The sequence below is a fragment of the Rathayibacter sp. PhB1 genome (genome assembly GCF_004362935.1).
GTDB lineage: Bacteria > Actinomycetota > Actinomycetes > Actinomycetales > Microbacteriaceae > Rathayibacter > Rathayibacter festucae.
Genome location: NZ_SNYD01000003.1, coordinates 387,891 through 444,077, shown reverse-complemented (window position 1 = coordinate 444,077; position 56,187 = coordinate 387,891). Strand labels below are relative to the sequence as shown.

Genomic DNA, 56,187 nt, shown 5'->3' with positions numbered 1-56,187 from the left:
TCTCGTAGCCGGCCTTGGCGGCGCGCTCGACGAGGCCGTAGGAGATCTCGCGGTCGCGCATGACGTAGAGCTGGAACCAGTTGCGGCCGTGCGGGTTGGCCTTCTTCACGTTCTCGATCGAGGTGGTGCCGAGGGTGGAGAGGGTGAAGGGGATGCCCGCGGCGGCGGCCGCTCCGGCTCCTGCGGTCTCGCCCTCGGTCTGCATCAGCCGGGTGAAGCCGGTGGGCGCGATCCCGAACGGCATGGCGGAGGGCGCGCCGAGGACGGTGGCGGTGGTGTCCACGGCGGCGACGTCGCGGAGCACCTGGGGGTGGAACTCGACGTCCTCGAACGCCTGGCGGGCGCGGGCGATGGAGATCTCGCCCTCGGCGGAGCCGTCGGTGTAGTCGAACGCGGCCTTGGGGGTGCGGCGCTTCGCGATCGAGCGGAGGTCCTCGATGGTGAGGGCGGCGTCGAGGCGACGCTTGCGGCCGTCGAGCTCGGGCTTCTTGAAGCTGAGGTACTCGAGCAGCTCGACGGGCTTCGGGAACTGGCGCTGGACCATGCTGGTCAGCCTTTCTCGGGGGAGGAGGGACGGGGTTCGTAGCGCGTCGGCGGGAACGCCCGGCGCACGAGCGCGCGCAGCGACTCGAGCGAGCCGGAGACGAGACCCTGCGCGCGGGCCTGGACGATGATGTTCCCGATCGCCGTGGCCTCGCTGGGACCGGCCTCGACCGGGAGCCCGGTGCGGTCGGCGGTCAGCTGGCAGAGCAGCTCGTTCTGCGAGCCGCCGCCGACGACGTGGATCGTGCGGACCCGCTTGCCGCTCAGCCGGACGGCGTCGGCGAGGGTGCTCGCGTAGGCCTCGGCGAGCGACTCCAGGATCGAGCGGACGAACTCGGGCCGGGTGCGCGGCTGCGCGAGACCGCGCTCGACGCACCACTCGACGATCCGGCCGGGCATGTTGCCGGGGGCGAGGAAGCGCTCGTCGGCCGGGTCGAAGGTCGTGATCGGTCCGCGGATCGCCGCGGCCTGGCGCAGCAGCTCGGCGAGGTCGATCTGCTCGCCGGTGCTGCGCTCCCAGGTGCGGATCGACTCGGAGAGCAGCCAGAGGCCGGAGACGTTCTTCAGGAATCGGACTCGCCCGTCGACGCCGCCCTCGTTGGTGAAGTTGGCGGCCCGACCCTCCAGCGAGACCACCGGCTCCTCGAGTTCGACGCCGACGAGCGACCAGGTGCCACTGGAGATGTACGCGAAGTCCTCGCCAGCGGCCGGCACGGCGACGACGGCCGAGGCCGTGTCGTGCGAGCCGACGGCGACGACGCCGAGCCCGGCCGGGGCGCCGAGCTCGGCGGCGACGGCGGGCAGGAGCGAGCCGAGCCGGGAGCCCGGCTCGATCAGGGGCGCGAGGATCCCGAGCGGCAGATCGAGGCGCGTGAGGAGCTCGTGGTCCCACGCGCGGGTGTGCGGGTCGAGCAGACCCGTGGTGGAGGCGTTGGTGATCTCGGTCGCGGCGACGCCGGTCAGCCAGTAGCCGATCAGGTCGGGGACGAGCAGCGCCTGGTCGGCGAGGGCGAGCACGTCGCGCTCGGCGGCGAGCTGGAACAGCGTGTTGAAGGGGAGGTGCTGCAGTCCGGTGCGCGCGTAGAGCTCCTCCGCGCCGATCCGCGCGTGCACGTCGGCGACGCCGCGCGCCGTCCGCTCGTCACGGTAGTGGTACGGCGCGCCGAGCATCCGGCCCCGGCGCAGCAGGGCGTAGTCGACGGCCCAGGAGTCGACGCCGATCGAGACGACCTCGGGCTCGTCGCGGAGCGCGTTGGTCAGCCCGGTCGTGAGCGAGCGGTGCAGCTCGAGGATGTTCCAGTGCAGCGCGGACTCGGCGCCCTCCTGCACGCGGACGGGCTGGTTCGGGAAGCGCGCGACGTGCCGCATCCGCAGCTCGTCGTGGCCGACGTAGCCGAGGATGACGCGCCCGCTGGTGGCGCCGAGGTCGACCGCCGCGACGGCCTTCATCGGAGGACTCCTTCGGTCGCGGTCATCGGAGGAACGCCGCCGCGACCCCAGCGTCGACAGGGACATGAAGCCCCGTCGTGTGGGAGAAGTCCGAGGTGCAGAGGGCGAAGACGGCGTTGGCGACGTTCTCGGGGACGACCTCGCGCTTGAGGATGGTGCGCTTGGCGTAGAACGCGCCCAGGTCCTCCTCGTCGATGCCGTAGGTCTTGGCGCGGTTCGCGCCCCAGCCGGAGGCGAAGATGCCGGAGCCGCGGACGACGCCGTCGGGGTTGATGCCGTTGACCTTGATGCCGTGCTCGCCGAGCTCGGCGGCCAGCAGGCGCACCTGGTGGGCCTGGTCGGCCTTGGTCGCGGAGTAGGCGATGTTGTTCGGGCCGGCGAAGACCGAGTTCTTCGAGGAGATGTAGACGATGTCGCCGCCGAGCTTCTGATCGACGAGCACGCGGGCCGCGGCCTGCGAGACGAGGAACGAGCCCTTCGCCATCACGTCGTGCTGGAGGTCCCAGTCGGCCTCGGTGGTGTCGAAGAGCGACTTCGAGAGCGAGAGGCCGGCGTTGTTGACCACCAGGTCCAGACCGCCGAAGGCGAGCACGGTGGCGTCGATCGCGGCCTTCACGGCGGCGGCGTCGGAGACGTTCGCCGCCACTCCCACCGCGACGTCGGTCGAGCCGAGCTCGGCGGCCGCGGCCTGCGCCTTGGCCAGGTCGAGGTCGGCGACGACGACGCAGGCGCCCTCGGCGGCGAGGCGGGTGGCGATGGCCTTGCCGATGCCGGAGGCGGCGCCGGTGACGAGCGCGATGCGCGAGGCGAGGGGCTTGGGCTTCGGCATGCGCTGCAGCTTCGCCTCCTCGAGCGCCCAGTACTCGATGCGGAACTTCTCGGCCTCGTCGATCGGCGCGTAGGTCGAGATCGCCTCGGCGCCGCGCATCACGTTGATCGCGTTGACGTAGAACTCGCCGGCGACCCGGGCGGTCTGCTTGTTCGCGCCGTAGGAGAACATGCCCACGCCCGGGACGAGCACGATCAGCGGGTCGGCGCCGCGGATCGCGGGGCTCTCGGGCGTCGCGTGCGCGTCGTAGTAGGCCTGGTAGTCGGCGCGGTAGGCCTCGTGCAGGGCGGGGAGGCGCTCGACGATCTCCTCGACGGTGGCCGTGGCCGGCAGGTCGACGAGCAGCGGCTTGACCTTGGTGCGGAGGAAGTGGTCGGGGCAGGAGGTGCCGAGCGCGGCCAGGCGCGGGTGCTCGGTGCTCGCGAGGAAGTCGAGGACCTCGGCGGAGTCGGTGAAGTGGCCGACCTGCGGGCGGTCGTGCGAGGCGATGGAGCGCAGGTGGGCGGCGAGGGCGGCGGCCTTGGCGCGGCGCTCCTCCTCGGGCAGGGCGGCGCAGCCGTCGAGGGCGGGGCCGAAGGGCTCGGGGCGGCCGTGCTCGGCGATGTACGCGCTGGCCGTCTCGATGATGCGGAGCGAGTTCGCCTCCGCCTCCTCGCTGGTGTCACCCCAGGCGGTGATGCCGTGGCCGCCGAGGATCGCGCCGATGACCTCGGGGTTCGCCTCCTTGATCGCGGCGATGTCGAGGCCGAGCTGGAAGCCGGGGCGGCGCCACGGGACCCAGGCGACGGTGCCGCCGAAGGCCTCCGCGGTGAGGCGCTCGCCGTCGGCGGCCGTCGCGAAGGCGATGCCGGAGTCGGGGTGCAGGTGGTCGACGTGCGCGGCGTCGACGAGGCCGTGCATCGCGGTGTCGATCGAGGGGGCGGCGCCGCCCTTGCCGTGCAGCGTGTAGTCGAACGCGGCGACCATCTCGTCCTCGCGGTCGACGCCGGGGTAGACGTTCACGAGCGCGCGGAGGCGGTCCATGCGGAGGACGGCGAGGCCGGACTCCTTCAGGGTGCCGAGGTCGCCGCCGGAGCCCTTGACCCAGAGCAGCTCGACGGGCTCGCCGGTGACCGGATCGGTCTCGACGCCCTTCGCGGAGGTGTTGCCGCCCGCGTAGTTCGTGTTGCGCGGGTCGGCCCCGAGGCGGTTCGAGCGGGCGATGAGCTCTGCGGCGGTCGAGGCTGCCATGACTTCTCCGTCTGATTGAACGAGTGTGTTAACTGTCACAGAAGCTAACAGCCGGACCGAGCGCCGGTCAATGGTCGGCGGCGTGCTGTCCGCAGAGAGAAGGCTGGACGGCTGGAACCGGGCGGGATCGGGCGGGTTCGTCGATCCAGCCTTCGCTGTGCCGGTCGGTCGTGGGTCACGGCAGGGGGCGCGATGCTCAGCGCACGTCGGCGAGGCCGCGGAACGGGTCGAGTCGCTCGTCGGCGGGGTCGAGCTCGGTGACGAGCACCGCGATCGCGTCCCAGTCGAGCGCGCGGGCGAGGGCCGTGCGCTCGAGCTTGGAGGAGTCGACCAGCAGCACCGTCTCAGCGGAGGCGGCGACGAGCACGCGCTTCACCTGGGCCTCCTCGAGCGTCACCTCGCTGGTACCCGCGCGAGTGACGGCCGACGCCGAGGTGAAGAAGCGGTCGTAGTGCAGCTCGGCCGCGCCGGCGCAGGCGAGCGGGCCGACGAAGCTGTCGGTCTCGGCCTGCAGCTCGCCGCCGATCAGCACGACCCGGGCGCGGGTGGCACGGGCCGAGGCGTGGTTCTCCAGCGAGTTGGTCGCGATCAGCAGCCTCGGCGACTCCGGGGCGGCGGCGAGCAGGGTGCCGGCGGTCGAGGAGGCGTCGACCGCGATCGCGCCCGAGTCCGGCAGCAGGGCGACGGCCTTGCGGGCGATCTCGCGCTTGGCGGCGGCGCCCGCGGCCAGGCGCTCGGCGAAGGGGCGGGGGCGGAGGGCGGCGACCGCGCCGCCGCGGACCCGGCTGAGTCGTCCCTCCGCCTCGAGGTCGGCCAGGTCGCGACGGACGGTCATCGTCGAGACGTCCAGCTCGGTCGCCGCGTCGTCGAGGCGGATCGCGCCGTCGCGCTCGAGCAGCTCGATCAGGCGCGCGCGCCGCTCCGCGGAGTCCACCGTGGCCATGCCGCTCCCGTTCCGCCGGCGCGTGGGCGCCCGCGCGATCGAGAGTAACGGTGGGCGCGCGGGCGGGGCGCCGGTCCGGCGGGCCTCAGCTCTCGTCGTCTCGGCCGCGCCGCACCTGGGCGGACGGGTCGCGACCGGTCACCGGGAACGGCCCCGTCACTCCGTCGCGCAGCTCCGCGATCCGCAGGATGCGGCCGCGCTGCAGGAACCAGCCGGCCACCAGCAGCGGGACGATGATCACCAGCGACGCGATGGTGAGCGTGCCGACCGGGAAGTCGATCGCCATCAGCACCAGCACCACGGCGAGGAAGACGAGGGTCAGCCAGGAGGTGACCGGGGCGCCGGGGAGCTTGAACGACGGCTCCTTCGCGAGGCCCTTCTTCGCCCACTGCCGCAGCCGCATCTGGCAGAGGATGATCGTGCCCCACGCCGTGATGATGCCCAGGCTCGCGATGTTCAGCGCGATCTCGAACGCCTGGCTCGGCACGAAGTAGTTCAGCACCACGCCCGCCACCGTGAAGGTCGCGGTGAGCAGGATGCCCGCGTAGGGGACGCCGCCGCGCGACATCCGGGTGGTCCACTTCGGGGCGGAGCCGTTCATCCCCATCGAGTGCAGCGCGCGACCGGTGGAGTAGAGGCCGGCGTTGAGCGAGGAGAGGGCTGCGGTGAGGACCACGAAGTTCATGATCGAGCCCGCGATGGTGCCGACCTCGGGCCCGCCGATCGAGGAGAAGAAGGTGACGAAGGGGCTCTCGCCCTCCTTGTAGGCGGTGTAGGGGAGCAGCAGCGAGAGCAGGACGATCGAGCCGACGTAGAAGATCGCGATCCGGAAGATCACCGAGTTGATCGCGCGGGGGATCACCTTCTCGGTGTCCTGCGTCTCGCCGGAGGCGGTGCCGACCAGCTCGATCGCGGCGTAGGCGAAGACGACGCCCTGCATCACCAGGACCGCGGGGAGCAGTCCGTTGGGCAGGATGCCGCCGTTGTCCTCGAGGATCGAGACGCCGGTCTGCACGCTCTCGCCGCCGGCCTGCACCGGGAAGGCGAAGACGAGCCAGATCAGTGCGACGACGAGGAAGGCGACCAGCGCCGTCACCTTGATCAGCGCGAACCAGAACTCGAGCTCGCCGAAGACCTTCACCGCGACCATGTTCGCGGCGAGGACGACGAGCAGCGCGATGAGGGCGAGGAGCCACTGCGGCGCCGCGGTGAAGGCCGACCAGTACTTGAGGTAGACGGCGACGGCGGTGGTGTCGACGATCGAGGTCATCGCCCAGTTGAGGAAGTACATCCAACCGGCCGCGTAGGCGAACTTCTCGCCGTAGAACTCGCGGGCGTAGGAGATGAACGACCCGGACGACGGACGGTGCAGGACGAGCTCGCCGAGGGCGCGGAGGATGAAGAAGGCGAAGACGCCGGCGACGAGGTAGGCGATCGCGAGGGCCGGGCCGGCGGAGTTGAGGCGGCCGCCGGCGCCGAGGAAGAGCCCGGTTCCGATCGCACCGCCGATCGCGATCATCTGGAGCTGGCGGGGCTTCAGACCGTGCTGGTAGCCCTCCTGCTCGTGCGAGAAGTCTTTCGCGGGCGCCTGCTCCGCACCGATGTCGTCCTGCGCTGTCATGGCGTCACGGTACTCCCGCGCGGGGGGCGGTTCCGGCCGCTGAGCGCGGGGTGGGGGTGGGTATGCGCTTGCCCGGCCGGTCGGCGGGATGCGGAGAGGTGTCGAGGCTCCTCCACAGGTACTGAAACGCGCCCAGTTGTCGGGATGCCTCGTCGATGTGATCAGATCAGTATGGGTCCGGGCATACGGTTCCCTCGCTGCGGCAGCGCAGGCCGCCTCGCCGGCGTCGGCGACCGCGGTCCGAACACAGAGAGGTCCCACCATGTCCTTCCGAGCACCCGGCTCCCGCCGGTCCTTCATCACCGGACTCGCCCTCACGGGGGCGATGCTGATCGCGCCCGTGGCGGCGGCGTACACCGTGTCCCACCCCGAGGAGGGAGGGACGTGGATCCACGGGACGACCGGCGGGACCGTGCTGTCGTCGTATCAGCACGACTCGCGGTCGCACAAGGCGACAGTCTTCAACGGCGAGTACCACCGCACCGGCTGCAAGGCTGCGGGCCGGGACGCCTCAGTGAGTGCACCCGCTCGCACGTTCGAGGTCGACTCCGCGTACTACGACGTCTGCTGAGTCCTGATCGAGAGGCGGGCGGGGCTTCGGCCTCGCCCGCCCTGACAGCGGGAGAGCTGTGAGAAGCAAGAGTGTGGTCCTCGGCTATGTGCTGGCCGTAGTCCTGGCGGCGGTGCTCGCCGTCCTGTTCGTTCGCGCATTCGATGCGCGTGGCCCGGTGTGGAACGGGGGCTGGCAGCTCGTCGTGTCGCAGGACGCGGCACCCCGGGTCTCCGCGAGCGAGGTCTACCGTGACCTCACGGCGCTGGCGGACGGTCGTGGTGTCGACATCGTCCGGTACGTCGAGGATTCGGTGGATCCGGCGACCGTGCGCCACCTCTACGTCGCAGGCGAGGGGACCGCGGCGGAGCTGCTCCGTGACGGCTACGGCGCTGTCGACACCGCGATCACGACGACGGTCGCGCCGCTGCAGGACCTCGGTCTGCTCGATCCGCGCGGGGCCTGGCTGGTCGGGGGTGATCGAGCGGATGCGGAGGCGGTGCTCGCGGTCATCGAGAACGGCGGCTGGTCGGGCCGGGTCGCGCCCTACGCCTCGGGCATCGACGTCGACACGTACCGCGAGTACGGCGATCTGATGCGCTCGCTCGCCGTCGTGCTGCTCGCCGTCATCGTCCTGGTCGGAGCGGGAACGCTGCTGCGGAGCCAGGCGCACGGGGTGCAGCGGCTGCACGGCGCGGGGCTCCTGACGATCCTGCTCTCGGAGTGGCGCTTCCTCGCGCTCCCGGTGGTCGCCTTCTCCGTCGGCGGAGTGGCGGCGGTCGCTCTCGCGACGGCCGCTCTGAACGGCCTCGCGCAGCTGCCGACGGTCCTCGCGCTCTCCGGTCGGCTTCTCGCGCTCCTCCTGCTCGCCGCGGTCGTCGCGCAGATCCTCGCGATCGCCCTCACCGACGGCCGGCGGCTCGTCGACCAGGTGAAGGGCGAGATCGACGGCTGGTGGGTGCTGCTCGGCGTCTACGCCGTCCGGGTCCCGGCGGTGCTGGTGCTGCTCGCGATCGTCGCCGCGCTCGGGCAGAGCGCCCGGGTCGCGGACATCGAGGGCCGCAGCCGCGAGCTCCGGAGTGTCGCGCAAGATGCGGTCACGCTCGGTATCGGCGGTTACCTGAGCCCGTCCGAGTACCACGCCGCTGATCGGCGACTGGCCGATCTGGCCGTCTCGCAGGAAGCCTCCGGAGGGGTGATCTTCGTCACGCCGGGACTCAGCGACCAGGGAAACGTGCTGCTCGTGAACGAGGGATACCTCCGGAGGGTGGAGGTGCTCGGCGATGACGGGCGCCGGATGACCGAGGTCCCCGACGGCGTCATCACTGTCCTCGAGCCGGAGGACACGTCTGCTGAGTACCGGCTGTCCGTGCTGGCCGACCTGCACTCCTGGCAGGACACGCAGTCGAGCGTCTCGGATCCGGCACCCGCGACCGTCGGTCTTCCCGTCGCGGAGCACGTCGTGCCGTCAGGGCAGGCCCTCGTCACCCTGGGCTCCGGTGAGCACAGCTTCCGCCCGGAGCCGGAGCTCGTCGATCCGATCGTCGTCGTTCTGCCATCGGTCGGGGTGCTCGCCGCCTCCGAGCTGGTCGCGGTGATCACCCAGGGCGGAGTGATCTTCACCGAACCCGCGGCGCTCCCGGCCGCGATCGAGATGGGCGGTCTCTCCCACTTCGTGGCCTCCATCACTCCAGTGGCGTATCAGGCGAACGAGCAGTACCGGCGGGCGCTCGGTGCCCACGCGATCAACGTGATCGGGTTCGTGAGCGGCGGGATCGTCGTGCTGCTCACCGGTCTCGTCGCCGCGGTGGTGCTGGTGGAGAAGGACCGCAAGCGGGCGTTCGTGCACCGGCTGTCCGGGCTCGGACCGCTCACGGCGCACCGGAGCGGGCTCCTGCTGGAGGGTGTGCTGCTGACGGCGACGCTGGCGGTCGCCGTCGTCCCGCAGTGGTTCCGCGATCCGAAGGACGTCCGCACGGTGATCGACCTCGGCACGGTCGACACCGAGAACTTCCTGCTCGAGCAGACCGCGCTGGACATCGGCGTGGTCGCGGCCAGCGCTGCGCTCCTCCTCGCGTGCCTGGCCCTCGCGCACCGGAGGGCGAGCCGCTCACCCGTCGTCGACACCTGATGCGCTCCCCGCTCCACTCCTTCCTCCCGACCGAACGGAAAGGCCTCCTGTGATCCTCGCCACCCACCTCGCCAAGGGCTACGGCCGACGCACGCTGTGGAGCGGGCTCGATGTGACCGTCGCCTCCGGCAGCACCCTCGCCCTCACCGGTGCGAGCGGCAGCGGCAAGTCGACGCTCCTCAACTGCCTCGGGCTCCTCGACGCCCCCGACTCGGGCTCGATCGAGGTCGACGGGGAGGAGCTGACCCGCCTCCGGGCGCACGGCCGCCGGCGCTTCCGGCGGGACCGGCTCGGCTACCTCTTCCAGAGCTACGCCCTCGTCGACACCGCGACCGTCGAGCAGAACCTCGCGATCGCGCTCGGCGAGCGGCGCGGACACCGCGACCGGTTCGAGCGCGCGCTCGAGCGCGTCGGCCTGGCGGGGCGGGGCCGCGAGCGCGTCGCCCGGCTGAGCGGCGGCGAGCAGCAGCGGGTCGCGCTCGCCCGGCTGCTGGTGAAGAGCCCGACCCTGGTCCTCGCCGACGAGCCGACCGGCGCCCTCGACGCCGAGAACAGCGAGACCGTGCTCGACGTGCTGGCCGAGCTGGCCGGTCACGGCGCGAGCGTGGTCGTCGCGACCCACGACCGCGCGATCGCGCGCTGGTGCGACGACCGGCTCCACCTCGCCGCGCCCTGAGCCGGGGATCCCCGGCCGAACGATGCTGGTCGGGGGTCTCGATACGCCCGCTGCGCAGGTTGCTCGACCAACAGAAGGACCCGCTGCGCGGGCGGCTCGCCAGTGAAGCGGGCCGGGTCTCCCGCGGGAGTGGTCGGCGGAAGCATGCTGGTCGAGTAGCCCCGCAGGGGCGTATCGAGACCCGACGCCCTCTTCATACGGATTCTGCGTTCGGCTCCTGGCGATGGTGGGTCTCGATACGCCCGCTGAGCGGGCTACTCGACCAGCAAGAGGGCGGAGCGGGCCTCACTGGCAGTGCTCAGCGGAAGCATGCTGGTCGAGTAGCCCCGCAGGGGCGTATCGAGACTCGATCCCATCAGCACGTGCGTTCTGCAGACTCGGCTCCTGGTGATGGTGGGTCTCGATACGCCCGCTGCGCGGGCTACTCGACCAGCAAGAGGACCAGCTGCGCGAGCTTTCGACCGGCGAAGAGGGCGGGTCTTGCAGCGTGCTGGGCCGAAGCATGCTGGTCGAGTAGCCCCGCAGGGGCGTATCGAGACTCGATCCCGTCAGCACGTGCGTTCTGCAGACTCGGCTCCTGGTGATGGTGGGTCTCGATACGCCCGCTGCGCGGGCTACTCGACCAGCAAGAGGGGGCCCGCGGAGCAGGCCGCTCAACCAGCAGGGGAGATCAGGCGGGGGCGCGGTGGGTGGCGAAGGCGAGGTCGATGAGGGGGAGGCGGTCGCGCTCGACGACGGCCGTCAGGACGCGGTCGCCGAGGTCGGCGCCGACGCCGAGGACGTGCGCGTCGGTGTCGATCCGGAGTCCGGGGACCGGGCGTCCGTCGAGGAGGAGCGGAACGTCGTGCTCGACGCACTTCTCGGTCGCGGGGCCGAGCAGCTCGCCGGGGAGCCGGCCGCGGACGCGCTCGTCGCGGAACCGGTTCCTCAGGATGTGGTTCACGTGCTCCACGAGGACGCTCTCGGCTGAGTGCCACGGCGGCGCCGGCTCGTGCACGACGGTCGTCCGCACCGCCTCCCACAGCCACGGGTAGCGCATCCGGGCGGTGATCGCGGTCATCCAGTCGGGCAGCGGGCGCACCGGTGGGGCGTCGAGCGAGGCGCGAAGCTCGTCGTCGAGCTCCGCGAGGTTGGCGGGGTCGTCGTGGTCGTCCGGATTCAGCCAGAGCGTGTACCCGATCGCCACGGACTCGATCTCGACGCGTCCGCCGGAGGTGCTCGACGCCGTTCCGGACGTCCACGGCTCGAGCGACGGCTGAGGAACGAAGCCGTACAGCGGGCCCGGGAAGGCGCGCGCCACCTCGTCGAGGGTCGGCGGGACCGGGACGTCCTCGAGGCGGGCGCTCTCGTCGTAGAACATCCTCCGAGGGTGCCGCGGCGGCGCGGCGGGCGCAACGGCGGGCGGTGACCCGGCGCGAAGCGGCGCTGGGTGGGGGGAGGCGAGCGGCGGTCCGGCGATGGTGGGTCTCGATACGCCCGCTGCGCGGGCTACTCGACCAGCAAAGGGGGGCGCGTCGCTCCGCGGTGCTCGGCGGAAGCATGCTGGTCGAGTAGCCCCGCAGGGGCGTATCGAGACCCGACGCCGTCAGCGCCTGAGTTCTGCGGACTCGGCTCTTGGTGATGGTGGGTCTCGATACGCCCGCTGCGCGGGCTACTCGACCAGCAAAGGGGGGCGCGTCGCTCCGCGGTGCTCGGCGGAAGCGTGCTGGTCGAGCAGCCCCGCAGGGGCGTATCGAGACCCGACGCCGTCAGAGCCTGAGTTCTGCGGACTCGGCTCTTGGTGACGGTGGGTCTCGATACGCCCGCTGCGCGGGCTACTCGACCGGCAAGGACTTCGCTGCGCGGGCTCCTCGAAGGGCGGAGGGGGCGGGTCTCTCGACGCGGGGCTCGGCGGAAGCATGCTGGTCGAGTAGCCCCGCAGGGGCGTATCGAGACCCGAACCCGTCAGCGCCTGAGTTCTGCAGACTCGGCTCCTGGTGATGGTGGGTCTCGATAGGCCCGCTGCGCGGGCTACTCGACCAGCAAGGACTCCCGCTGCGCGGGCTACTCGACCAGCAAGGACTCCCGCTGCGCGGGCTGGTCGACCAGCAACGGTGCTCAGCCGCGAGCGTGGCGGGTGACGAAGCTGAAGTCGAGGAGGGGGAGGCGGTCGCGGTCGACGACGGCCGTCAGGAAGCGGTCGCCGAGGTGGGCGCCGACGCCGAGGACGTGCGGGTCGGTGTCGATCCGGATGCCGGGGACCGGGCGACCGTCGAGGAGGAGCGGGACGTCGTGCTCGATGCCGAGGTCCATCGCGGGGCCGAGGAGCTCGTCGGGGTCGCTCCCGCCCGCGCGCTCGGTGCGGAGGCGGTTCCTCAGGATGCGGTTCACGTGCTCGAGGAGCGCGAACTCGATGCTCTGCCACGGCGAGTGCTCCTCCGCCACGCTCGTCCGCACCGCGTCCCAGAGCTGGGGTTACGGCATCCGGGCGGCGATCTCCGCCATCCACTCGGGCACGGGATGCGTCGGTGAGACGTCGAGCGAGGGCCTCGGCTCGCCGCCGAGCTCCTCGAGATTCGCGGGGTCGTCGTGGTCGTCCGGGTTGCGCCAGAAGGTGTAGCCGATCGAGGCCTCGTCGAAGAGGATCACCCCGCCCCGGTCGCGCGCCGAGGCGGAGGACACCCACTCCTCCAGGGACGGCTGCGGCGTGAGGGTGAAGAGCGGACCTCGGAAGAACCGCGTCACGACGTCCAGCGTCGGCGGCTCGGGGAGCTCCTCGGGGGGCAGGTACTCGTCGGCGTGCATCCGTCCAGCCTCACGCGACGGCGGTGCGGTCGGCAACGCCGTTCGGCGGACCGGCGCGAGGCGACGCACCGGGGCTCAGGCCGGTGCCGCGCCCGCCGGCGCCGGGTCGACGCCCGCGGCTCGAGCCCTCGCCTTGACGGCCTCGATCACCTCGGTCTTGGCGTCCGAGTACGCGTTCATGTCGGCCCAGCTCCGCTCCATCAGCGAGCGCTTGGTCGACTCGTAGAGGGCGCGATCGGCGGCGTCGCGGCGGAGGTGGTCGCGGAGGAGCAGATACTCGTCGATCGCGGCGTCGCCGCGGCCGTAGAGGTGCACGTGGACGTCGCGCTCCGGGGTGCGGACGAGGCGGTGGCCGGGCTCGCGGACCCGGAGCGCATAGCCGGCCGCGAGCAGTGGGGCGAGGTAGTCCTCCTCCGCGGTGATGTCGGGGACGGCGACCACGATGTCGACGATCGGCTTCGCGGCGAGGCCGGGCACGGACGTCGAGCCGATGTGCTCGATCGCGACGTCCACCGCGGCGAGGGCCTGCGCGATCCGCCGCTGGTGCTCGCGGAACGCCTCCGGCCAGCCCTCGTCGTACGCGTGCAGTCCGACCGCGAGCGGCTCGGCGCCGCCGAGGATGTCGACGCTGGTGACGTCGGGGCGGCGGGGGTGCTCGCTGCTGTCCATACCGGAATCCTCGCAGTGCTCGCGGCCCCTGATCGCGGCGGGCGAACGCGCGGGGCAAGGGCTTGCAGCCCGCGGATCGGAGGGATTGTCTGGACGGAGGAGAGAGAGGTGTCACCATGACGCAGACCTTCCCCGCGTGGTTGCGGGACCAGGAGAAGAGGGACGACGAGGTCGGCGAGCTCGCCAAGACCTACGCCGGCCGCGGCGACGTGCCGGAGCACGGCGGCCGCGCCATCTACGACGGCTACTTCGCGAGCGAGCCCGCCTCGGCGCAGGCCTCGCTCGACCGGGCCTGGATGGAGTTCGAGGCGCACCCCGAGCCGTCCGCCACCTCGGACGAGCCGGAGGGACTGCGATGAGCGACCAGACCCCGAGCCCCGTCGAGGACCCGGACGACCAGGCCGACAAGCCCTCGCAGGCCGAGGGCGAGGATCCGCGCGACACCCCGGTCGAGGTGCTCCCCGCCGAGGGGAAGCCGTCGAAGGCCGAGGGCTGAGCCGGAGGCTCGGCGTGAGGGGCGCTCCCGTTCGCGGGGGCGCCCCTTCCTGCTGTCCGCGGTGGGGGATCTCGATACGCCCGCTGCGCGGGCTACTCGATCAGCAGGGGGTGCCTGCTGCGCGGGCTGCTCGATCAGCAGGGGGTGCCCGCTGCGCGGGCTGCTCGCCGGCCTGTTCCGGGGACGGCAGCCGATTCAGCAGGAGTTGCGGTGCTCGCGCGCGACTACCGCAACTTTCGAGGAGTGGGTGGGTCATGGTGGTCGAGTAGCCGCGGAGCGGCGTATCGAGACCCGCCCTTCAGGGGACGGTGGATCTCGATACGCCCTCTGCGAGGGCTACTCGATCAGCACGGGCCGTCAGCGGCCGACGGCGGCCATCAGCTCGTGGGCCTCGGGGCTCTCGGGGTACTGGGCGAGGACGCGCTCGAGGTCGCGGCGGGCCGGGGCGCGCCGGCCGTCGGCGAGGTGGGTGCTGGCCCGCTCGTAGAGGGCCTCGATCCGGAGCTCGACGGGACGGGCGGTCGTGACGTTCGGCCGCACGACTCGGTCGAAGGCCTCGAGGGCGCTCTCGATCAGGCCGAGCTCGCGCAGGGCGACGCCGCGGCGGATGAGGACCGCGGCGGACGGGGCGTCGACGTTGACCACCGGCGCCGAGAACTGCGCCATGTCGCCCCAGCGTCGCCGGGCGGAGTAGAGCGAGGCGAGCGTCGAGGCCGCCAGTGTCGACGGCGGCAGGGTCTCGACGGCGGCCGTGGCGCCGGCCGGGTCGTCCGCGGCGGCGAGCTCGGCGAAGAGCAGGCGCAGCGCGGTCGCGTCGAGCGGGACGTCGATGTCGAGTCCGGCGCTGAGCGGCAGATGGGCCGTGAGGACGATCCCGTAGCGGCGGAGGAACGGATCGGCGGACGGGTCGTAGCGCATCCGCACCAGCCAGCCGGCGAGGCGGAGAGCGCGGTCGTCCTCCCTGCGCGACAGCGCGTCGCGGACCAGCTCGATCACGGCGGCGAGCTTCGAGCCCTCGGGGGAGGCGGCGGTCGCCTCGTGCAGCTCGGCGGCGGGGGCGCCCGCGCGGATCAGGCGGATGAGCGGCGCCTCCCACGGCTGCGCCAGCGGCGAGGGCCGGACGAGACCGGGGCCGCTGGGCATCGACAGCCCGGCCGAGAGCCGGGAGCGGTCGCGGGAGCGGCTGAGGGCCGGGCCCACGACGGGGTGCAGGCGAGCGCCCGCGAGGACGCGCAGCTCTCCTGCGGTCCGGAAACCGATCCCCACTGCAGCACTCCCCCACTCGGGGGACCCTCGTCATCCCCCAGGTCCCCAGTTTACGGGGTTCTCCGGCATCCCTCCCCCCGAAAGGGGCCCGCGGCGGTGTCGGGAATCGGAGGAGGGCCGACGCGTCGGGTCGGACGGCCGCGAACGGACTCGACGGAGGCGCGATCGGCCGCCCCCCGGGCGGTGACCCTGCAGCCACCGCCCGGGGAGGCGGCCTCGTCGGAACTCCTCGCCGGGACTGCTCCGTCAGGACGCCTCGGTCAGGACGCCCCGGTCAGGCGACGGCCGTGAGGCGGGAGTCGTCCGCGGCGCTGCGCTCGACGGCGTCGAGCACCTGCTGCACCTGCAGGGCGTCGGCGAACGACGGGGTGGGCTGGACGCCCTCGGCGATCGCCGTGACGAGGTCGACGACCTGGTGGCTGAAGACGTGCTCGTAGCCGAGCCCGTGCCCGGTCGGCCACCAGGCGGCGGCGTAGGGGTGCACCGGCTCCGTCACCTGGATGGTGCGGAAGCCCTGCGCGTCCTCGGGGTCGCGGGCGTCGTAGTACTCGAGCTCGTTCAGCCGCTCGAAGTCGAAGGCGATCGAGCCCGTCTCGCCGTTGATCTCGATGCGGTTGGCGTTCTTCCGGCCGGTGGCGACGCGGGTCGACTCGAAGACGCCGACGGCGCCTCCGCTGAGCGTCGCGGTGAACAGCGCGGCGTCGTCGACGGTGACCGGGCCGCGCTCGGCGCCCTCCTCGGCGCGACCGCCGAGGCCGGCCTGCGCGGAGAGGACCGGGCGCTCGGTGACGAAGGTCCGCAGCATCGCCGAGACGCCGTCGATCGTCTGCCCGGTGAGCCACTGCGCGGTGTCGATGCTGTGCGCGCCGATGTCGCCGAGGGCGCCGGAGCCGGCCCTCTCCTTGTCGAGGCGCCAGGTCAGCGGGCCCTCGGAGTCGCTCAGCCAGTCCTGCAGGTACTGCGCGCGGACGTGCCGGATCTCGCCGAGCCGGCCCTCCTCGAGGAAGCGCTTGGCGAGCGCAAGCGCCGGGGTGCGGCGGTAGCTGAAGCCGCACATGGCGAAGCCGGCCGCGGCGGCGGCCGCCTCGGTCATCGTCCGGGCTTCGGGGACGGAGCGCGCGAGCGGCTTCTCGCAGAGCACGTGCTTGCCGGCCTCGAGGGCGGCGATCGCGATCTCGGCGTGCTGGTCGCCCGGGGTGCAGATGTCGATCAGGTCGATGTCGTCGCGGGCGATCACCGCTCGCCAGTCGATCGAGGACTCGGCCGCGCCGAAGTTCTCGGCGGCGGCCCGCGCGCGGCCCTCGTCGCGGCCGACGACCACGGCGAGCTCGGGCTGCAGCGGCAGGTCGAAGAAGCGCGGGGCGGTCCGCCAGGCCTGGGCGTGGGCGCGGCCCATGAAGGCGTGGCCGATCATGGCGACGCGGAGGGGTGCTGTCATCGGGGGGTCTCCTCGGAAGGGGCGCGTCGGCCGCGACCAGGGAGAGGTCGCGGCCGGCGCGGGTCGATTCGGGTGGTGCTTGCGGGCGCGGGCGGTGTCAGGCGCGGACGGGCTCGCCGACCGGCTCGCCGGCGGCCGTCCGCAGCGGGAGCAGCTCGGGCCGCTCCACCCTGGACTCGATCTCGACGACCGCCTTCTCGGCGCTCGAGCGGAGGATCGCGTCCATGATCTCGAGGACGTGCAGCCCGAGGCGGCCGGAGGCGCGGTGCGGCCGGTCCTCCGCGATCGCCTCGGCGATGTCGGCGAGACCGACGCCGCGCCCGGTGTCGACGACGCCGGCGGAGTCGGGGACGACCCGCCAGTCCTCGTCGCGCACCGCGACCTCGACGGGATCCGAGAACATGTTCGGGTCGGGGACCGCGATGGTGCCCTCCGTCCCGAAGATCTCGAACTTCGGCGCGCGGGTGCGCCAGACCTCGAAGCTGACCATCACCGTCGAGGTGACGCCGTTCTCGTGCTCGAGCAGCGCGCTGATGTGCGTGTCGATCGAGACGGGGATGGGCGTGCCGGCGCGCGGGCCGGACTCGATGGTGCGCGGGCGGTCCGAGCGGGTCGCGAGACCGGTGACCCGGACGACGGGGCCGAAGAAGTGCACCAGCGCGGTCAGGTAGTACGGGCCCATGTCCAGCAGCGGGCCGCCGCCGGGCTGGTAGTAGAACTCCGGCGCCGGGTGCCAGCGCTCGTGGCCGGGAGCGGCCCAGTGCACCTGCGCGGCGATCGGCGTGCCGATCACTCCGGAGTCGAGCGTCTGCCGCGCGGTCTGCACGCCGGTGCCGAGCACGGTGTCGGGGGCGCTGCCGAAGCGCAGGCCCAGCTCCTCGGCGAGGTCGAGCATCGGCGCGGCCTCGGCGGGGTTCAGGCCGAGCGGCTTCTCCGCGAAGACGTGCTTGCCGGCCTTCAGTGCGCGGGTGCCGATCTCGACGTGCGCGGCGGGGATGGTCAGGTTGAGCACCGCGTCGACCTCGGGGTCGGCGATCAGCTCGTCGACCGAGAGGGCGCGGACGCCCTGCTCGTCGGCGACCTCCTGCGCGCGCGCGGTGTTCAGGTCGGCGACCGCGACGAGGCGGAGGCCGGGGAAGGTCGGGAGGTTCGCGAGGTACTGCTCGCTGATCTTCCCGACTCCGATGATGCCGACTCTCAGCGGGAGGCCCACAGCAGTCCCCTCTCGATGATGGTGCGGACGTTGGCGTCCTGGAGGATCTCGACACGGTGGCCCGGGGTCGAGACGAAGATGCGGCCCTCGCCCCACTGGCGGGTCCAGACGGCGGGGGAGGTGATCGGGCGGTGCCACGGGTCCCACTCGCGGACGGCCTGCGTGGTGGTCGCGAGCACGTCGTTGTAGTCGTCGTGCAGCACCCAGTACTGCTCGGTGGTGAGCTCGAAGTCGCTGATGCCCTGCGTGATCGGGTGCTCGGCCGCGAGGGCCGTCATCTCGATCGTGTGCGGGACGTAGTTGTCCGACTGCTCGCCGGTGCGCTCGTCCGGGTGCTTGCCCGGGTGCGAGACGAACTGGCCGCCGATCAGCTGCAGGTAGTCGGAGTTGTTCCGGTACGAGTCGGCGATGCCGCCGTGCCAGCCGGCCAGGCCGGTGCCGCGCTCGACGGCCGCGCGCAGGCCGAGGAACTCGGGCCACTCGATCGAGGTCATGGTGTTGGACTGCACGATCAGGTCGACGGTGCGCAGGTAGTCCTCGTCGGCGTAGACGGCGGTCGACTCCTCGACGCGCACCTCGAAGCCGTTCTCGGCGAGGAAGGGGAGGAACAGCTCGGTCGCCTCGACGGGCTGGTGGCCGTCCCAGCCGCCGCGGACGACGAGCGCCCTCTTGGCGGGAGTGGACGGGGGGAGGTCGGTCATCGGTGTCCTCGGGGTGCTCGGCGGATCGCTCCGCGGTTCGTCATCGAACGGCAGTTGCGCAACTCTGTTGCCGTTGCCGCCCGTGTGCGTCCAGTCTGCACCCGTGGAGAGTCGTGGGCAAGGCGCGATCCGGGGTCTTGCAGCGATCGTTTCCCCGCTGGGTTTCGCAACTCGTTCTGCTCTACAGTGGGGGCATGGACGACAGCGGTGCCGCTCCCCGGCCGACGATGGCGCGCATCGCCGAGCGCGCGGGGACGAGCGTGCCGACGGTCTCGAAGGTGCTGAGCGGCGGGACCGACGTCTCCGAGGCGACCCGGCTGCGGGTGATGGAGGCCGCGCACGAGCTCGGCTACCGGCGCCGACCGCGGCTGCGTCCGCCGGCGGAGGACCCGCACGTCGCGCACATCGTCGACGTCGTGGTCGGCCACCTCGACGGCACCTGGATCGGGCCCGTCCTCGGCGGGATCGAGGAGGAGGCCGCGGCGGCCGGCGTCGACCTGGTGCTCACCCGCGCGCGGCCCGACGGGGAGTGGGTCAACCGGCTCCTGCGCCGCTCGTCCCTCGGCGCGATCGTCGTCCTCGTGGACGTCACGGCGGCGCAGCTGCACCTGCTCACCACGGCCGAGCTGCCCGTGGTGATCGTGGATCCGATCACCCGCCCGCCCGCCGACGTGGCGAGCGTCGGCGCGACCAACTGGGACGGCGGCAGGATGGCGGCGGAGCACCTGCTCGCCCAGGGGCACACCCGCATCGGCGTGATCGCGGGCGCCCGCGGGCAGCTCTACAGCAGCGCCCGGCTCGACGGCTTCAGCACGGCGCTGCGCGATGCGGGGGTGCCGCTGCCGCGGGAGCGCGTGGTCTACGGCGGCTGGAACCGCGACCGCTCCCGGGTCGTCGCCTCCGCGATGCTGGCGGACGCGCTGATCCGGCCGACCGCCCTCTTCGCGCTCTCGGACACCATGGCGCTCGGCGTCTACGACGCGGCCGACCTGGCCGGCCTGCGCATCCCGGACGACCTCAGCGTGATCGGCTTCGACGACGTGCAGGAGTCGGCGTGGGCGACGCCGCCGCTGACCACGATCCAGCAGCCGATCGCCCAGATGGGGGCCGCCGCCTTCCGGATGCTGCACCAGGCGCACCGCGCGGCCCGGCCGCTGTCCTCGAGCGCGACGCGGCTGGAGCTCGAGACGCGCCTGATCGAGCGCGCGTCGGTGGCGCGTCCGCGCTGAGGGCGGTGCGGCGGGCGGGCTGCGTACTGCTCCTCGAAGGAGTCGAACCGCGCCGTTCCCTGTGACACCATCGAGGCGAGTAGATTATGTCTCTCAGGACATGACCGGGGAGGTGTGCTGATGACGGAGAGCTCGACCGCCGTGCGCTCGGCCCGTGCCAGCCGCGGCTTCACACAGCAGCAGCTGGCGGACCTGACCGATGTCGATCAGGCCCGGATCTCGCGCATCGAGAACGGCCGGGACGCGGACTTCAGCACGGTGCAGCGCGTCCTGGCGGGCGCGGGGCACCGGCTCTACGCACTGCCCCTCCAGCGGGACGATGCCGCGGCCGCGGCTGTCGAGATCCGCGGACGGCTGCGAGTGGGGGATCGGGATCGCGCCCTGCGGGCACTCCTGCAGCTCAACGACAACCTCGTCGCTGAGCGCGGGCTCCTCCGAGGTGTGCTGGGGCTGGCGGAGCCCGAGCCGACGCGGAACCGCGCGTGGGACGCGGCGATCGCCGCGCTCGTCGCCTGGCGTCTGGGCGAGGAGGGGCTGCCTCTCCCGGCCTGGGTGACCCGGCCCATGCGCTACCTCCCTGTCGCCGTCGTCCTCGAGATCGACCCCGCGGATCCGGCGCCGCCCGAGTCGGAGGTGCCCGAGGAGTTCCTGCGGCGCGGCGTGCACGTGTGGCGAGACACCTTCGCGAGCGTGTGATCGTGGCCGTCTCGCTCGACCGCGACGACATCATCGCGGGTCTCGCGGAACTCGTCGCTGAGCTCCATCAGCTGCGGGAGACGGCGGGCATCCGGCTCGTCGGCGGTGCCGCCCTCGCTCTCCGCTACTTCGACAGGGGCACGACGCAGGATCTGGACTCGCTCCACGTGAACCCGGGCAGTGATGACGTGGTGACAGGGGCGGCTGCGAAGGTGGCGCGCAGGCACGGGTGGAGCGACGACTGGCTGAACTTCGCGGTGGAGCAGACCGGATCGGTGCCGACTCTCGGCGAGCGGGTCGTCGAGTGGGAGACGGTGTACGACCGTGCGGGGGTCGTGATCCAGGTCGCATCAGCTGATGCTCTTCTCGCGATGAAGCTTCGCGCCAATCGACCCGGTCGCGATACCAACGACATCCGTCAGCTCCTGAGTCTCTGCGAGGTCGGCACTCTGGAGGCCGCTGAAGACCTGTTCGAGAGCTTCTACCCCGGCGACGCGCTCGCCGACCGCGCCGTCGCGATCGTGACCCGGATTCTCGAGGCGGGGCTGCCGGAGAAGCCGCCCTCGCCAGGGCCGATTCTTCTCTGAGTGCCGGGAGCGCGCCGAGTCGCCCGAGAAGGCGCGTTCTCGGGGTGGAGAACGAGCCTTCTCGGGCGAGTCGATGCGGGCGCTCCCCTGCTGATCGAGTAGCCCGCGGAGCGGGCGGATCGAGATCCGCCCGTGCCGGACGGCGGGTCCGCAAGTTGGATGCTCGGAGGGCGATGGGTCTCGATACGCCCCTGCGGGGCTACTCGACCAGCATGAATCGGCACGCCCCTGCGGGGCTACTCGACCAGCATGAATCGGCACGCCCCTGCGGGGCTACTCGACCAGCATGAATCGGCACGCCCCTGCGGGGCTGCTCGACCAGCGTGGAGTCGGGCGAGTCGGCGAGGGTCCGGGGCTAGAGGGCGCCCTGGGTGGCGGTGCCGGCGGGGATCGGGGACAGGCGGGTGACGACCGGGGGCGCGGCGACGAGGCCCTTGATGGCGGCGTTCAGGCGGACGACGGGGTCGCCGGCGCCGTGGGCGTCGAGGGCCTCGGCGCTGGTCCATTTCTCGAGCATGACGATGGTGCCGTCGGGGGAGTCGTGGATCGCGTAGAGCTCGCAGCCCTCCTCGCCGTGGACCTCGGCGATGGCGGGGGAGAGGGCGGCGACGAGAGCGTCGCGCTTGCCCTCGGCGGGGGTGAAGATCGCGGTGACGACGACGGGGTCGGACATGGCAGTGCCTTTCGTGGAGGGGTGGTGGGCGGAGTCAGCGCTGCGCCGGGGCGGCGCAGCTGGAGCGGATGACGAGGTCGGCCTGGACCTCGATGTGCTGGGGGGCGTCGGGGATCCGGCCCTGCATCCGGGCCAGCACCAGGTCGACGCTGTGCCGGGCGAGCATGTCGATCGGCTGCCGGACGACGCTGAGCGGCGGGGTGACGAGCTCGCTCCACGGGTTGTCGTCGAAGACGACCACGGAGAGCGCCTCGGGGATCGCGACGCCGAGCTGGAACAGGCGGTGCACGGCGCTGCGCACCTGCGCCGTGTTGGCGACGATCAGGGCGGTCGGCGGCTCCGGCAGCGCGAGCAGCGCGGCGACGGCCTCGCCGCCGATGTCGCCGCGGAACGGGACCTCGCGGATCAGCGTGCCGTCGATCGGCAGCCCGGCGGCGGTGAGGGCGGCGCGGTAGCCGGCGACGCGCGCCTGGCCGGTCGAGGTGCGCAGCGGCCCCGAGACGATCGCGATCCGGCGGTGGCCGAGCGCGAGCAGGTGATCGGTCGCGCGGGCCGCGGAGGCGGAGTTGCCGATGCTGACCACGTCGACGTCGTCGAGACCGGGGGTGGTGCGGTCGACGAAGACGACGTCGATCCCGGCCCGGCGCAGCCGCGACCACTTCTCGAGGTTCTCGCCGGACGGGGTCGCGATGACGCCGCCGACCGAGCGGTCGAGCAGGCTGGTGAGCGACTCGCCCTCGACGTGCGAGTCCTCCTGCGTCGTCATCAGGAGCACCTGGGCGCCGCGGGCGCGCGCCTCCCAGACGACGCTGTCGGCCAGGCGGGCGAAGAACGGGTTCGTCAGGTCGGGCAGGACCAGGCCGATGGACAGGGTCTGACCGTGGCTCAGCTCGCGGGCCGCGGCGCGCGGCCGGAAGCCGAGCTGCTCGATCGCCTCGACCACACGGCGCCGGGTGTCGACGGCGACCGGGCCGGTCCCGTCGTTGAGCACGCGCGACACCACGGACACCGAGACGCCCGCACTGCGCGCGACGTCGCGGATCGTCGGTGCTTTCTGCACGGTTCCTCCCCAGCTGTCGGGCAATCGTATCGGCGCGGGACCGGGCCGCCGCGCCCGCTGTTGACACACTCTAATCGTTGCTGGTACAAAACTGGTACCGGTTCCACTGGGAGCCGGCGAGCAGCACTTCCCCACGAAGACTGCGCACGACGACGACGTCCTCCGCCCCCGAGGCGGCCCTCTGCGTCCGTGCGCCCCCGGACCAGAGAGGCCACCGTGAACCTGTACAAACTCCTCGGCGATCGCGAACGAGAGGGCCGCCCCATCCGCATCGGGCTGATCGGTGCCGGGCGCTACGGCACCATGTACCTCTCGCAGGCGCGCAACATCCCCGGCGTCCACGTGGTCGCCATCGCCGACGTCAACGTCGCCCGGGCCCGCGGGGCCTTCGAGCTGGTCGACTGGCCGGCCGAGGCGATGGCCGCGGACATCCCCGAGGCGCTCGCGAACCGGACGACCACCATCGTCGACAACGCCGCCGTCCTCTTCGAGCACGACATCGACGTCATCGTCGAGGCGACCGGCAACCCGATCGTCGGCGTGCACCACGCGCTCCGGGCGATCGAGACCGGCAAGCACATCATCATGGTCACCGTCGAGGCCGACGCGCTGGCCGGCCCCGCGCTCGCCAAGCGCGCCGAGGCCGCGGGCATCGTCTACTCGATGGCGTACGGCGACCAGCCCGCCCTGATCATGGAGCTCGTCGACTGGGCCCGCACCAGCGGCTTCGACGTCGTCTGCGCCGGCAAGGGCGCCAAGTACCTCGAGCACTACCACCAGATGAACCCCGACAACGTCTGGGAGAACTGGGAGTTCAGCAAGGAGCTGACCGACTCCGGCCAGCTCAACCCGTACATGCACACCTCGTTCCGCGACGGCACGAAGGCTGCGATCGAGATGGCGGCGGTCGCGAACGCGGCGGGCCTGGTGCCCTCCGACTCCGGCCTCACCTTCACGCCGGGCGACGTCGAGGAGATCGCGACGATCAGCCGGCCGAGCTCGATCGGCGGCGCCCTCGACCACGAGGGGACGGTCGACGTGATGTCGAGCGTCCGGCGCGACGGCTCCCTCATCCCGCACAACACGCAGGAGGGCGTCTACGTCGTGGTCAAGGCGACCAACCCCTACGTGTCCACCTGCTTCGACGAGTACCCGTGGCACCCGGACCCGACCAAGCAGTACGCGGCGCTCTACCGGCCGTACCACTACGTCGGTCTCGAGCTGAACGTGTCGATCGCCAACGCGGCGCTGCGCGGCATCTCGACCGGGCACCCCGAGGGCTTCTACGGCGACGTCGTCGCGACCGCGAAGAAGGACCTGAAGGCCGGCGAGTTCCTCGACGGCGAGGGCGGCTTCACCGTCTACGGCAAGCTCGTCTCCGCGAAGCACTCGGTCGCCATCGGAGCGCTCCCCGTCGCCCTGGCCCATCACGTCGAGCTGCGCCACGACATCGCGCAGGGCGCGACCGTCGGCTGGGACGACGTGATCATCGACGAGTCGCTCGCCGAGGCGCTCGAGCTGCGCCGCGAGACCGAGGCGCTGCTCGCCTCCTGACCCCCTCGGGCCGGGCGCGTCCTCCGCCCGGCCCGCCTCCGCACCACCCTCGCGATCCGCGACCCCGCACGACCCCGCCCCACCTTCCGATGACGAAAGGCCCCCTCCCATGTCCTTCCCCACCCGCGCCACCGGCGCCGCCCTCGCCGGGCTCGCCTCCCTGACGCTCCTCGTCGGCTGCTCGGCCTCGCCCGACGGCGACGGCGGAGGTGCCGCCGCCGGCGGCTCCGGCGCCGACATCGTGTCGCTCGTCGACTCCTCCGCGCAGACCCCGGTCGACGAGGTCACCTCCTCGCTCGGCGACCCGGCCGTGCCCGACGGCGCCAAGCTCTGCTACATCACCCGCACCCTCTCGAACGAGTTCTGGGGCTACGAGCGCGACGGCTTCGAGAACCGCGCGAAGGAGCTCGGCGTCGACTACCAGACCTTCGACGTCACGGACGAGTCCTCGATCACCGAGCAGCTCGACAAGGCCAAGAGCGCGATGAACCAGGGCTGCACCGCGATCCTCGCCTCGCCCATCTCGGCGACCGGCCTCGACTCGGTCTTCGAGTCCGCCCTCGCCGACGGCATCCCGGCCGTCGTGCTGAACGACGCGAAGAGCGACGTCCCCGGTGTCGTCTACGTCGGCCCCGACGCGACCACCATCGGCGCCACGGCCGCCGACTACATCGCGGACCTGCTGCCGGACGGCGGCCAGGTCGCGATGATCGAGGGCGACCCCGGCTCCTCCAACGCGATCAACCGCGGCGACGGCTTCACGGCCGCGCTCGCGAAGCACGAGAACCTCGAGCTCGTCGCCTCGCAGACCGCCTCGTGGGACCAGACCAAGGCGCAGGAGATCGCGACCACGATGCTCACGGCGAACCCCGACATCAAGGCCTTCTACTCGCAGAACGACGGCATGGCGCTCGGCGTGCAGGCCGCCATCGACGCGAAGGGCCTCACCGGGAAGGTGATCCTCGTCGGCACCGACGGCATCCCGCAGGCGAAGAAGCAGATCCTGGCCGGCGACTACACCGCCACCGTCAGCGAGCTGCCGACGACGGAGGGTGCGACCGGCGTGGACGCCGCGCTCTGGCTCCTCGCCGGCAAGGAGGTGCCGGCCTGGATCGACGTGCCCGCCTTCATCATCGACAGCGAGAACGTCGCCGACTACGAGACCGGGATGCCGTGACCCGCGCCTGACTACCGCGCTCCGCCGGAGACCCCTCCGGCGGAGCGCACTCCCGGCAAGGCCCCTCTCGATCAGGAAAGAAGACGGAACATGGCCGAGCATCTGCTCGAGGTCCGCGGCATCGCGAAGTCGTTCCCCGGCGTCCGCGCCCTGGACGGCGTGAGCTTCACCCTCGAACGCGGGGAGATCCGCACGCTCGCGGGCGAGAACGGCGCGGGGAAGAGCACACTGCTCAACATCCTCGGCGGCGCCCTCCGCCCCGATCGCGGCTCGATCACCATCGACGGCGTGCGGCGGATGGAGTACACCTCGCGCCAGGCGCTCGCGGAGGGGGTGCGGATCGCGCACCAGGAGCCGGCCATCGTGCCCCAGCTCACGGTGACGCAGAACCTGCTGCTGGGGCGCACGCGCGCGCAGCGCGCCTCCGCCCAGGACGACATCGACCAGGCCCTCCAGGACGTCCACCGGATGGGCTTCCCGATGGACGGGCGGACGCCCGTCGGCCGGCTGAGCCCGGCGCAGCGGCACGCGCTCACCATCGCGCGGGCCTTCGCCTTCGGGGCCAAGATCGTCGCCCTGGACGAGCCGACGACCAGCATGCTCGAGCACAACGTCGAGGGCGTGCTGGCCCGGGTGCGCGAGATCGCGCACGGGCGGGGCGTCGGCGTGATCTACGTCTCGCACAAGATGCCGGAGGTGATGAGCGTCTCGGACACGGTCGTCGTCCTCCGCGACGGGCGGCCCGCCTACGACGCGCCGATCGCCGAGACGTCCTCCGAGGACATCGTCCGGCGGATGGTCGGGCGCGAGCTGCTCTCGTTCGAGCGGCGGCACCCGGTCGCCGCGGACGCCGAGGTGCACTTCGAGGCCTCCGGCGTCACGCACCCGAGCGGCGTCGGGCCGGAGTCGATCCAGGTGCGGCGCGGCGAGGTCGTCGGCATCGCGGGCCTGGTCGGCTCGGGGCGCACCGAGTTCCTCCGCGCGCTGATCCGCGCCGACGAAGGCAGCGAGGGCACGGTCCGGCTCGCCGGCCGCACGCTCAAGGTGCGCTCGCCGCGCGACAGCCGCGACGCGGGGATCGCCTTCATCCCGGAGGACCGCAAGCACCAGGGACTCGTGCTGCAGACCCCGGCCTACGCGAACGTCGCCCTCACCTCCGATCGGCAGCTCAACGGCTTCGGTCCGTTCATCAGCACGAAGCGGCAGATCGCGACGGCGGAGGAGATGGGCCGGCGGATGTCGCTGCGCCCGGCCGACGTCCGGCTGAACGCCCGCCAGTTCTCCGGCGGGAACCAGCAGAAGATCGTGATCGCGAAGTGGATCTGGCTCGGCGCGAGCGTCTTCCTCTTCGACGAGCCGACCAAGGGCGTCGACGTCGGCGGCAAGGTCGAGATCTACGAGCTCATCGACCAGCTCGCCTCCGAGGGGCACGCCGTGATCGTCGTCTCGAGCGACCTGCCCGAGATCATCTCCCTCAGCGACCGGGTCCTCGTCATGAGGGCGGGCCGCTTCGTCTCCGAGCACGTCGGCGACGACATCACCGAGCACAGCATCGTCACCAACGCCATGGGCGTCGCGAAAGGAATCTCATGACCTCCCCCGAGACCGGGGGCGTCGCCACGCCGCCCCGCCGCTCCTTCAACCTGCAGGCCTTCGGCATCTACCTCGCCGCGGTCGTCCTCTTCGTCGTCCTCGGCGTCCTGAACCCCAACTTCCTCACCCTCGGCAACCTCCGCGACGTCGCGGTGTCGGCGAGCGTGAACGCGATCATCGGCATCGGGCTGACCTTCGTCATCATCACCGGTGGCATCGACCTCGCGGTCGGCGCGATGGCGAGCTTCGTCGGCATCGTCAGTGCGTCGCTGCTGGTCAACGGCGGGGTGCCGCCGCTGCTCGGGCTGGCCGCGGGCATCGTCCTCGGCCTCGTCTGCGGCGGGATCAACGGGCTGCTGGTCACCAAGCTGAACCTGCCGCCGTTCATCGCGACGCTCGGCACGATGAGCGTCTTCCAGGGCGGCGCGTACGTCGCCACCAACGGCAAGCCGGTCTACGACGTGCCGAAGGAGTTCATCCTGCTGCTCAACAGCTACGTCGGCGGCGTGCCCGTCGTCGTGCTGATCGTGGCGGTCGTCGGCATCGCGGCCTGGCTGCTGCTGCGCAAGACCGTCTTCGGCCAGAACGTGATCGCGGTGGGCGGCAGCGAGGAGACCGCCTGGCTCTCGGGTGTGCGGGTGCACCGGGTGAAGATCGCGGTGTACTGCATCTCCGGCGGTCTCTCGGCGCTGGCCGGCCTGGTGATCGTCGCCCGGATCAACGCGGCGCAGCCGGACGCGGGCAGCCCGTACCAGCTGACCGCGATCGCGGCCGCGGTCATCGGCGGCGCGAACCTGATGGGCGGCGAGGGCCGCATCGCGGGCACCCTGGTCGGCGCGCTGATCCTCGGCGCTCTCACCAACGGCCTGGTGCTGCTGAACGTGCCGAGCTTCTACGAGCAGATCGTGACCGGACTCGTCGTCCTCATCGCGGTCACGCTCGACCAGGGCAGCAAGGGCTGGCCGATGCTCTCGCGGGGAAGGAAGAAGCAGCGCGAGGACGTCGCCGCCCCGCCCACCGAGTCGACGCCGTCGGTGCGCGCATGACGGCGAGGCGGAGCGCGACGGCGCGGCTTACCACGCTCGACGGGGCCCGCGTCCTGGTGACGGGCGGCTGCGGGCTGATCGGCCGGCCCACGGTCGCGGCGCTGCAGGCGGAGGGGGCGGTGGTCACCGTCCTGGACCGGGTCGCGTCGGACGCGGACGTCCGCTCGATCGTCGGCGACGTGACCGATCCGGCCGTGCTGGCGGAGGCGGTGGCCGAGCAGGACGCGGTGGTGCACCTGGGCGGCTACGCCGGGTTGGGCATGGCGGACGCGGTCGAGACCTACCGGGTGAACGCGGTGGGCAGCTTCGCGGTGTTCGCCGCTGCCGCCGCGGCCGGGGTCGCGGAGGTCGTCTACGCCTCGAGCATCAACGCCAACGGCTACCCGCTCGGCGCCGAGCAGGTGCTGCCGCCCGTCTTCCCCTACTCCGAGGACGCGCAGCCGCGGGTCTCGGACGAGTACTCGCTGTCGAAGCTCGCGACCGAGGACGCGGCGCGGATGGCGCACGCGACCTGGGGGCTGAGCCTCACCGGGCTGCGCTACCCGCTGGTCCGCGACATCACCGTGGACGGCGGCCGCGTGTTCGGCGCGCATCTGCGAGCGGTGCTGGCGGCCGACCCGCGACGGCAGGCGGCGGAGGGCTGGAGCTATCTCGACGCCGCCGACTCGGCGCGGGCCGTGCTCGCGGCGCTGCTGCACGAGACGCCGCCGGCGCCGGGGATCCTCGTCGCGGCTCCGCTCACCTATCTGCGCGGGAGCACCGCGGACGCGCTCGACGCGATCGCCCCGGACGTCCCGCGCGGGCGGCTCGAGGGGCGCGCGGTCGGGCTCGACCTGACCCGCTCCCGCGAGCTGCTCGGCTTCGAGGCGCGGGTGCTCCTCGACGACATCGCACCGCAGGAGCTCGCCGACGTGGCGCCCGCGGGGTCCGGCGCGTGAGGCTCTCGCTGCTCGGCCTCGGGCCGATGGGCGCGCCGATGGCGCGGAACCTGCTCGCGGCCGGGCCGCTGACGGTCTGGAACCGGACGGCGTCGCGGGCCGCGCCCTTCGCGGAGCTCGGGGCCGTGGTCGCGCCGACTCCCGCGGCGGCGGCCGGCGACGTCGTGCTGACGGTGCTGCCCGATCTGGTGCAGGTCGAGTCGCTGCTCATGGGCGAGGACGGCCTGCTCGCGGGCTGGCGCGCGGCGGGGATCGCCGCTCCGGTGCTCGTCGTGCACGGCACCGTCTCGCCGATCGCGGTCGCGGCTCTCGCCCGCCGCCTCGCCGCGGAGCACGGCGTGCAGGTGGTCGACGCCCCGCTCAGCGGGGGAACGGTCGGCGCCCGCGACGGGACGCTCAGCATCATGGTCGGCGGTGCCGACGAGCCGGTGGCCCGCGTGCTCCCCGTCTTCGAGCGGCTCGGCCGCACGGTCCGCCACCTCGGGCCGAGCGGAGCGGGTGCCACCGCCAAGCTCTGCAACCAGATCGTCGTCGCCGGCACGGTCGCCGTGGTGTCGGAGGCCCTGCTGCTCGCCCGGAGCGCCGGTCTCGACCCGGCGACGGTCGTCGAGCTGCTGCAGGGCGGGCTGGCGCGCACCGCGGTGCTGGAGCAGAAGAGCCGCAAGTGGCTCGACGAGGACTTCGCCGAGGGCGGCAGCGCCCGCAACCAGCTCAAGGACCTGCGCTTCGTCGCCGAGTCCGCCGCCGCGGAGGGCGTCGCGCTGCCGACCACCGCCGCGGTGACCGCGCTGTTCGAGAGGATGATCGCCGAGGGTGACGGCGACCTCGACCACACCGGCGTGCACCGCACGCTCGCCGGGCTCGCCCGCCGATCGGAGGAGCCGCATGCCTGACCTCGTCGTCATCGACGCGCACCACCACCTCACCGACCTGCGCCGCTCGTACCCGTGGCTGGAGGGACCCGCCGAGCCGTTCCGCTACCACGGCGACGACCGCCCGCTCCGCCGCTCCTACCGCGTCGGCGACTACCGCGCGGACGCCCGCGACGTGACGCTGCTCGCCTCGGTGCACGTCGAGAACGGGGCCGCCGACGCGCTCGCCGAGACCGCGTGGATCGACGCGCTCGCCCGGGAGAGCACGGTGCCGACCGTCCACGTCGCGCACGTGTCGCTGCTCGATCAGGAGGCGCCGCGGCTGCTCGAGGAACACGCCGCGTTCGCGGTCACGCGCGGCGTCCGCGACATCCTGAACTGGCATCCGGACCCGGTCTACAGCCACCGGGACCGGGGCGACGTCCTCGGCGATCCGGTCTGGCGGGCGAACTTCGGCCGGCTGCAGGGGCTGGGGCTCTCGTTCGATCTGCAGGTGTTCCCCTCGCAGCTCGCGGAGGCGGCGGCGCTCGCCGCGGACTTCCCGGAGACGGCGATCGTGCTCGATCACCTGGGCATGCCGATCGGGCGGGATCCGGAGTCGATCGCCGAGTGGCGCGCGGGCCTGGCCGCGGTCGCCGCGCAGGAGAACACCGTCGTCAAGATCTCGGCGCTCGGCACCAACGACCACTCCTGGACCCGGGAGTCGATCGCGCCGTTCGTCCTCGAGACCCTGGAGGTCTTCGGGCCGGACCGGTCGATGTTCGGCAGCAACTTCCCCGTGGACGGGCTCTACAGCTCCTTCACCGAGCTGTACTCGGCGTTCGACGCGCTGACGGCGCAGCTCTCGCCGGCCGAGCGGCTCGCGGTCTTCGCGGGGACGGCGGACCGGTTCTACCGGATGGGGGTGGCGCTGCCGCGAGCGGAGTGACGCGACGGCGTCCGCGGAGAGGTCGCGTTGCTCTCCCGGTCGCCTCTCGACCGGTCGGCGGCGCGGGCCTACAGTGGCTGCGACGGCGGTCCGGGACGACTCCGGGCAGGCCGTCGCCGAGCGGAGGGAAGCCATGTCCTCGACCGTCCCCGACGCCGCCGGCGCACCCGCCGCGGAGCCGAGCGCGGCGAGCCTGCGCACCTTCGGCTGGATCCTCGTCAACACCGCGGTCGCGAACGTGACGACGAGCTTCCTCTGGTTCGCGCTGACCTTCTGGGTGTACCTCGAGACGCGGTCGGTGCTCGCCACCGGGATCATCGGCGGCGCGTACATGCTGCTCGTCGCGGTCTTCGCGATGGCGTTCGGCACGATCGTGGACCGGCACCGGAAGCACCGGGTGATGGTGTTCGCCGGGGCGGTGACGCTGGTGTCGTTCGGCGTCGCCGGCGGCCTCTACCTCGCGCTGCCGGAGGCGACGCTGCTGGACTTCGGCGGGCCCTGGTTCTGGGTCTTCTCCGGGACGGTCCTGTTCGGCGCGGTCATCGAGAACATGCGGAACATCGCCCTGTCGACGACGGTCACGCTGATGGTGCCGGTGGAGCGCCACGCGAACGCGAACGGCCTGGTCGGCACGGTGCAGGGGCTCGCGTTCGTGGTGACGAGCGTGTTCAGCGGGCTCTCGATCGGCCTGCTCGGCATGGGGTGGACGCTGCTGATCGCGATCGGCGTGTCCGCCGCGGCGCTCGTGCACCTGCTGTTCCTGCGGATCGCCGAGGCGATCCCCGCGGCGGCCGGCTCGCGGGCCCCGCTGATCGATCTGCGGGGGAGCATCACGGCGGTGCGCGCGGCGACCGGGCTGTTCGCGCTGATCGTCTTCTCGACCTTCAACAACCTGATCGGCGGCGTGTACCTGGCGCTGATGGATCCCTACGGTCTCGAGCTGTTCCCGGTGGAGCTGTGGGGCGTCGTGCTCGGCGTGACCGCGACCGGCTTCATCATCGGCGGGCTGCTGGTGGCGAAGCTCGGGCTCGGCCGGAATCCGATCCGGACGATGCTGCTGCTCGTGATGGCGATGGGCGTGATCGGCGCGGTCTTCACCCTCCGCGACTGGTGGTGGCTCTACGCCGGCGGCATCTGGGTCTACATGACGCTGATCCCCGCGGTGGAGGCAGCAGAGCAGACGGTCGTGCAGAAGGTCATCCCGTTCGAGACCCAGGGGCGGGTCTTCGGCTTCGCCGCGGCGCTGGAGTCGGCGGCGGCGCCGATCACCGCGTTCCTGATCGCGCCGATCGCGGAGTTCGCTCTGATCCCGTACATGGAATCGGCGGACGGGCGGGCGGCGTACGGCTGGCTGCTCGGCGACGGGGTCGGCCGGGGGATCGCGCTCGTCTTCCTGATCGGCGGGGTGATCATGGTGGTCGCGGCCGGCGCCGCGATGCTCACCCGCTCGTACCGCACGATCTCGGCGCAGTACCTGCGCGCGGAGCCGCCGGCGGCCGGCGCCCTTCCGGAACCGTCGTCGGACGACCTCGAGCCCGCGCCGGGAGAGAGCTCGGTCGAACAGCAACGCTGACGGCCGGCATCGCCGCCGCTCCGCCACCGCGAGAAACGCGACGTTTCGAGTGTTAGAGCGTTTTATCCAGATCTCCTAAAACGCTCTGACTTCCCTAACGGGCGCCGCCGGCGCGCGATGGGTCGCTGTTGAGGGATCGGGGGTCGCGTCGGCGGATCCGGACGCTCCCCGACCGGTACGGGCGGTGGACTGCAGGTGCTCCGAGCGGTTCGGAGCGACTCGCATCTCTGGAGGAGACCCGTCGTGAGCATCACCAGCACCCTGCACCTCAACTTCCGCGGCCGCGCGAGGGAGGCGCTCGAGTTCTACCACTCGGTCTTCGGGGGCGACCTCGTCCTCGCTCCCTACGGGAACGTCGAGGCGGGGCAGAGCGCCGCCCAGTCCGAGCAGATCGCCTGGGGGCAGGTGACGGCGCCGAGCGGATTCCACGTCATGGCGTACGACGTGCAGGACTCGCTCCCGTACGCGGCCGGCGAGAATGCGTTCTACGTGTCGCTGCGGGGTGCCGAGAGCGCGGAGATCGAGCGCCTCGGCACCGCCCTCGCGGAGTCGGAGGGCGCGGTCGTCCACGTCCCGTTCGGGCCGTCCGTGTTCTCGCCGCTCTACGGCAAGCTGACCGACCGCTTCGGGGTCACCTGGATCATCGACGTGGTCGTGCCGTGGGCGGGATGAGCTGCAGCAGCGGTTGCCCGGGGCGGGGGGATCTCGATACGCGCCCTGCGGGCGCTACTCGATCAGCATGTTCCGGACGCCTCCATGCTGGTCGAGTAGCCGCGGGGCGGCGTATCGAGACCCGCCGTCTGCAGGGGGGATCTCGATACGCGCCCTGCGGGCGCTACTCGATCAGCATGTCTTCGTCGCGCTTCGAGGGCTACTCGATCAGCATGTCCTTGCTGCCTCGGCCCCCTCCGCGGGGACGCTCGCTCAGACCTGGCGGAGCCAGGTGAGCTGCGAGTGCGGCTCGACGATCAGCGGGCCGAGCTTCTCGTTGAAGACCGCTCCGTAGTCGGCCGAGATGTGCGCCTGGAAGGCGTCCTCGTCGCGGTAGATCTCGTAGACGAAGAACCGCGCGGGGTCGTCCTCGCGCCGGTAGGGCACGAACTCGACGTTGCCGCGCTCCTGGCGCACGAGCTCGCCGAGGTCGGCGATCATGCCCGCGACGGTCTCCTCCTGGCCGGGCTTCGCCGTGAACTCGGCGTAGAGGACGCGGGGGGCGGCGGTCGTCATGCGGTCGCCGCTCCCGTCATGATCGCGACCGCATCGGTCATCGAGTGCGACTGCGGCGTGATGGTCGCCGCCTTCTTGCCGAGGCGCTGGATGTGGATGCGGTCGGCGACGTCGAAGACGTGCGGCATGTTGTGGCTGATCAGGATGACCGGGATGCCGCGGTCGCGCAGGTTGCGCACGAGCTGGAGCACCTGGTTCGACTCGCGCACGCCGAGGGCCGCGGTGGGCTCGTCGAGCACGACCACCTTCGAGCCGAACGCCGCGGCGCGGGCGACGGCGACGGCCTGGCGCTGACCGCCGGAGAGGTTCTCCACCGGGACCGTGACGTCCTGGAGGGTCGAGATGCCGAGCTCGGTCAGCTCCGCGCGGGCCTCCTTGCGCATGCCGGCGGTGTCGAGCATCCGGAACACGGAGCCGAGCACGCCCTTCTTGCGCTTCTCGCGGCCGAGGTAGAGGTTCGACGCGACGTCGAGCGCGGGGGAGACGGCCAGATTCTGGTAGACCGTCTCGATGCCGGCGCCCCGCGCGTCCTGGGGGCGTTTGAAGGTCACGGGCTTGCCGTCGAGGAGGATCTCGCCCTCGTCGGGGATCTCGGCACCGGTGAGGCACTTGATCAGGGTGGACTTGCCGGCTCCGTTGTCGCCGATGATCGCCAGGACCTCGCCGGGGTAGAGCTCGAGGCTGACGCCGTCGAGCCCGACCACGCGGCCGAAGGTCTTCACGAGGCGCTTGGCCTGCAGGACGGGGGTGCGGGCGGCGGCGGGGGCGGTTCCCGCGGCGTCGATGAGGGTCACTTGCGAACCTTCCGGATCCACTGGTCGACCGAGACGGCGACGATGATGAGCACGCCCACGGCGAGCGTCTGGTAGAGGACGTCGAGTCCGGCGAGCGAGAGCCCGTTGCGGAAGACGCCGACGATGAGGGCGCCGAGCAGGGTGCCCCACACGGTGCCGCGACCGCCGAAGAGGCTGGTCCCGCCGATGACGACGGCGGTGATGGAGTCGAGGTTGAGGTCGGCTCCGGCGTTCGGGCTGGCGGCGTTGGTGCGGCCGATCTGGATCCACGCGCCGATGGCGAGGATCGCGCCGGCGGCGAGGTAGACGCTCATCAGGACCCGGTTCACGCTGATGCCGGCGAGGCGCGCGGCCTCCTTGTCGTCGCCGACGGCGTAGACGTGGCGGCCCCAGGCGGTCTTGCCGAGGATGAACGCGACCACGATGTAGAGCAGGAGCATCAGGATCACGCCGAAGCTGATCCGGACGCCGAGGATGTCGAAGGTGCCGCCGGTGGAGGGCAGCAGGGCGGGCATGTCGGTGCCGCGGACGGTCGAGCCGCTGGAGTAGAGGAGCGTCAGCGCCACGAAGATGTTGAGCGTGCCGAGCGTCACGATGAACGGGGGGAGCCGCAGCCGCGTCACCAGGACGCCGTTGAAGGCGCCGGCCGCGAGTCCGACGATCAGGCCCAGCAGCAGGGCGACGATCGCGGGCAGGCCGTTCTCGGTCGCGGTCTGCGCGATGACCATCGAGGTGAGGACCATCACGGCGCCGACGGAGAGGTCGATGCCGGCGGTCAGGATGATCAGCGTCTGCGCGACGGCGAGCGTTCCGACGACCGCGACCTGCTGGGTGATGAGCGAGAGGTTCGAGGGGTCGAGGAAGCGGTCGTTGAGCAGTCCGAAGACGATGATCGCGAGGACGAGCACGACGGCGGGGCTGACGGCCGGGTAGCGGTGCAGGACGCCGCGGACGCGGTCGAGCGGCGTGCGGCGGTCGAGGAACTCGCTGGCGAGATCGAGGGCGGAGGTCGGCGGATTCGGGTCGGTGGTCTTCTGAGCCACGATGGCCTTTCTGGAGTCGCTGGGAGCGGAAGGGGGAGGGCGGGGCGCCGGAGCGCCCCGCGTCGGGCTACTCGCCCCAGCAGATCCCGGCGGCGTCGTCGGAGCTGATGCTGTCCAGGCCGTCGACCGGGGTGTCGGTGACGAGCTGCGAGCCGGTGTCGAAGAAGTCGAGGCCCTCGCTGGTGCTGGGCTCGGTGCCGTCCTTCGCGAGCTGCGCGATCGCCTCGACGCCCAGCTGGGCCATCTTCACGGGGTACTGCTGCGCGGTCGCGCCGATCAGGCCCTCCGCCACGTTCTTCACGCCGGCGCAGCCGCCGTCGATCGAGACGAGCAGGACGTCCTTCTCCTTGCCCGCGGCCTGGAGGGCCTGGTACGCGCCGTAGGCGGCGGGCTCGTTGATCGTGTAGACGACGTTGATGTCGGGGTTCTTGGAGAGGAGCGTCTCCATGGCGGTGCGGCCGCCGTCCTCGGCGCCCTGGGTGGCCTCGTTGCCGACGATCTCGTAGTCGCCGCCGCTGTAGCTGCCGGTCTTCTCCTCGTCGCCGTTGACCTCCTCGTCCGCGACGTCGATGCCCATGCCGGTGAGGAAGCCCTGGTCGCGGTTGTAGTCGACCGAGACGACCTTGTCGTCGAACAGGTCGAGCATCGCGATGGTCGCCTTCTCGCCGTCGAGCTGCGCGGCGGTCCACTTCCCGATCGACTCGCCGGCGGTGAAGTTGTCGGTGGCGAAGGTGATGTCGACGGCGTCGGCCGGGTCGGGCGCGGTGTCGAGGGCGATCACGAACAGGCCGGCGTCGCGGGCCTTCGCGATGGCGTCGACGACCGAGGGGCCGTTGGGCGTGATCAGGATGCCCTTGTCGCCCTTCGAGATCGCGTTCTCGATGGCCTGGATCTGGGTGTCCTCGTCGCCGTCCTCCTTGCCCGCGGCGAGCGTGAGGTTCACGCCGGCGGTGGTGGCCGCCTCCTTGGCGCCGTCCTCCATCGCGACGAAGAAGGGGTTCGTGGTGGTCTTGACGATGAGGGTGACGCCCACGCCGTCGCCGCTGTCAGCGGTCGAGCCGGCGTCGGAGGAGCCGGAGCTGGAGCAGGCGGTCATGCCCAGGGCCGCGAGGATCGCGACCGAGCCGAGGCCGAGGTACCGGTTGAAGCGAGGGGAGCGGTTCGTCATTGAAAGTCCTGTTCATAGGGCGGGAGCTGCCTCCCGACAACGATGTCAGGGGAAGGTCTATCGTGTTCTCACAGCTAAGGTCAAGTCATCCCCGAGGAAGTGAGACGACACCGTGACATCGATGTCAGGACCCCGCGACGCCGTCGCCTCCGGTCGCCGCCCCACCATGAAGCACGTCGCCGCCCTCGCCGGAGTCGGCATCAAGACGGTGTCGCGCGTCGTCAACGGGGAGCCGAACGTCTCGGCCGCCACCATCGAGCGCGTGCAGGCGGCGGCGCGGCAGCTGCAGTACCAGCCCGATCTGCACGCCGGGAACCTGCGGCGCTCGAACGGGCGCACGAACACACTGGGCCTGCTGGTGGGCAGCGTCGCGAACCCCTTCTCCGGCGCGGTGCACCGCGCCGTCGAGGACCTCGCCAACGAGCGCGGCGTCGCGGTCTTCGCCTCGAGCCTGGACGACGACCCGGCCCGCGAGCGGTCGTCGGTGAACGCGTTCGTCTCGCGCCGCGTCGACGGGCTGATCCTCACCACGGTGGCCCCCAGCCAGGCCTACCTGGGCGTCGAGATCGACCGCGGCACCCCCGCGGTGTTCGTCGACCGCGTCCCCACCGGCATCACGGCCGACGCCGTGATCACCGACAACGCCGCCGGGATCGCGCGCGCCGTCGGCCATCTGGCCTCCTTCGGCCACGAGCGCATCGCCTTCCTCGGCGACCGGCCCGAGATCTTCACGGCGCGCGAGCGCGAGCGCGGCTTCCTCGAGGAGATGGCGCGGCGCGGCCTCCCCGTGCTCCCCGGCTTCGTCCGCCACGGCGCCCACGACGAGCACGCGGCCGAGGAGATGGCGACCGAGCTGCTGGCGCAGGGGACGCCGCCGACCGCGATCATCGGCGGGCAGAACCTCGTCACCATCGGTGTCCTCGCGGCGCTGCGCCGCCGCCAGGAGCACGGCCGCGTCGCGCTGATCGGCTTCGACGACATCCCGCTCGCCGAGCTGCTGCACCCCGCCGTCTCCGTCATCGCGCAGAACCCCGGCCTGATGGGGCGGACCGCCGCGGAGCGCGTCTTCCTGCGCCTGGACGGGGAGGACGAGCCGGCCCAGACCTTCGTCATCCCCACCACCCTGATCGCCCGCGGCTCCGGAGAGGTCCCCGTCCATGTCTGAGTCGTCCGTGTCCGAACCGTCCGCGCAAGCACCGTCCGCCTCCGGGCCCGCCGTCGTCGTCCTCGGCGACGCCCTGATCGACGTGCTCCGCGACGAGTCCGGCGAGCAGCGCTTCCTCGGCGGCGCCGCCTACAACGTCGCCGTCGGTCTCGCCCTGCTCGGCCACCGCGTCCAGCTGCTCGCGATGATCGGCGACGACGAGGACGGCGCCGCGATCCGCGCCGCGACCGCGGAGCACGGGGTGGAGCTCGTGCCCACCGTCGGTCCGCTCGGCACCTCGGTCGCGATCAGCGAGCGCGTCGACGGCGAGCCGCACTACGTCTTCAACGACGCCGCGCGCCGGCGGCGGATCCGCTTCGGCGCCCGCGAGCGCGCGGTCCTCGACGTGGCCGCCCTCGTCGTGGTCAGCTGCTTCCCCTTCGACGACGAGGAGCAGGCGGAGGAGCTGCTCGCGGCCGTCGCCCGCCCCCGGGAGCGCCTCGTCCTCGATCCGAACCCGCGCTCGGGGATGCTCGCCGACGCGGGGCGCTTCCGCCGCGGCTTCGAGCGGCTGGCGGAGCGGTCGCTCCTGGTCAAGATCGGCGACGACGACGTCGCTCTGCTGCACGGGCAGCCGCTGATCGAGGTCGTCGCGCAGCTGCGCGGCGCCGGTACCCGGACGGTGCTCGCCACCCGGGGAGCGCAGGGTGCGAGCCTGCACCTCGAGGACGGGACGGCGGCCGACGCGCCGATCGCCTCCGATCCGCGGCCCGTGATCGACACGATGGGCGCGGGCGACGCCTGCCTGGCGGCCGCCGTCTCGTCGATCCTCCGGCGGGGGATCCCCGCTGTGGCGGCCGACGCCGCCGCGATGCTCGACGACTGCATGCGGATCGCGGCGGCCACCTGCCGCGCCCGCGGGGCCCTCCTGCGGCTCCCGGCTGACCGGCTCACCATCGCCGGCTGATGACTTTCGCAGGAGCCCTTGAATTGTCCGGAGGACAGTCCGTAGATTCGCCCCCACATTGACAACGTTGTCACCTCGGGTGACACGCGCAACGAAGGGCGTACCTCAGTGCTATCTCCCCGTTCCTCCCAGCCCCGGCCGCGTCGCGCCGGCGGCGTCGTCGCCGTCGCGGCGGCCCTCTGCCTGGTCGGCGGCGGCCTCTCCGTCCCCGCCGCGTCGGCCGCGGTGGCCGACCCCGCCTCCGAGGCCTACCGGCCCGCGATCCACTACTCACCCGCCCAGAACTGGATGAACGACCCCAACGGTCTCGTCTACTACGAGGGCGTCTACCACCTCTACTACCAGTACAACCCGCAGGGCACGCGCTGGGGCAACATGAGCTGGGGCCACGCCACCAGCACCGACCTGACGCACTGGACCGAGCAGCCGCTCGCCATCCCGGGCGACGCGGAGTCGGACATCTTCTCCGGCTCGATCGTCGTCGACAAGGACAACACCTCCGGGTTCGGCACCGCCGAGAACCCGCCCCTGGTCGCGATGTACACCGCGGCGTACAAGACGGGGGAGCAGGCGCAGGCCCTCGCCTACAGCACCGACGCCGGGCAGACCTGGACGAAGTACGACGGCAACCCCGTCATCGACCGCGACCAGAACGACTTCCGCGACCCGCACATGTTCTGGTACGACGGCGGCACCCCGGAGTCCTCCTACTGGGTCGTCGTCACCGTGGAGGCGGACGACCACAAGGTCCTGCTGCACAAGTCGACGGACCTGCGGAACTGGACCGAGCTCAGCGAGTTCGGCCCCGCCAACGCGACCGGCGGCGTCTGGGAGTGCCCCGACCTCTTCCCGCTGGCGGTCGACGGCGACCCCTCGAACATCAAGTGGGTGATGGTCGTCAACCTCAACCCGGGCGCGGTGGGCGGCGGCTCCGGCGGGCAGTACTTCGTCGGCGACTTCGACGGCACCACCTTCACCTCCGAGTCGACCGTCGGCTCCGACACCCTGCCCGAGGGCACGACCCTCGCCGGGTTCGACGACGGGACCTACAACGGCTGGACCGTGAGCAACGAGCCCGGCAACTGGAAGAACGGGCCCTTCGGCGCCGCCCCCGCCACCGGTCCGATCGACGGCCAGCAGACGGTCACGGGCTTCGCCGGAACGGGGCTCATCAACGGCTTCAACGACGGCGACTGGCCGGTCGGCTCGATGGAGTCGCCCGACTTCACCGTGGACCAGGACCACCTGAACTTCCTCGTCGGCGGCGGCAACCACCCGCACGTCGACGGCACGCAGCTCGCCAACGACCCGCCCGCCGGGAGCGAGCTGCTCTTCGACGGCTTCGAGTACCCGGATCAGCAGGGCCTGGCAGACAACGGCTGGAGCGTGACCGGCGACCTCGCCGACGGCACCAACCCCTCGACCAGCGGCGGCGAGTTCTTCCTCGGCCAGAAGCGGATCAACACCTTCGACGGCGGGCCGAAGGGCGACGACAACCTCGGCACCCTGACCTCGCCGGAGTTCACGATCGACAAGAGCCACCTGAGCATGCTCGTCGGCGGCGGCTTCCGCCCCGAGGGCGACCCGCAGACCCTCGAGGTCCAGCTCGTCGTCGACGGCGAGGTCGTGCGGACCACCGCCGGCACGAACGACGGCGCCCTGAACTGGAAGAGCTGGGACGTCTCCGCGTACCAGGGGAAGGCGGCGCGGATCGTCGTCGTCGACGACGCGACCGGCGGCTGGGGTCACCTGACGGTCGACCACGTCGTCCTCGCCGACACCGCGGCGCAGGTCCGCTCGAACGAGACGAGCGTGAACCTCGTCGTCGACGGCGAGATCGTCCGCACCGCGACCGGCAGCGACAGCGAGACGCTGGACTGGACGAGCTGGGACGTCGCCGACCTGGCCGGCCGCACCGCGCACCTCCAGGTCGTCGACAACAACCGCGCCGGCTGGGGCCACATCCTCGCCGACCAGTTCATGCTCGCCGACGAGCCGGCGCAGAGCCGCCTGGTCGACTACGACTGGCTCGACTGGGGCCGCGACTACTACGCGGGAGTCACCTTCGACAACGCGCCCGACGACAAGCGCATCATGATCGCGTGGATGAACAACTGGCAGTACGGCGAGGCGATCCCCACCGGCCAGTGGCGCGGGGCCATGGCCCTGCCGCGTGAGCTCGCCCTGCAGACGGTCGACGGCGCGCCGAAGCTCGTGCAGAAGGTCGTCGACCAGACGGCCGGACTCGAGCAGACGGAGAACGCGTTCACGCTCGGAGCGACGGACATCGCCGAAGGCGAGACCGCGCTGCCCGCGGCGGCCGAGGGCAGCGTCTACAAGCTCGACGCCGTGCTCAGCGCCGGGGACGCCGACTCGTTCGGCCTCTCGGTCCGCAACTCGGGCGACGGGAGCCAGCGCACGCCGATCACCTACGACGTCGCGTCCGGTCAGCTGAGCGTCGACCGGACCCGCTCGGGCGACGTCGGCTTCGACGCCGACTTCCCCTCGGTCGAGACCGCCCCCGTGGCCCTCGAGGACGGGAAGCTGCACCTCGAGCTGTACGTCGACACCGCCTCGGTGGAGACGTTCGCCCAGGGCGGCATCGCGACGATCACCGACCAGATCTTCCCCGACGCCGGCAGCGAGGGCGTCTCGCTCCTCGCCACCGGGGGCACGGCGCGAGTGGAGAGCCTGACGGTCACGCCGCTCAGCCGCTCGATGTTCACCGATCCGGCTGCGGTCACCGCACTCACCGCGACCGGAGCGGCGCAGACCGTCGAGACCGGTGACGCGATCACCGGGCTCGGTGTCACGGCGACGAACGCCGCGGGCGCTCCCGTCGCGGGGACGGACGTCGCGTTCACCCTCGACGGACCGGCCCGCTTCGCCGACGGCGGCACGACGGCGACCGTCGCGACCGGCGCCGACGGCTCCGCGGCGCTCCCCGCGGCCACCGCGGGTCCCGGCACCGGCGCCGTCGCGATCACCGCGACGGCCGGGGGCGTCAGCAGCGTCCTGCCCGCAGTCACCGTGGTCGCCCCGGCGACCGAGGTGGACGTCGACGTGACGATCACCAGCACGAAGCGCAACGGATCGGTGGTCCTGACGGCGACGGCGACGAACAGCGGGAGCACTGCCGTGCGGCTGAGCATCCCGACGCCGTTCGGAGCGCTGAAGGTGACCTCGCTGGCCGAGGGGCAGTCGAGGAGCGTGTCGCTCGACACCCACCTCTCGCGGGTGCCCGCCGGCTCCGTCCGGGTGACCGCGACGGCGCCCGACGGGACGCGGGAGACCTTCCCGGTCGCGTACCGCGGCTCCGGGAAGTAGGACGACCGGCTCCGGGTGACCGGGGCGATGGAGGGGGCGGTGGCTCCGGGTGCGCCCGGGGTCGCCGCCCCCTCTCGTCGTCCGGGGTGGCGCTGACGGCGGGGGGTCCTGCGGTGGTGGATCTCGATACGCGCCCTCCGGGCGCTACTCGATCAGCAGGAGGGCGGCGCCCTGCGGCCGTTGCGCGATCGGCAGGAAGCGGATGCTCTGCGGGTGCTGCGCGATCGGCAGGGGAGCGGGTGCCCGGCGGGCGCTCCTCGATCGGCGTGAGTACGGGTGCGGCGCGTTCATGCTGGTCGAGTAGGCGCGGAGCGGCGTATCGAGACCCGGGGTCTGCAGGGGGTGGATCTCGATACGCCCGCGGAGCGGGCTACTCGATCAGCATGAAAAACGGGCGCGCCCAGTGGGCGCTCCTCGGTAGGCGTGAGTGCGGGTGCGGCGCGTTCATGCTGGTCGAGTAGGCGCGGAGCGGCGTATCGAGACCCGGCGTGTGCAGGGGGGTGGATCTCGATACGCCCGCGGGGCGGGCTACTCGATCAGCATGGTTCGCCCGCGAGCGGGCTACTCGATCAGAAAAAAACGGGGTGCGCCCAGCGGGCGCTCCTCGACAGAAGAGGGGGCGCGCCCAGTGGGCGCTCCGCGGTCGGCGCGGGCCGGGCGTCAGGCGGCCGGGGCGGCCGTGGACTCGCGGACGATGAGGGTGGAGGCGAGGCGGACGGTGGGGGTGTCGACGGGGTCGCCGGCCGCGAGCTTGAGCAGGAGGCGGGTCGCCTCGGAGGCCATGCTGGCGAGGGGCTGGCGGACGGTGGTCAGCTGCGGGCTGACCCAGCGGCAGAGGTCGACGTCGTCGAAGCCGACGACGGAGAGGTCCTCGGGGACGCGGAGGCCGCGGTCGCGGGCCGCGAGGTAGACGCCGTAGGCCTGCTCGTCGGAGCCGCTGATGATCGCGGTGGGCCGCTCCGGGAGGTCGAGCAGCTCGCCGCCGAACCGCACGCCGCCGCTGATCAGCGAGTCGCCGTTCCGGACGAGCTCCTTCGCGGGCTCGACGCCGGCGCGGCCGAGCGCGCTGGTGAAGCCGTCCAGGCGGTCCTGGTGGCACTCGAGCTCCATCGGGCCGGTGACGAAGCCGATCCGCCGGTGGCCGAGCGCGAGCAGGTGCTCCGTCGCCTCCCGGCCGCCGACCCAGTCGGTGGCCGACACGGTGGCGAACGACTCCGTGTCGCTGCCCTGCGGATCGATGGCGACGACCGGCACCTTCAGCTTCCCGAGCCGCTCGCGCGCCTCCGCCGTGAGGTCCGACACCACGAGCACGATGCCGTCCGAGCCGCGGGAGGCGATGCGGTCGATCCAGTCGGGCGCGCCCGCCCCGCCGTCGTGGGTGACGTTGAGCACCAGGTCGACGCCCGACCGGGAGGCCTCCGCCTGGGCGCCGCGGAGCAGCTCCGTCGCCCACTGCGTCTCGAGGCTCGAGACGACGAAGTCGATCAGCGTCGCGGATCGCTTGGCCTTGCGTCGCGCATAGCCGTGGTCCTCGATGAGGCGCTCGATCTCGTGCCGCTTGGGGGCCGAGATGCCGGGCTTGCCGTTGAGGACGCGGGACACCGTGGGGATGGAGACGCCCGCCGCCTCGGCGATTTGCGCGAGAGTTGCGCCGGATTCCGTCATGCGACACCGCCTTCCTGCTCAGCTCCCGAGGTCTTGACCTCTCGGTCCTCGTCACTTTACACTGCAACTCGTGCGCAACTTGCGCAGTAAGTTGCAAGCAAGTTTTGCGAGTCGCCCGAGGAGGCGGCGCCGCACCTCGATCCACGGACACTCCGCGACGACGCGGAGCGAAGGAGTAGCGCGATGTCGAAGAAGACGTTCGGTTGGCCGAGGAGGGCCGCGCTCGTCGCGGCCGGTGTCCTGGCGGTCTCGCTCACCGCCTGCAGCGGCGGCGGGGGAGGAGCCTCGAGCGATCCCGGCTCCGCCACCGAGGGCTCGATCACCTGGTGGGGCTGGACCCCGGACAAGCCGCTGGCGGACAAGCTGATCGCCTCGTTCAACGAGGAGTACCCGGACATCGAGGTGGAGTTCGTCTCGAAGCCGATCGACAGCTACGACTCGGTGCTCGGCCCGGCCATCACCTCGGCCGACGGCCCCGACGTCTTCAACGTCGCGCCCGGCTCGGCGAACGGCGGTGTCGAGACCTTCCAGGCCGGCGCCATCGACCTCGGCCCCGCGGTCGAGGAGGAGCTCGGCGCGGACTGGCAGGACAAGCTGGCCGCCTCGGGCGTCGAGGGCCTCGCCGTCGACGACAAGGTGGTCGGCCTCTCCGCCGGCGCCGTCTACTCCGGCAGCATCTGGGTCAATCAGGACATGCTCGACGAGGTCGGCGTCACCGCGCCCACCACCTACGACGAATGGGTCCAGGTCTGCCAGACCCTCGAGGCGGCCGGCAAGGGCTGCTTCGTCCAGGGCGCCGGCCAGTGGGCCTTCGACATGGACACCTTCGAGGCGATCATGCAGAACATCGAGCCCGGCGCCTACGCCAAGGCCGCCGCGGGCGAGATGGACTACACGGATCCCGCCTTCGAGCAGGGCATGCAGATCTGGAAGGACCTCTTCGACGACGGGATCATGCAGGAGGGCGCCATCGGCCTGCAGCAGTACCCGGACGCCAACAACGCCTTCATGTCGGAGAAGTACGCGATGGTGATGATGGGCAGCTGGTACACCCAGTACACCGTCCGCGACTCGATGATCACCGCGATGGAGGCCGCCGGAGTCGCCGACCCCGAGCCGTTCACCATGGTGCCGATCCAGTTCCCGGACGTCGCGGGCACCGGGAACGTCGGCCAGATGTTCGGCGACGCGGACTACGGCCTCGCCGTGAGCACCAAGTCCGACGCGCAGGCCGCGGCGACCACGTTCGCCGTCTGGCTGACCACCTCCGAGGCCGGCCAGACCGCCGTCGCGAACACGCTGAACGACATCCCGTCGCTGGCGGGGGTGCAGCCCGACTGGGACGGCATCGACCTCGTCGCGCCGGACGCGCAGCTGGACGCGCTCAAGGAGTACACGGCGACGGCGAGCGCCGCGACCGACCCGCGCTTCGCGACGGTCAGCGCGGATCTCAACACCGCCTTCCGGGACGCGCTGATCGGCGTCGCCTCCGGGGACACGGACATCGACCAGGCCCTCCAGGGTCTGCAGTCCGTCGTCGACGACCAGAAGTAGGACCGAATCCACCTCGCGGGCGGCCGATCGGGCCGCCCGCGACGGGCATCAGGCAAGGGAGCTGAGATGACAACGGCCATCGCGAGATCCGGGGCGGGAGCGCCCGACCGCGCCGCTCGAGGCGTGGAGCCCGCCCCGCAGCGCCGGCGGAAGCGGATGCTCCTCGGGCCCGGGATGATCTGGATCCTCCCGGCGATCGTCCTCGTGCTGGGGATGATCTACTTCGCCATCGGCTACACGGGCTACGTCTCGACGCTCGACTGGAACGGGTTCATCCTGAGCCCGTCGGAGTCGGTGGGCGCGGACAACTTCGTGCAGATGTTCCAGGACCGCGTGTTCTGGGGCGCGATCGGGCACACGGCGGTCTTCTTCGTCGTCACCTTCGCGGTGCAGACGGCGGTCGGCTTCACCTTCGCGGCGATCATGCACTCGCGGATCGCCCTGGCGCCGCTCTACAAGGTGCTGATCTTCGTGCCGACCGTCCTCGCTCCGGCGTCGATGGCGCCGGTCTTCCGCTCGATCTTCGACGTCGACGGGCAGTTCAACCAGCTGCTGCGCGGCGTCGGGCTGGGCGGGCTCGCCCACCCGTGGCTCGCGGATCCGGCCACGGCGATGCCGGTCGTGATGGCCGTCACCGTCTGGCAGTGGACGGGACTCACCTTCATCCTCTTCTACGCCGCGATGGCGCAGATCGAGCCGGAGATCCTCGAGGCGGCCCGGATCGACGGGGCGAGCAACCTCCGCACCCTCGTCGCGATCGTCTGGCCGATGTGCAAGGGCACGACGATCGCGCTCGCCACGCTGGGGATCATCGGGGCGCTGAAGACCTTCGACGTGCCGTACCTGGTGACCAAGGGCGGGCCGAACCACGCGACCGAGTTCCTCGGCACGTACATCTACCAGACCATGGTCGCGGAGAAGCACTTCGGCTACGCGGCCGCGATCTCGATCGCCCTCCTCGTCCTCGCCGTCGGCGGCGGCGTCCTGATGAACCTGCGGCGCCGCGCCGACGAGAGCTGAGGCCCGACGTGTTCGAACTCCGCACGGTCCGCTCGCGCATCGGCGTGCAGCTGCTCGCGACCGTCATCGTCCTCCCGTTCCTCTTCGCGCTCGTCGCGATGGTGCAGGGCTCGCTGGCCGGCGCCGGCTGGGGCAACTACGGCAAGGTCTTCGCGACCGGTGTCGTCCCCACCTACTTCCGGAACACGATCATCGTCGCGGTCTCGACCGTCGCGATCGTCTACGTCCTCACGATGCTGGCGGCCTTCGGCTTCGCCAAGCTGCGCATCCGCGGCAAGGAGGTGTGGTTCTGGCTGCTGATCGCGGCGCTGACCATGCCGGAGGCGGTGCTGCTGACGCCGCTGTTCGTCACCGCGTCGACGCTCGACGTCTACAACCAGCTGATCGCGGTGATCCTGCCGCTGGCCGCGCTGCAGGTGCCGTTCACGGTCCTGCTGGCCCGGAGCTTCTTCGCCGGCATCCCGACCGAGCTGATGGACGCCGGCCGCGTCGACGGGGCGAGCATCGTCAAGGTCTTCTGGTACATCGTCCTGCCGCTGACCCGGCCGATCGCCGGCGCGATCGTGGTGCTCACGCTGATCAACAGCTGGAACGCGTTCCTGCTGCCGCTGCTGATGCTGAACGACCCGGACAAGCAGGTGGTGACCCTGCTGCCCTCGTTCTTCACCAGCCAGTACACCAACGACCAGACGGGAGTCCTGGCCGCCTCGGTGATCACGGCGGTCCCGGTGATCGTCGCGTACCTGCTGCTGCAGCGCTCCTTCGAGCGCGGCCTGGCCGCCGGGGCGCTCAAGTGAGCGCCCGGCTGGACGGGGCGCTCGCCGTCGTCACCGCCGGCACCGCGGGGATCGGGCGGGCGATCGTGCTCCGCCTGGTCGCCGAGGGGGCCGACGTGATCGCGACCGGCACGAGCGAGGGGCGCGCGGCGGCCCTGCGCGCGGAGACCGGCGGTGCCGTGCGCACCGTGGTCGGCGACGGCTCGACGCTCGAGCACCTGGACGAGCTGGCGCGGGCCGTCGGCGAGGACGGCCGCGCCGTCGACGTCCTGGTCCTCAACGCCGGGCGCGACGTGGAGGCGACGCCGATCGTCGACACCACTCCGGAGATGTTCGACCACGTGAGCGACCTCAACTTCCGCGGCACCTTCCTGACCGCCCGGAGCATCGTGCCGGCGATGGCGGACGGCGGGCGCATCGTCCTCGTCTCCTCGATCGCCGGGCACAACGGCGGGCCCGGGCACTCCGTCTACAACGCGACCAAGGCGGCCGTGCGCTCGCTGGCGCGCACCCTGACGGCCGAGCTCGCCGACCGGCGGATCCGCGCCAACGCGGTCAGCCCCGGCCCGATCGCCACCGCCGGCTTCGACCGGTTCACCGGCGGGTCCGCCGCCGTCGAGCAGGCGGTCGCCGCGCAGATCCCCGTCGGCCGCATCGGCCGGCCCGAGGAGGTCGCCTCGGCGGTCCTCTTCCTCGCCACGGCGGAGTCGAGCTTCATCGCCGGCGCCGAGCTCGTCGTCGACGGCGGGATGACGCAGGCGTGACGGCGACGACGACGCGATCCCCTCCGCAGCACGACGGCACGATCGAGCACGACCCCGTATCGACAGAGAGAAGGTCCGACATGACTGAGCCGATGACGTTCGCGGTGGTGGGGACCGGCTGGCGCTCCGAGTTCTACCTCCGCCTGGCCCGCACCGCCCCCGAGCGGCTGCGCGCCGTGGCGATCGTGGCGAACTCCAGCGCCGCCGAGGAGCGGATGAGCGCCCGCTGGGACGCCCCCGTCGTCCGGACACTGGAGGAGGCCCTCGCCCACCGGCCGGACTTCGTGATCGCCGCCGTCTCCTGGCCGTCGATGCCGGGCGTGACGATCCGGCTCGCGGAGCTCGGCGTGCCGGTGCTCGCGGAGACCCCGCCCGCGCCCACCGCCGACGGGCTGCGCGAGCTGTGGAGCGCGCTCGGCGCCTCGGCCCAGGTGCAGGTCGCGGAGCAGTACATGCTGATGCCCGGGCACGCGGCGCGGCAGGCGGTCGTCCGGAGCGGCGCGATCGGCGAGGCCACCGCCGTGCAGATCGCGTCCACGCACCTGTACCACGCGACCAGCCTGATCCGCGGCTTCCTCGGCGCGGGCATGGCCGAGGCCGTGGTGAGCGCCCGCGCCTTCACCGCGCCCCAGGCCGATCCGCTGACCTTCGACGGCTGGCGCGAGGACCCGTCGCCCGAGCCGCGGACCACGACGATCGGCACCCTCGACTTCGGCGACGGCCGGACGGGCCTCTACGACTTCGTCGACAACCAGTGGTGGAACCCGCTGCTCAGCCGGCGGATCGTGATCCGGGGCTCGCTCGGCGAGATCGCCGACGACAGCGTCACCCACCTCACCGAGGAGGGCGTGATCGTCTCGCCGATCTCCTACCGGCGCACCGGCATCGACATGAACCTCGAGGGCAACGAGGTGGTCACCGCCTCCTTCGAGGGCCGGATCGTCTGGCGCAACGAGTGGGTCGGGACCCGGCTGTCCGAGGACGACCTCGCCGTCGCCGACCTCCTCGAGGCGACCGGGCGGTGGGCCCGCGACGCCGGCCCCGCGCCCTATCCGCTGGCCGAGGCCTGCCAGGACCATCTCCTCGGTCTCGCGATCGAGGAGTCCGTACGAACCAGCGCCGATGTGCGCGTGAGCAAGGAAGCGTGGGCCTGATGCCTCTCGTCACCATCGAAGTCGCCGACACCGTCCCCGAGGAGACCCGGTTCGCCTACGCGGAGGCCGTCAACGCGGGCCTCGTCGAGGGCCTGGGCATGGATGCGGAGGACCGCTTCCAGGTCATCCACCCGCTGCCCGCCAGCCACCTCGTCGCCGACCCGCACTACCTCGGCGGCGACCGCCGTGACGTGGTCTACGTGCGCGTCCTGATGGTCCGGATGTACGACAGGGAGACCAAGGCCGCGATGTTCGAGGCGGTCGCCCGCCGGCTGGAGGCCGAGGGCGTCCGCCCGGACGACGTGTTCATCGCGATCGCCGAGAACACGCTGGACGACTGGTACCCCGGCGCTCGGGGCGAGCGTGGCTGACCTCGGCGCGCGCACGCTCACGACCGACGTCCGGGTCGTCGACGAGCAGGGCCGGCCGGTCGCCGGCGTGGACGTGACCACCGAGCAGCTGCGGCACGCGTTCGGCTTCGGCAGCATCGGCTTCGACTTCCTCGACTGGCTGGGCGGCCCGCCGCTCTCCACCGGCGGCGACGCCTCGGAGTTCTTCGGCGGCAGGGTCGACTCCGATCCGCAGCTGCTCGCCGACGCCTGGCTCGGTGTCTTCGACACGGTGACGCTGCCCTTCTACTGGCGGGCGTTCGAGCCCGAGCGCGGGCGCCCCGAGACCGAGCGGCTGCGCCGGACGGCCGAGTGGTTCGCCGCGCGCGGCGTCCGGGTGAAGGGCCACCCGCTCGTCTGGCACACGCTGGCGCCGGAGTGGCTGCTGCCGCTCGAGGACGCCGAGGTGGAGGAGGTGCTGCGCGCGCGGGTCCGCCGCGAGGTCGCCGACTTCGCCGGGGTCGTCGACGTCTGGGACGCGATCAACGAGACGGTGATCCTGCCCCGCTTCACGGCGGAGCCGAACGCGATCACCCGGCTCGCGCAGCGCCTCGGCCGGGTCGGCATGATCCGGCTGGCGTTCGAGGAGGCCCGCTCGGTCGGCTCGGGCGGGCGCTTCGTCCTCAACGACTTCGACCTCTCCAGCGAGTACGAGCACGTGATCGAGGAGTGCCTGGACGCGGGGATCGCCATCGACGCGATCGGCCTGCAGACGCACATGCACCAGGGCTACCGCGGCGAGGACCGGATCGCCGAGGTGCTCGAGCGCTTCTCCCGCTTCGGCCTGCCGCTGCAGATGACCGAGACGACCCTGCTCTCGGGCGACCTGATGCCGCCGGAGATCGGCGACCTGAACGACTACGTCGTCGACTCCTGGCCGAGCACCGAGGAGGGCGAGGCGCGGCAGGCGGACGAGCTCGTCCGGCACTACCGGAGCGTCCTCGCGCATCCGGCGGTCGAGTCGCTGACCTACTGGGGGCTGACCGACGACGGCGCCTGGCTCGGGGCGCCCTCCGGGCTGCTCCGCCGCGACGGCAGCCGGAAGCCCGGCTACGACGCGCTGCAGGACCTGATCCGCCGCGAGTGGTGGCACGCCGAGACGACCGCGAGGACCGGGGCGGACGGCTGCGTCCCGCTGCGGGGCTTCGCCGGGCGCTACCGGGTGACCGCCGGCGGCACGTCGGTCGAGGTCGAGGTGTCGGCCGGGAGCGGCCCGATCGCGCTCGTGGTGCCGCGATGAGCATCGAGGCGGACGAGGAGCGCGTGCAGGCCGCGGCCGGGTCCCGGCTCACCGAGCTGCGCGTCGCGGCGGCGGCGGCCGCGACTCCGGCGGTGCTCGCCTCCTCGCGGCAGGAGCGGGCGGGCTGGCTCAGCCGGATCGCGGCGCGGCTCGACGAGGCGCGCGACGACCTGGTCGAGGTGGCCGAGGCCGAGACGCACCTCGGCGTCGAGCGGCTGCGGGGCGAGGTGGCGCGCACGACCGGCCAGCTGCGGCTCTTCGCGGACGTGCTCGAGGAGGGCTCGTACCTGGAGGCCTCGATCGACGTCGCCGGCACGATCGGCGGCGACGGCTCGCAGGAGATCCGCCGCTTCCTCCGCCCGCTCGGGCCGGTCGCGGTCTTCTCGGCCTCCAACTTCCCCTTCGCCTTCTCGGTCGCCGGCGGCGACACCGCGTCGGCGCTCGCCGCGGGCTGCCCGGTGCTGGTGAAGGCGCACCCCGGGCATCCGGAGCTGTCGCGGCGCACGGCCGCCGTGGTCGATCGGGCGCTGGAGGAGGCCGGCGCCCCGCGCGGGACCTTCGAGCTCGTGGAGGGGCGCGAGGCCGGGCTCGTCCTGGTCGCAGCGCCCGAGGTGCGCGCCGTGGCGTTCACCGGCTCGCTGCCGGGGGCGACCGCGCTGATGGACGCGATGTCCGAGCGCGCCGAGCCGATCCCGTTCTTCGGCGAGCTCGGCAGCGTGAACCCCGTGGTGATCACCCCCGGCGCGGTCGAGGAGCGCGGGTCGGCGCTCGCGGCCGAGCTGGTCGCCTCCTTCACGCTCGGCGGCGGGCAGTTCTGCACCAAGCCCGGCGTGGTCTTCGTGCCGGCGGCGGTGGATCTCGATACGCCCTCTGTGAGGGCTACTCGATCAGCATGGGACGGCGGCGCCCCTGCGAGCGGGTCGGCAGGGGAAGGAGGCGGCACGCCTCCATGCTGGTCGAGTAGCGCGCAGCGCGTATCGAGACCCGCGTTCCGCCAGGCGGTGGCCGAGCGGGTCGAGAGTCTGCCGGGGACGGTGCTGCTCACCGAGAGGATCGCCGACTCCTTCACCGCGGTCGCCGACCGGCTCCAGTCGGCGGACGGGGTCCGCGTCCTGGCCCGTGGTGCACAGGCCGACGGGACGACGCCCGTGGTGCTCGTGACGACCGTCGACGACTTCGTCCGGCACAGCGACGTCCTGCTCGAGGAGTGCTTCGGCCCGCTGACGCTGCTGGTCGAGTACCGCTCGCCGGAGGAGGTGCTCGCCGCGCTCACCCACCTGGACGGATCGCTGACCGCCACCGTGCACAGCGCGCCGGGCGAGGACATCGGCGCGCTCGTCGCCGTCCTCGCCGAGCGCTCCGGCCGCGTCGTCTTCGGCGGCTGGCCCACCGGCGTCAGCGTCACCTGGGGCCAGCACCACGGCGGACCGTGGCCCGCCACGACCTCGCAGCACACCTCGGTCGGCGCGACCGCGATCCGGCGCTTCCTCCGTCCGATCGCCTACCAGGGGGCACCGGCCTCCGCGCTCCCGGCCGACCTCACCGACGCGGGCCTGGCCCGCCTCCCTCACCGCCGCGACGGCAGATCGGTCCCCCGATGAACGACGAGAACCCCGGCCGGCCCACGGGCCTCGGCCCGGTGATCCGCACCGGCCGCGCCGTCCGCAGCGCCCAGTGGTACGGCGGCGACGACCGCAACACCTACCTGCACCGGGCGTGGATGCGACGCGGCACGCCCGACCACGCCTTCGACGGCCGACCGCAGATCGCGATCGCGAACACCGCCTCCGACCTCTCGCCGTGCAACTCGCACCTCGACGAAGTCGCGCAGAGCGTGAAGAACGGCGTCTACGAGGCCGGCGGGATCCCCTACAACCTGCCGGTCATCTCGCTCGGCGAGACGACCGTCCGGACCACTGCGATGCTCTGGCGCAACATGGTCGCGATGGCGGCGGAGGAGCTGTTCCGCGCCAATCCGATCGACGGTCTGGTGCTGCTCGGCGGCTGCGACAAGACCATCCCGGCGCTGCTGATGGCCGCCGCCAGCGTGGGGATCCCGGCGATCGTGGTGCCCGGCGGGCCGATGCTGAACGGGACCTTCCGCGGCAGCACGCTCGGCTGCGGCACCGACGTCTGGCGCCTGAGCGAGGAGGTGCGGGCAGGCGCGCTCGACAGCGACTACTTCGTGCAGTCCGAGTCCTCGATGATCCGCAGCCGCGGGCACTGCAACACGATGGGCACCGCGTCCTCGATGGCCTGCGTCGCGGAGGCGCTCGGCATGACCCTGCCCGGCGTCGCGGGCGTCCCCGCCTCGGACAGCCGGCTGCTGCAGTTCGCGCACGCGACGGGCAACCGCGTCGTCGCGATGGTGGAGGAGGAGCTCGCGCCGGCGGACGTGATGACGAAGGCCGCGTTCCACAACGCGATCGTGGCGCTCGCCGCGATCGGCGGATCGACGAACGCCGTGGTGCACCTGCTCGCGATCGCCGGCCGCCTCGGTGTCGAGCTCGACCTCGACGACTTCGACCGCATCGGCGCGGACGTCCCGCTGCTGGTCAACCTGCAGCCGGCCGGCGCGCACCTGATGGAGGACCTGTTCCGCGCGGGCGGCTTCCTCGCCGTGATGAACGAGGTGCGGCCGCTGCTGGATCCGACGGCGGTGACGGTGCTCGGCACGCCCTTCGTCGACGAGCTGCCGGGGCACGAGGTCTGGGACCGCGACGTGATCCGCACGGCCGAGTCGCCGCTGCTGCCCGCGGCCGGCATCGCCGTGCTGCGCGGGAACCTGTCGCCGACCGGCGCGATCATCAAGCCGGCCGCGGCCACGGCGGCGCTGCTGCGGCACCGCGGTCCGGCGGTCGTCTTCGACTCGGTCGAGGACATGCACGCGCGGATCGACTCACCGGAGCTCGATGTCACCGCGGACTCGGTGCTGGTGCTGCGCGGCTGCGGTCCGCGCGGCTACCCGGGGATGCCCGAGGTCGCGAACATGCCGCTGCCGAAGCGCCTGCTCGACGCGGGCGTGCGCGACATGGTGCGGATCTGCGACGGACGGATGAGTGGCACGGCCTACGGCACGATCGTGCTGCACGTCACGCCGGAGTCGGCGGTCGGCGGTGCGCTCGGGCTGGTGCAGGACGGCGACCTGATCGAGCTCGACGTCCCGGCGCGGACGCTGACGCTGCTGGTGACCGACGAGGACCTCGCGGCCCGCCGTCCGTCCGCCGCGACCACGGCCGCCTACGCGGCGCCGGTCCGCGGCTGGGAGCGGCTGTACGTCGACCACGTCGAGCAGGCCGAGCGCGGCGCGGACCTGGACTTCCTGACCGGGGCGACCGGGCCCGGCGTCATGCGGGAGTCGCATTGAGCCGGGCGGGGCGGAACCGCCCGATGCACGACGAGGGGACCACGACGACCGGCACGACAGGAGGACCGCGATGAGCACGCGGATGCGCGCGGCGGTGCTGCGGGAGTTCGGCGCGCCGCTGGCCGTCGAGGAGCTCGACGTCGCCGATCCCGGCCGGGGCGAGCTGCTCGTCGAGATCGACGCGGCGGGCGTCTGCCACTCCGACCTGCACTACCTGCGCGGTGATCTGCGCTGTCCGCTGCCGGTGGTGCCCGGCCACGAGGGCGCCGGCCGGATCGTCGCCCTCGGGCCGGACCTCCGCGAGGGCTTCGCCGTCGGCGACCGGGTGGCGCTGCTCTGGCGGCCGAACTGCGGCCGCTGCCGACAGTGCGTCGCCGGCCGGCCGATCATGTGCGAGTACGGACCGGTGCAGGCCGCGTCCGGCGGTCTCCTCGACGGCACCAGCCGGCTCAGCGCCGCGGGCGAGACCGTGCACCACCTGCTCGGGGTGTCCTGCTTCGCGGAGCGGGTGGTCGTGCCCGAGCGGAGCGTGGTGCGCGTGCCGGACGACGTGCCGGCCGAGATCGCGGCGATCGCCGGCTGCGCGGTGATCACCGGGGTCGGCGCGGTGCTGAACGTGATCGGCGCGTGCCTCGGCGACGCGGTCGTGGTGATCGGCGCCGGCGGCGTCGGCCTCTCCGCGGTGATGGGCGCCCGGGCGGCCGGGGCGACCACCGTCGTCGCGGTCGACGTGGATGCGGATCGGCTGGCGCTGGCGAGGCGGCTCGGCGCGACGCACGCGATCGACGGGTCCTCCGGCTCCATCGGCGGCGGCGACACGGTCGAGCAGCTGCTCGCCCTCGTCCCCGGCGGGGTGCCCTGGGTGGTCGAGGCGGTCGGGCGGCCGGAGACGCTGGCTTCGGCCGTCGCGATGCTGCAGCAGGGCGGGACGGCCGTCGCCGTGGGCCTCGGCCGGGTCGGGCAGAGCGTGGGCATCCCGGTGAACGACCTGGTGCAGAAGCAGAAGCGCGTGGTCGGCTCGCTCTACGGGTCCTCGATCCCGCAGCTGGATCTACCGCGGATCTTCGAGCTGTACCGCAGGGGCGCGCTGCCGCTCGACGAGCTGGTGGGGGAGCGGTTCGCCCTCGAGGACATCGGCGCGGCCTTCGAGGCGCTGGAGCACGGGAGCGTCGGGCGCTCGATCGTCGTGCCCGCGCGGGAGGGTGTGCGGTGAGCGCGTACGCCCGGTATCCGAGCCTCGAGGGCCGGACCGTGCTCGTGACGGGCGGCGCATCCGGGCTCGGCGCGGAGTTCGTGCGGCAGTTCGCGGCGCAGGGTGCGCGGGTCGGCTTCCTCGACATCGACGCCGAGCAGGGCGCGGCGCTCGCCCGCGAGCTGGGCGGAGCCGTCCGCTTCGCCGCCTGCGACGTGCGCGACGTGACGGCGCTCGAGGCCGCGATCGAGGGGCTCACCGCCGAGCTCGGCCCGGCTCACGTGCTTGTCAACAACGCGGCGAACGACGCCCGGCACACCGTCGAGGACCTCGATCCGGCCTACTGGGACGACCGGATGGCCGTGAACCTGCGCCACCAGTTCTTCGCCGCGCGGGTCGTCTCGCGGGGGATGCTGCGCGCGGGCGCCGGCTCGATCATCAACCTCGGCTCGATCAGCGCGCACATCGACCTCGTCGAGCTGGTCGGCTACATCACCGCGAAGGCCGCGATCGAGGGCATGACCCGCGCCCTGGCCCGCGAGCTCGGCGCCGGCGGTGTGCGGGTGAACTGCGTCATCCCCGGCTGGATCATGACCGAGCGGCAGCTCGAGCAGGTCGTCACCCCCGAGGCGGAGCAGCAGATCGACCGCAGCCAGTGCCTCCCCGGCCGCCTCGTCCCGGCGGACGTCGCCCGCCTGGTCCTCTGGCTCGCGGCCGACGACTCCGCGATGTGCACCGCCCAGAACTGGGTCGTCGACGGCGGCTGGCTCTGACGCGCTCCGCCGCCGCCCGAGGAGCCGCGGCGCGGCACGCCCCCCTGCATGCTGGCCGAGCAGCGGCGCAGCCGCCCCTGCATGCTGGTCGAGTAGCGGCGCAGCCGCGTATCGAGACCCGGCGTCGTCTGACGGGTGGATCTCGATACGCCCTCTGC

52 protein-coding genes (1 of these 52 cut by a window edge) are annotated in these 56,187 nt (G+C 72.2%); 31 read left to right on the top strand and 21 right to left on the bottom strand.

The genetic code is table 11. The features are described from left to right. From EDF17_RS09795 to EDF17_RS09775, 5 genes are all read right to left on the bottom strand, one after another. A protein-coding gene (locus tag EDF17_RS09795; protein ID WP_123446923.1) for an alpha-hydroxy acid oxidase crosses the window boundary here: on the bottom strand, positions 1 to 544 show its start. Its footprint begins 695 nt before the window's first position; only the first 544 of its 1,239 coding nucleotides appear in the window; it begins with the start codon at positions 542 to 544; its stop codon lies beyond the left edge, outside the window. Positions 545 to 549: 5 nt separating this feature from the next. After that, positions 550 to 1,992: a rhamnulokinase family protein gene (locus EDF17_RS09790; protein ID WP_123446922.1), complete on the bottom strand. Its 1,443-nt coding sequence runs from the start codon at positions 1,990 to 1,992 to the stop codon at positions 550 to 552. 22 nt (positions 1,993 to 2,014) lie between these two features. Beyond that, complete coding sequence (locus tag EDF17_RS09785; protein WP_123446921.1) at positions 2,015 to 4,051, bottom strand: bifunctional aldolase/short-chain dehydrogenase; 2,037 nt, start codon at positions 4,049 to 4,051, stop codon at positions 2,015 to 2,017. Between the two features lie 196 nt (positions 4,052 to 4,247). Next, positions 4,248 to 4,994 (bottom strand): DeoR/GlpR family DNA-binding transcription regulator, encoded by a 747-nt coding sequence (locus EDF17_RS09780; RefSeq protein WP_123446920.1) that lies wholly within the window; start codon positions 4,992 to 4,994, stop codon positions 4,248 to 4,250. 85 nt (positions 4,995 to 5,079) lie between these two features. Continuing rightward, positions 5,080 to 6,615 carry an amino acid permease gene (locus tag EDF17_RS09775; protein WP_123446919.1) on the bottom strand — a complete coding sequence of 512 codons (1,536 nt, stop codon included), beginning with the start codon at positions 6,613 to 6,615 and terminating at the stop codon, positions 5,080 to 5,082. A 262-nt stretch (positions 6,616 to 6,877) separates the two neighbouring features. Between EDF17_RS09775 and EDF17_RS19820 the strand changes: the two genes are divergently transcribed. From EDF17_RS19820 to EDF17_RS09760, 3 genes are read left to right on the top strand one after another with little or no spacing between them, the layout of a single operon-like run. Beyond that, complete coding sequence (locus EDF17_RS19820) at positions 6,878 to 7,186, top strand: lactococcin 972 family bacteriocin (RefSeq protein WP_132436830.1); 309 nt, start codon at positions 6,878 to 6,880, stop codon at positions 7,184 to 7,186. 58 nt (positions 7,187 to 7,244) lie between these two features. After that, positions 7,245 to 9,296 (top strand): hypothetical protein, encoded by a 2,052-nt coding sequence (locus tag EDF17_RS09765; RefSeq protein WP_133671975.1) that lies wholly within the window; start codon positions 7,245 to 7,247, stop codon positions 9,294 to 9,296. Between the two features lie 49 nt (positions 9,297 to 9,345). Further along, positions 9,346 to 9,972, top strand: coding sequence for an ATP-binding cassette domain-containing protein (locus EDF17_RS09760; protein WP_123446916.1), 627 nt, complete (start codon positions 9,346 to 9,348; stop codon positions 9,970 to 9,972). Between the two features lie 670 nt (positions 9,973 to 10,642). On the opposite strand, the gene EDF17_RS09755 is transcribed toward EDF17_RS09760, so the two are convergent. From EDF17_RS09755 to EDF17_RS09740, 4 genes are all read right to left on the bottom strand, one after another. Beyond that, positions 10,643 to 11,332: a hypothetical protein gene (locus EDF17_RS09755; RefSeq protein ID WP_123446915.1), complete on the bottom strand. Its 690-nt coding sequence runs from the start codon at positions 11,330 to 11,332 to the stop codon at positions 10,643 to 10,645. Between the two features lie 737 nt (positions 11,333 to 12,069). Continuing rightward, entirely contained in the window at positions 12,070 to 12,396 is a 327-nt protein-coding gene (locus EDF17_RS09750) for a hypothetical protein (RefSeq protein ID WP_133671973.1), read from the bottom strand. A 30-nt stretch (positions 12,397 to 12,426) separates the two neighbouring features. After that, positions 12,427 to 12,756 carry a hypothetical protein gene (locus EDF17_RS09745; protein ID WP_123446913.1) on the bottom strand — a complete coding sequence of 110 codons (330 nt, stop codon included), beginning with the start codon at positions 12,754 to 12,756 and terminating at the stop codon, positions 12,427 to 12,429. 75 nt (positions 12,757 to 12,831) lie between these two features. Beyond that, positions 12,832 to 13,425, bottom strand: a complete 594-nt coding sequence (locus EDF17_RS09740; protein ID WP_123446912.1) for a GrpB family protein — start codon at positions 13,423 to 13,425, stop codon at positions 12,832 to 12,834. A 116-nt stretch (positions 13,426 to 13,541) separates the two neighbouring features. Here EDF17_RS09740 and EDF17_RS09735 point away from each other — a divergent pair, with 116 nt between their 5' ends. Both EDF17_RS09735 and EDF17_RS19815 read left to right on the top strand, forming a co-directional pair. Next, positions 13,542 to 13,784, top strand: coding sequence for a hypothetical protein (locus EDF17_RS09735; RefSeq protein ID WP_123446911.1), 243 nt, complete (start codon positions 13,542 to 13,544; stop codon positions 13,782 to 13,784). Continuing rightward, positions 13,781 to 13,921: a hypothetical protein gene (locus EDF17_RS19815; protein ID WP_159421935.1), complete on the top strand. Its 141-nt coding sequence runs from the start codon at positions 13,781 to 13,783 to the stop codon at positions 13,919 to 13,921. The genes EDF17_RS09735 and EDF17_RS19815 overlap by 4 nt, the downstream gene beginning before the upstream one ends. 357 nt (positions 13,922 to 14,278) lie before the next feature. On the opposite strand, the gene EDF17_RS09730 is transcribed toward EDF17_RS19815, so the two are convergent. The 4 genes from EDF17_RS09730 to EDF17_RS09715 form a co-directional block, all read right to left on the bottom strand. Next, entirely contained in the window at positions 14,279 to 15,187 is a 909-nt protein-coding gene (locus EDF17_RS09730) for a tetratricopeptide repeat protein (protein WP_123446910.1), read from the bottom strand. A gap of 274 nt (positions 15,188 to 15,461) precedes the next feature. Beyond that, entirely contained in the window at positions 15,462 to 16,625 is a 1,164-nt protein-coding gene (locus tag EDF17_RS09725) for a Gfo/Idh/MocA family oxidoreductase (RefSeq protein ID WP_123446909.1), read from the bottom strand. A gap of 97 nt (positions 16,626 to 16,722) precedes the next feature. Next, entirely contained in the window at positions 16,723 to 17,838 is a 1,116-nt protein-coding gene (locus EDF17_RS09720) for a Gfo/Idh/MocA family oxidoreductase (RefSeq protein ID WP_123446908.1), read from the bottom strand. Beyond that, the gene (locus tag EDF17_RS09715; protein ID WP_123446907.1) at positions 17,823 to 18,539 is read right to left on the bottom strand and encodes a ThuA domain-containing protein; all 717 of its coding nucleotides are present in this window, start codon (positions 18,537 to 18,539) and stop codon (positions 17,823 to 17,825) included. Before EDF17_RS09715 ends, EDF17_RS09720 begins: the two co-directional genes overlap by 16 nt. Positions 18,540 to 18,733: 194 nt before the next feature. Here EDF17_RS09715 and EDF17_RS09710 point away from each other — a divergent pair, with 194 nt between their 5' ends. From EDF17_RS09710 to EDF17_RS09700, 3 genes are all read left to right on the top strand, one after another. Continuing rightward, complete coding sequence (locus EDF17_RS09710; protein ID WP_207901695.1) at positions 18,734 to 19,768, top strand: LacI family DNA-binding transcriptional regulator; 1,035 nt, start codon at positions 18,734 to 18,736, stop codon at positions 19,766 to 19,768. 120 nt (positions 19,769 to 19,888) lie between these two features. Continuing rightward, complete coding sequence (locus EDF17_RS09705; RefSeq protein WP_127887623.1) at positions 19,889 to 20,464, top strand: helix-turn-helix domain-containing protein; 576 nt, start codon at positions 19,889 to 19,891, stop codon at positions 20,462 to 20,464. 2 nt (positions 20,465 to 20,466) lie between these two features. Then, positions 20,467 to 21,051: a hypothetical protein gene (locus tag EDF17_RS09700; protein ID WP_132436848.1), complete on the top strand. Its 585-nt coding sequence runs from the start codon at positions 20,467 to 20,469 to the stop codon at positions 21,049 to 21,051. Positions 21,052 to 21,406: 355 nt separating this feature from the next. Here EDF17_RS09700 and EDF17_RS09695 read toward each other — a convergent pair whose 3' ends face one another. Beyond that, positions 21,407 to 21,724 (bottom strand): putative quinol monooxygenase, encoded by a 318-nt coding sequence (locus EDF17_RS09695; RefSeq protein ID WP_123446903.1) that lies wholly within the window; start codon positions 21,722 to 21,724, stop codon positions 21,407 to 21,409. A 34-nt stretch (positions 21,725 to 21,758) separates the two neighbouring features. Further along, entirely contained in the window at positions 21,759 to 22,784 is a 1,026-nt protein-coding gene (locus tag EDF17_RS09690) for a LacI family DNA-binding transcriptional regulator (RefSeq protein WP_123446902.1), read from the bottom strand. A gap of 216 nt (positions 22,785 to 23,000) precedes the next feature. On the opposite strand from EDF17_RS09690, the gene EDF17_RS09685 reads away from it, so the two are divergent. The 9 genes from EDF17_RS09685 (at position 23,001) to EDF17_RS09645 (ending at position 33,137) form a co-directional block, all read left to right on the top strand. Further along, positions 23,001 to 24,338, top strand: a complete 1,338-nt coding sequence (locus EDF17_RS09685) for a Gfo/Idh/MocA family oxidoreductase (RefSeq protein ID WP_123446901.1) — start codon at positions 23,001 to 23,003, stop codon at positions 24,336 to 24,338. A gap of 109 nt (positions 24,339 to 24,447) precedes the next feature. Then, on the top strand, positions 24,448 to 25,515 hold the full coding sequence (locus tag EDF17_RS09680; protein WP_123446900.1) for a substrate-binding domain-containing protein: 1,068 nt from the start codon (positions 24,448 to 24,450) through the stop codon (positions 25,513 to 25,515). Positions 25,516 to 25,605: 90 nt separating this feature from the next. Then, on the top strand, positions 25,606 to 27,108 hold the full coding sequence (locus EDF17_RS09675; protein WP_123446899.1) for a sugar ABC transporter ATP-binding protein: 1,503 nt from the start codon (positions 25,606 to 25,608) through the stop codon (positions 27,106 to 27,108). Then, on the top strand, positions 27,105 to 28,154 hold the full coding sequence (locus tag EDF17_RS09670; RefSeq protein WP_123446898.1) for an ABC transporter permease: 1,050 nt from the start codon (positions 27,105 to 27,107) through the stop codon (positions 28,152 to 28,154). Before EDF17_RS09675 ends, EDF17_RS09670 begins: the two co-directional genes overlap by 4 nt. Then, positions 28,151 to 29,092: an NAD(P)-dependent oxidoreductase gene (locus EDF17_RS09665; RefSeq protein WP_123446897.1), complete on the top strand. Its 942-nt coding sequence runs from the start codon at positions 28,151 to 28,153 to the stop codon at positions 29,090 to 29,092. Before EDF17_RS09670 ends, EDF17_RS09665 begins: the two co-directional genes overlap by 4 nt. Further along, positions 29,089 to 29,985, top strand: coding sequence for an NAD(P)-dependent oxidoreductase (locus EDF17_RS09660; protein WP_243732846.1), 897 nt, complete (start codon positions 29,089 to 29,091; stop codon positions 29,983 to 29,985). The genes EDF17_RS09665 and EDF17_RS09660 overlap by 4 nt, the downstream gene beginning before the upstream one ends. Beyond that, a complete protein-coding gene (locus tag EDF17_RS09655) occupies positions 29,978 to 30,892 on the top strand; it encodes an amidohydrolase family protein (protein WP_123446896.1) in 915 nt (304 codons plus the stop codon). The genes EDF17_RS09660 and EDF17_RS09655 overlap by 8 nt, the downstream gene beginning before the upstream one ends. A 133-nt stretch (positions 30,893 to 31,025) precedes the next feature. Then, entirely contained in the window at positions 31,026 to 32,465 is a 1,440-nt protein-coding gene (locus EDF17_RS09650; RefSeq protein WP_123446895.1) for an MFS transporter, read from the top strand. Between the two features lie 243 nt (positions 32,466 to 32,708). Then, positions 32,709 to 33,137 (top strand): VOC family protein, encoded by a 429-nt coding sequence (locus EDF17_RS09645; protein WP_123446894.1) that lies wholly within the window; start codon positions 32,709 to 32,711, stop codon positions 33,135 to 33,137. A 252-nt stretch (positions 33,138 to 33,389) separates the two neighbouring features. On the opposite strand, the gene EDF17_RS09640 is transcribed toward EDF17_RS09645, so the two are convergent. The 4 genes from EDF17_RS09640 to EDF17_RS09625 all read right to left on the bottom strand — a co-directional run bounded on the left by EDF17_RS09640 (position 33,390) and on the right by EDF17_RS09625 (position 36,697). Then, positions 33,390 to 33,692 (bottom strand): putative quinol monooxygenase, encoded by a 303-nt coding sequence (locus EDF17_RS09640; RefSeq protein WP_123446893.1) that lies wholly within the window; start codon positions 33,690 to 33,692, stop codon positions 33,390 to 33,392. Then, a complete protein-coding gene (locus EDF17_RS09635; protein ID WP_123446892.1) occupies positions 33,689 to 34,486 on the bottom strand; it encodes an ATP-binding cassette domain-containing protein in 798 nt (265 codons plus the stop codon). The genes EDF17_RS09640 and EDF17_RS09635 overlap by 4 nt, the downstream gene beginning before the upstream one ends. Next, positions 34,483 to 35,529, bottom strand: coding sequence for an ABC transporter permease (locus EDF17_RS09630; RefSeq protein WP_123446891.1), 1,047 nt, complete (start codon positions 35,527 to 35,529; stop codon positions 34,483 to 34,485). Before EDF17_RS09630 ends, EDF17_RS09635 begins: the two co-directional genes overlap by 4 nt. Before the next feature lie 67 nt (positions 35,530 to 35,596). Next, positions 35,597 to 36,697 carry a substrate-binding domain-containing protein gene (locus EDF17_RS09625; protein ID WP_123446890.1) on the bottom strand — a complete coding sequence of 367 codons (1,101 nt, stop codon included), beginning with the start codon at positions 36,695 to 36,697 and terminating at the stop codon, positions 35,597 to 35,599. Between the two features lie 121 nt (positions 36,698 to 36,818). Between EDF17_RS09625 and EDF17_RS09620 the strand changes: the two genes are divergently transcribed. The 3 genes from EDF17_RS09620 (at position 36,819) to EDF17_RS09610 (ending at position 42,135) form a co-directional block, all read left to right on the top strand. Further along, on the top strand, positions 36,819 to 37,862 hold the full coding sequence (locus tag EDF17_RS09620; protein ID WP_243587837.1) for a LacI family DNA-binding transcriptional regulator: 1,044 nt from the start codon (positions 36,819 to 36,821) through the stop codon (positions 37,860 to 37,862). Beyond that, complete coding sequence (locus EDF17_RS09615) at positions 37,855 to 38,808, top strand: PfkB family carbohydrate kinase (RefSeq protein WP_123446888.1); 954 nt, start codon at positions 37,855 to 37,857, stop codon at positions 38,806 to 38,808. The genes EDF17_RS09620 and EDF17_RS09615 overlap by 8 nt, the downstream gene beginning before the upstream one ends. 225 nt (positions 38,809 to 39,033) lie before the next feature. Further along, the gene (locus EDF17_RS09610; RefSeq protein WP_260321624.1) at positions 39,034 to 42,135 is read left to right on the top strand and encodes a GH32 C-terminal domain-containing protein; all 3,102 of its coding nucleotides are present in this window, start codon (positions 39,034 to 39,036) and stop codon (positions 42,133 to 42,135) included. Between the two features lie 144 nt (positions 42,136 to 42,279). Here the strand turns inward: EDF17_RS09610 and EDF17_RS19810 are convergent, their stop codons facing one another. Continuing rightward, positions 42,280 to 42,426: a hypothetical protein gene (locus EDF17_RS19810; protein WP_166649639.1), complete on the bottom strand. Its 147-nt coding sequence runs from the start codon at positions 42,424 to 42,426 to the stop codon at positions 42,280 to 42,282. A gap of 369 nt (positions 42,427 to 42,795) precedes the next feature. After that, positions 42,796 to 43,800: a substrate-binding domain-containing protein gene (locus EDF17_RS09605; protein ID WP_123446887.1), complete on the bottom strand. Its 1,005-nt coding sequence runs from the start codon at positions 43,798 to 43,800 to the stop codon at positions 42,796 to 42,798. Between the two features lie 183 nt (positions 43,801 to 43,983). On the opposite strand from EDF17_RS09605, the gene EDF17_RS09600 reads away from it, so the two are divergent. The 11 genes from EDF17_RS09600 to EDF17_RS09550 all read left to right on the top strand — a co-directional run bounded on the left by EDF17_RS09600 (position 43,984) and on the right by EDF17_RS09550 (position 56,029). Continuing rightward, positions 43,984 to 45,354, top strand: a complete 1,371-nt coding sequence (locus EDF17_RS09600; RefSeq protein ID WP_123446886.1) for an extracellular solute-binding protein — start codon at positions 43,984 to 43,986, stop codon at positions 45,352 to 45,354. Positions 45,355 to 45,420: 66 nt separating this feature from the next. Further along, the gene (locus EDF17_RS09595; protein WP_208110594.1) at positions 45,421 to 46,374 is read left to right on the top strand and encodes a sugar ABC transporter permease; all 954 of its coding nucleotides are present in this window, start codon (positions 45,421 to 45,423) and stop codon (positions 46,372 to 46,374) included. An 8-nt stretch (positions 46,375 to 46,382) separates the two neighbouring features. Further along, complete coding sequence (locus EDF17_RS09590; RefSeq protein ID WP_123446885.1) at positions 46,383 to 47,171, top strand: carbohydrate ABC transporter permease; 789 nt, start codon at positions 46,383 to 46,385, stop codon at positions 47,169 to 47,171. After that, positions 47,168 to 47,914, top strand: coding sequence for an SDR family oxidoreductase (locus EDF17_RS09585; RefSeq protein WP_123446884.1), 747 nt, complete (start codon positions 47,168 to 47,170; stop codon positions 47,912 to 47,914). The genes EDF17_RS09590 and EDF17_RS09585 overlap by 4 nt, the downstream gene beginning before the upstream one ends. Positions 47,915 to 47,994: 80 nt before the next feature. Next, complete coding sequence (locus EDF17_RS09580; protein ID WP_123446883.1) at positions 47,995 to 49,068, top strand: Gfo/Idh/MocA family oxidoreductase; 1,074 nt, start codon at positions 47,995 to 47,997, stop codon at positions 49,066 to 49,068. Continuing rightward, the gene (locus EDF17_RS09575; RefSeq protein ID WP_133671971.1) at positions 49,068 to 49,439 is read left to right on the top strand and encodes a tautomerase family protein; all 372 of its coding nucleotides are present in this window, start codon (positions 49,068 to 49,070) and stop codon (positions 49,437 to 49,439) included. Before EDF17_RS09580 ends, EDF17_RS09575 begins: the two co-directional genes overlap by 1 nt. Further along, positions 49,432 to 50,697 (top strand): endo-1,4-beta-xylanase, encoded by a 1,266-nt coding sequence (locus EDF17_RS09570; RefSeq protein WP_123446881.1) that lies wholly within the window; start codon positions 49,432 to 49,434, stop codon positions 50,695 to 50,697. The genes EDF17_RS09575 and EDF17_RS09570 overlap by 8 nt, the downstream gene beginning before the upstream one ends. Next, a complete protein-coding gene (locus tag EDF17_RS09565; protein WP_123446880.1) occupies positions 50,694 to 52,298 on the top strand; it encodes an aldehyde dehydrogenase (NADP(+)) in 1,605 nt (534 codons plus the stop codon). Before EDF17_RS09570 ends, EDF17_RS09565 begins: the two co-directional genes overlap by 4 nt. Next, positions 52,295 to 54,064 (top strand): IlvD/Edd family dehydratase, encoded by a 1,770-nt coding sequence (locus EDF17_RS09560; RefSeq protein ID WP_123446879.1) that lies wholly within the window; start codon positions 52,295 to 52,297, stop codon positions 54,062 to 54,064. The genes EDF17_RS09565 and EDF17_RS09560 overlap by 4 nt, the downstream gene beginning before the upstream one ends. A gap of 70 nt (positions 54,065 to 54,134) precedes the next feature. Beyond that, positions 54,135 to 55,277 (top strand): zinc-binding dehydrogenase, encoded by a 1,143-nt coding sequence (locus EDF17_RS09555; RefSeq protein ID WP_208110593.1) that lies wholly within the window; start codon positions 54,135 to 54,137, stop codon positions 55,275 to 55,277. Then, positions 55,274 to 56,029 carry an SDR family NAD(P)-dependent oxidoreductase gene (locus tag EDF17_RS09550; protein WP_123446878.1) on the top strand — a complete coding sequence of 252 codons (756 nt, stop codon included), beginning with the start codon at positions 55,274 to 55,276 and terminating at the stop codon, positions 56,027 to 56,029. Before EDF17_RS09555 ends, EDF17_RS09550 begins: the two co-directional genes overlap by 4 nt. The last annotated feature ends 158 nt before the right edge of the window (positions 56,030 to 56,187 follow it).

What these genes read in the sequence shown, in the direction of transcription:
- EDF17_RS09695 (WP_123446903.1), bottom strand. Translation starts at nt 21,724, where the DNA reads ATGTCCGACCCCGTCGTCGTCACCGCGATCTTCACCCCCGCCGAGGGC.
- EDF17_RS09785 (WP_123446921.1), bottom strand. Translation starts at nt 4,051, where the DNA reads ATGGCAGCCTCGACCGCCGCAGAGCTCATCGCCCGCTCGAACCGCCTC.
- EDF17_RS19815 (WP_159421935.1), top strand. Translation starts at nt 13,781, where the DNA reads ATGAGCGACCAGACCCCGAGCCCCGTCGAGGACCCGGACGACCAGGCC.
- EDF17_RS09650 (WP_123446895.1), top strand. Translation starts at nt 31,026, where the DNA reads ATGTCCTCGACCGTCCCCGACGCCGCCGGCGCACCCGCCGCGGAGCCG.
- EDF17_RS09655 (WP_123446896.1), top strand. Translation starts at nt 29,978, where the DNA reads ATGCCTGACCTCGTCGTCATCGACGCGCACCACCACCTCACCGACCTG.
- EDF17_RS09625 (WP_123446890.1), bottom strand. Translation starts at nt 36,697, where the DNA reads ATGACGAACCGCTCCCCTCGCTTCAACCGGTACCTCGGCCTCGGCTCG.
- EDF17_RS09640 (WP_123446893.1), bottom strand. Translation starts at nt 33,692, where the DNA reads ATGACGACCGCCGCCCCCCGCGTCCTCTACGCCGAGTTCACGGCGAAG.
- EDF17_RS09600 (WP_123446886.1), top strand. Translation starts at nt 43,984, where the DNA reads ATGTCGAAGAAGACGTTCGGTTGGCCGAGGAGGGCCGCGCTCGTCGCG.
- EDF17_RS09565 (WP_123446880.1), top strand. Translation starts at nt 50,694, where the DNA reads ATGAGCATCGAGGCGGACGAGGAGCGCGTGCAGGCCGCGGCCGGGTCC.
- EDF17_RS09560 (WP_123446879.1), top strand. Translation starts at nt 52,295, where the DNA reads ATGAACGACGAGAACCCCGGCCGGCCCACGGGCCTCGGCCCGGTGATC.
- EDF17_RS09740 (WP_123446912.1), bottom strand. Translation starts at nt 13,425, where the DNA reads ATGGACAGCAGCGAGCACCCCCGCCGCCCCGACGTCACCAGCGTCGAC.
- EDF17_RS09775 (WP_123446919.1), bottom strand. Translation starts at nt 6,615, where the DNA reads ATGACAGCGCAGGACGACATCGGTGCGGAGCAGGCGCCCGCGAAAGAC.
- EDF17_RS09620 (WP_243587837.1), top strand. Translation starts at nt 36,819, where the DNA reads ATGTCAGGACCCCGCGACGCCGTCGCCTCCGGTCGCCGCCCCACCATG.
- EDF17_RS09680 (WP_123446900.1), top strand. Translation starts at nt 24,448, where the DNA reads ATGTCCTTCCCCACCCGCGCCACCGGCGCCGCCCTCGCCGGGCTCGCC.
- EDF17_RS09575 (WP_133671971.1), top strand. Translation starts at nt 49,068, where the DNA reads ATGCCTCTCGTCACCATCGAAGTCGCCGACACCGTCCCCGAGGAGACC.
- EDF17_RS09670 (WP_123446898.1), top strand. Translation starts at nt 27,105, where the DNA reads ATGACCTCCCCCGAGACCGGGGGCGTCGCCACGCCGCCCCGCCGCTCC.
- EDF17_RS09615 (WP_123446888.1), top strand. Translation starts at nt 37,855, where the DNA reads ATGTCTGAGTCGTCCGTGTCCGAACCGTCCGCGCAAGCACCGTCCGCC.
- EDF17_RS09735 (WP_123446911.1), top strand. Translation starts at nt 13,542, where the DNA reads ATGACGCAGACCTTCCCCGCGTGGTTGCGGGACCAGGAGAAGAGGGAC.
- EDF17_RS09745 (WP_123446913.1), bottom strand. Translation starts at nt 12,756, where the DNA reads ATGCACGCCGACGAGTACCTGCCCCCCGAGGAGCTCCCCGAGCCGCCG.
- EDF17_RS09725 (WP_123446909.1), bottom strand. Translation starts at nt 16,625, where the DNA reads ATGACAGCACCCCTCCGCGTCGCCATGATCGGCCACGCCTTCATGGGC.
- EDF17_RS09780 (WP_123446920.1), bottom strand. Translation starts at nt 4,994, where the DNA reads ATGGCCACGGTGGACTCCGCGGAGCGGCGCGCGCGCCTGATCGAGCTG.
- EDF17_RS09790 (WP_123446922.1), bottom strand. Translation starts at nt 1,992, where the DNA reads ATGAAGGCCGTCGCGGCGGTCGACCTCGGCGCCACCAGCGGGCGCGTC.
- EDF17_RS09580 (WP_123446883.1), top strand. Translation starts at nt 47,995, where the DNA reads ATGACTGAGCCGATGACGTTCGCGGTGGTGGGGACCGGCTGGCGCTCC.
- EDF17_RS09675 (WP_123446899.1), top strand. Translation starts at nt 25,606, where the DNA reads ATGGCCGAGCATCTGCTCGAGGTCCGCGGCATCGCGAAGTCGTTCCCC.
- EDF17_RS19820 (WP_132436830.1), top strand. Translation starts at nt 6,878, where the DNA reads ATGTCCTTCCGAGCACCCGGCTCCCGCCGGTCCTTCATCACCGGACTC.
- EDF17_RS09665 (WP_123446897.1), top strand. Translation starts at nt 28,151, where the DNA reads ATGACGGCGAGGCGGAGCGCGACGGCGCGGCTTACCACGCTCGACGGG.
- EDF17_RS09605 (WP_123446887.1), bottom strand. Translation starts at nt 43,800, where the DNA reads ATGACGGAATCCGGCGCAACTCTCGCGCAAATCGCCGAGGCGGCGGGC.
- EDF17_RS19810 (WP_166649639.1), bottom strand. Translation starts at nt 42,426, where the DNA reads ATGAACGCGCCGCACCCGTACTCACGCCGATCGAGGAGCGCCCGCCGG.
- EDF17_RS09710 (WP_207901695.1), top strand. Translation starts at nt 18,734, where the DNA reads ATGGACGACAGCGGTGCCGCTCCCCGGCCGACGATGGCGCGCATCGCC.
- EDF17_RS09555 (WP_208110593.1), top strand. Translation starts at nt 54,135, where the DNA reads ATGAGCACGCGGATGCGCGCGGCGGTGCTGCGGGAGTTCGGCGCGCCG.
- EDF17_RS09715 (WP_123446907.1), bottom strand. Translation starts at nt 18,539, where the DNA reads ATGACCGACCTCCCCCCGTCCACTCCCGCCAAGAGGGCGCTCGTCGTC.
- EDF17_RS09755 (WP_123446915.1), bottom strand. Translation starts at nt 11,332, where the DNA reads ATGTTCTACGACGAGAGCGCCCGCCTCGAGGACGTCCCGGTCCCGCCG.
- EDF17_RS09595 (WP_208110594.1), top strand. Translation starts at nt 45,421, where the DNA reads ATGACAACGGCCATCGCGAGATCCGGGGCGGGAGCGCCCGACCGCGCC.
- EDF17_RS09705 (WP_127887623.1), top strand. Translation starts at nt 19,889, where the DNA reads ATGACGGAGAGCTCGACCGCCGTGCGCTCGGCCCGTGCCAGCCGCGGC.